We start from the raw sequence: 57,671 nt of genomic DNA, 5'->3' as shown, positions 1-57,671 counted from the left end.
ATAGTAATTGGATTTTCTTAAGGAAGGAAAATAATCCTGAATCAAAATCCTTCAAATTACTGGATGAATTAGATACTGGGGTAAATCTTTTGATAAATACTTTACAAAAGGATAAAATTTATGTAGAAAAACATACGGAGTTATTGAGCCTTGCCCTTCATTGGGAGGCTGGAGGAAAAGATTCTGCAGATTTATTAATGGGAAAAGATTTAAAAGAAGCAGAAGAATGGCTGGCAATGAATTTTGTGGGAAGTTCACCTCCCTGTATTCCCAGCGAGCTACATATTGAATTTATAAGCGAATCGAAAAAATTCTCTCAATTACTATCGTCCCATTCTACGGTTTTAGATCAATTACAGCAAAATCATTTATTAAAAATTATCATCCTGATTCTTACCGGGTTGGTAATCACTATAGCTGGTTTCTGGATTTTTCAAATAATCCAAAACTCTAATCTTGAGGGATTATTGCTAAGGGAAAAATCCAATCATCTTGCTGCCAGGTCAAAAATGTTGCAAGATATAGATCCCACACAAAGCCTTAATGAAGCCACAGCATCCTTTTTTTCGGATACATTAAATCCAAAGGCAATTTCAGCAGTAATTGAAGCCTCCTACAACACTGGTTCATTTTATGAAGTACTGTCCAGAACAGCGAATAATTTTACCACTTTAAACTTCTCTGCAAAGTATAGGGAAATTGTAACAGGAGATGAAATGGGGGTGGTCTCCATTCGGGATATGCATGGAGAAACAAAAATATCTTTTGAGGCACACCATGGAGCCATTACCGCTTCTTCGGTTTCTCCCAACGGGCAATTTGTGTTAACTTCCGGAGTGGATCAAAAAATAAGTTTATGGAAAAGAAATGGAGAATTGGTTACTGTTTTTCCAAAGGAAGAAAGTAATATAAATTTTGTGGCCTTTTCAAATAATGGCTTAAATGTGGCAGCGGTAAATGAGGAGGGAGATCTAAAAGTGTTTGACCTTGTTGGAAATTTGATTTTTAAATATCAATCAGGAAAACCTTTGAAACATGTGAATTTTTCCAAAAATGAAAAACTTATTGTAACTGGCAACCATGTGGGGGAAATATTAATCTTTTCTTCTTTGGGAAAGCCACTGGCCACCTGGAATGCTCATAAAGCAGGAGTTTCCACTGTATTCTTTAATGAAGAAAATGATCAAATTATTAGTGCAAGCTTAGACGGTACAGTTAAAATCTGGAATTTAGAGGGTAAGCTTTTGCTTAATGTCCAGGCACATCAGGCCCCTGTGAATTGCGCCAGATTTGTGCCGGGAGGACAGTATTTTATCACCGCCTCTAATGATAATTCAGCCATTATGTGGGATTACAGCGGCAGAGCTATCAACCATTATCTGGGACATAAAGATCCTGTAAAATGGTTCGATTTTACCAATTTTGGAGAAAAATTGCTTACGATAAGTGGATTGGAGAATGCAAATGACAAATCCCTGAGGATATGGGATACCGAAAAAGAAACCACAAACGAATTTGATATTAGAAATCAATCTTTTTTGGATGGGAATTTTTCACCAGATGGAAAATTGTTAGTCACTGTTTGCCTTGACAGCACCGCCAGAATATGGAACAGGGCAGGCAAAGAAGTGCTAACCTTAAAAGGCCATCAGGCAGGTCTTTCCAAGGCGGTATTTTCCTTTGATGGAAAAAATATTGCCACAGCAGACCTCAATGGCATTATAAAGATATGGGATTTAAATGGGGTTGAACTCAATAGCTTAAAAGGACATCAGGGACAAATAAATGATCTTGCCTGGGGTAAAAGTGGGCAAAAGCTAATTTCTGCCGGAAAGGATAATAATGCAATTTTATTCGATGTGTCTGGTGGCCAAATAGCAGAATTTAAGGGACATTCGGGGTCTGTAAATAGTGTGAAATTTTCTCCGGAAGAAAGAAGAATCATTACTTCAAGTAATGACGGCACTGCCATTATTTGGGATGTGGAGGGCAATCTGCTAAAAAAATTATCCGGACACAAAGGAAAAGTTTTCTCCGCCAATTTTTCAAGAAGTGGAAATTATATTATTACAGCTGGAAGCGATTTTGCTTGCATTATCTGGGATATGGAAGGTAATATTGTGAGAATATTAAAAAATAATGAAAGTAGGGAGTTCAAATCGGCAAACTTTGCTCCGGATGGTCGTCATATTTTTACTGGAGATGGGTATGGGAAAATTAATATTTGGAATGAAGAAGGAGTGGCTTATGTGGCCATTGATCCTTTAAATGAGTATCCGGCAATTCATGTTTCCTTTTCCAATAACTTTCAAAGAGTTTTTATTGGTCTAGATGGGGCTAAACCTGTTTCAGGTAAAAATTATACGGTATACCACCTTAATTCGACTAATGTATTGAGCAAGCCATCCTTTCAGAAAAATTAAAACTTTCAAAATTAAGAATGTCTGAGTATAAAAAAATCCCTCTTGATTTTAGCAAGAGGGATTTTTTTACAATTGACAAATTCTTTTTTGAAATTAGCTTCTAATTATAATGGGCACACTGGTGGATGCTGCAACAGCTTCTCTAATTTCTACGAGCGTATCATTAATAGCTTCATGTGTAATATGGGATTGGGGAATATCTTTAATCCAGGTTTTTGCTTTTTTAATATCCTTCAAAGCAGTAAAAACTTCTTCTACTAAATCTGCCGCATCAATTAGTGCAATTAACATGAGGTCCCTTAATGTATAAGAGTGATTATGTAGGATAATATTTCTTACCCTAAGTCTAACTTCATGTTCAGGCTGTCCATCATTTGATAAATATCTATTGGAAGAGAAAATACCAAAAAAACGATTTTTTACTTTGGAAAGCACCTCTTTTTCCACTAACTCCTCCAGAATTTGTAACCTTAAATCCTTTAAATTAACAGGTAAGGTATTTAGCCAGTATTTAATTGAATGTGTTTCCTTCTCATCTTTTAAAACCTTTAAAACATCATCGGAAATTTTATCATTGATACTTTCTGAAGATAGTAGTTTAAGTTCCTGATTTTTGAGAATTATTCGATTTTTGAAAGTAAGATCAAAAAGAATGGCACCTGCCAGACAGAAATCAATAGAGAAATTAGACGATGTAATTAATTTCCCCCTTTTGTCATCCAAGGCAATCAGTAAAAGTTCCTCTGCTATTGTCAATTGCATGCGATGGTTGAAATTTAAGTTGGTAAAGAATTTATGCTGTTACCGGATTATTTAATTTATTTCACCTGTATTGGTAAATCATTAACGTGGTATCTTTTGAAAATTGCTAAGCAAATCTCTGGTAAAATTTGATTATTACCCTAAAATAAGCATAAAATGAAAAGTGCCTCAATCTGACCAGATTGAGGCATGTAAGAAATTACACAATTGTTAAAAAATTAACCTTCATTAACTAAATAAATAAGGAAAGTAAATCGAATACATCTATTAGTCATTCCTTAAAACTTTGGTGGGATTTGCTGATGCTGCCTTTATAGTTTGGCTTCCTACAGCTAATAATCCGATCATAAAAACAATAATTGTTGGGATTATATAAATCAGCCAATTGATTTCTATGCGATTGGCAAATCCACTGAGCCATTCCGTTATTAAATAGTTGGATAAGGGGATTCCAATTATAGTGGCTACCAGAATAAGCCGAAAATATTCTGTTGAAAGCAACCTTAATATTTGCATGACTGATGCACCCAAAACTTTCCTTATGCCAATTTCCTTTGTTCTTTGGATGATGGTATAAGATGATAATCCTGAAAGTCCAAGGCAGGCGATAAAGATGGCTAGCCCACTAAATATTACAGAGACTTTTCCAAATCTCAATTCTGCTTTATATTGTTGCTCATAACTTTCGTCAAGGAAAAAGTAGGTAAAAGGACTTCCAGGAAATATCTCTTTCCAAGTGTGCTCAATTCTTTGTAGCGCTTCTTTTGTATTTTCGCCTGCCAATTTTACCGTAAAATATCCCGCACTGTTAGTTTTTCCAAAAATCATGGGAAGATGGGCTGATTTAGGGGAGATTTGGTGGAAGTCATCCACTACTCCAATTATAGTTGAGGCTTCCCTGCTTCCCCAGGTTCTGTAATTTAGCTTTTCACCCAGAGCCTTTTCTACACTTTCAAAACCCAGGAGTCTTGCTGCTTCTTTGTTTATTATCACTTTATCTTGATTTGACTTACCCTGATCAAAGTTTTTCCCCTGAGTAATTTTTATTTCCAGGGCGTCAAAAAAATCTTCATCTACATAATTGATATAATAATTATAAGTTCCACTGTTTTCGTCAGTTCCAAGTCTCCTAATGCCACTATTCGTGCTTAATTCATGTACACTTAAGCCAGGCAGAGTGATTGATCTGGCAACTTTTTCGATATCCGGATACTGTGTAAGGGAATTTTTAAAAACATTAATTTGAGCTACATAGGTTGAGTCCGGTAAATCGAGTTGTGGCCCCTGAATTCCCAATGTGTTATTCAAATTCATACCCAGGTCTCTTGACCTGAGAAAGTCAATCTGAAGGTAAACTGCAAGCGTGGTGGCAATCAAAATTACAGAAACAACAAATTGAAAAACTGATAAGCTTTTTCTTAAAAAATTTCCATGCCCTGAGTTTTTAAACTTTCCTTTTAATACAGTAATTGGCTGAAAACCTGATAATACAAGAGAGGGATAAAGTCCTGATAAACATGTTCCTGTAAGTAATAAGCCTATTAAAATCAAAAGTGTAAGCGGGTTGTCCAATGGAATTAGTTCAAGTGGTTGACCGGTAATTTCCTTGAATGCCGGCATGGCAAAATACATGAATACAAGCCCCAAGAAGAGGGCAATTAAATTTACGACAAAGGACTCGGTAAGAAATTGGATAACAAGCGCGTTTTTGCTGGAACCCACCACTTTTCGTATGCCTACTTCTTTGGCTCTTTCTACTGATCTTGCGGTGGATAAATTTACATAGTTTACCCAGGCAATTATAATGATTAGTATGGCGATAATGGCTAGAAAATGGACCGTATCGGCATCTCCGTTTACTTCTGGCTCGAATGTTTTATGAGAATATAAATGTATATCTTCAATAGATTCTGCAGTGAATCGCTCATCTCCAATTTTATCCTTTAGTTTGACAGCTAGATCTACAAGTTTTTGATTAAATGATTCCAGATTTGTGCCCGGCTGCATGAGTAGATAAGTATATTCATTGTTTCCGCCCCAGCTTTGGCCGGTATAGCCCCAGTTTTTGAGTGTTTCGTGGGAAATTAGAAAGTCGAATTTAAGATGGGTGTTTGGAGGTACATCTTTAATTACTCCGGTTATTTTATAAGGTTCTTTTTTAGCGCTAAATTCCGCACTTACCTCAATGGTTTTACCTACGATGTCGGTGGTTCCAAAATATTTCAGGGCTTTGGAAGCAGTAAATACGATTTGGAATTTTTCTTCTAAGGCCGTTTTAGGGTCGCCTTCAATAAATTCAAATGAAAAAATATCGAATATGGAAGGGTCTGCAAAGTATAGTTTGGGTTCCTTAAATCGCTTGTCGTCCAATCCTATTTCGGCCATTTCGTTGTGATAAACCCTTACAAAATCTTTGACCTCCGGCATTTCTGTTTTTAGAAGAGGGCCTAAAGGTCCGTAAGTTTCACAATCTGTTGCAATGAACTCTGAACCATTGTACATGTCCAATGTTATTCTGTATATATGGTTACTTTTTATATGAAATTTTTCATAACTGGTTTCAAAGCTGACATATTGAAAAATTAAAAGGAAAACGGCTATGCCCACGCTCAATCCTAGTACATTGATAAAAGAAAAGAATTTATTTTTGATCAGGCTGCGAAAGGCAGTTTTAAAAAAATTACGGAACATGTTTGTGCATTAAAATTGAAGAAAGTCAGGTAATATTCTGGTTTTCTTGTATACAGATTTGAGGCGGTTAGGTTTTGAATTTGCAGTGAAATGAAAGAATACTGCAGGGAAGCGAAAAATCTTATTAATTGTGAATTTCAATAAAAAATTAAAAAAATTAAATAACAAGGTTTATTCTCTGAAAAAAGAAAAACATATGCCCAAAGTATGATCTCAAAAGACCAAGTAAATTGAAAGTAATAATCTTTTAAAAACATGCCCTGAAATGGAATAAAAAGGGATTTGTAAGGTTTTGATGATTAAGGTATAATAATTATTATTGCCAGCACAAAGCTGGATTCTTGCCAGAATTACTGTCTTTTTCATTGGTTTTTTAAGTTAAATTAATCCCTGGAGATATTTTTCCGACTTTAAATTCTGGCGCTAATTAGGCCTCAAATAATTTATCTAAAAATTATTAACCACCACTAAAACCATAAAAAAATGCAAAGAAAGTTGAAAGATTGGCTCGTGATTATGATAGGTTCGGTCCTTTTTTTCACCTGCTCATCAAAAAATACTTCAAATCATATTAAAACTGCCGGGCTTCAGAATCTGCCAGTAGTTAAACTTATTAGTATGGATACCTTGCTAATAAAAGAATATGTTGCTGAAATAAATGCTGTGAAGCACGTAGAAATTCGGGGAAGAGTAGGTGGTTTTTTGGATAAAATTTATGTGGATGAGGGGGAAGAAGTGAGAAAGGGACAAGCATTATTCAGAATTAATAGTGAAGAATACGAAGCAGAACTGGCTAAACAAAAAGCAAACCTGGAAAGTGCTATTGCCAATGCCAAGGCTGCTGCTCTCGAAGTAGACAGGGTAAAGCTTTTGGTAGAGAAGAATGTAATTTCCAATTCGGAACTAGAGGTGGCTAAAGCCAAACATTCTGCAGCTAAAGCCAGAATTGATGAAGCCAGGTCTGCCCATTCAAATGCAGCTATCAGACTTTCATATACTTATCTTAAATCTCCTTTTGATGGTATTATTGACAGGATTCCTTTGAAACCGGGAAGTTTGATAAACTCTGGAGAATTATTGACAAAAATTTCCGACAACAGTCAGGTGTATGCTTATTTTAATGTTTCGGAAAGCGAATATTTAAATTACCAAAAAAATCTTGCATCAGGTGTGGATGGGAATAAAGTGGTAAGACTAACACTTGCTGATGGTACAGTGTATCCGTATCCTGGAAAAATTGAAACCATGGAAGGTGAAATTAATTCCAGTACCGGAACAATAGCATTTAGAGCTATCTTTCCCAATCCGGATAAAATACTTAAGCATGGTTCTACTGGTAAAATTACCCTCACCAATAATATTAATAATGCCCTTCTTTTGCCTCAAAAAGCCGCTTTTGAAATTCAGGACAGGCAATTTGTTTATGTGTTGGATGAAACAAATAAAGTGAAAATAAGGAGTTTTCAGCCGGAAACAAGGTTTTCTCACTTCTATATTGTCAGAGCCGGCTTGAAATCCGGGGACCGTATTATTTATGAAGGAATTCAAAACCTTAAAGAAGGAATGGAAATTAATCCTATTTATTACGATCTGGATAGTTTGATTAAAGCTGCTTCGGATGGGAAAGTAGTGTTCTAGTTCCTTTTCCTGTTAAATTCTATCTTTTGCTTCACTAATTAATCGGAATGGATTTTCACAAGATAGAAATTTCCTTAAACAAGATTCATAAAATAAAATCAGAATAGATATCATGTTTGATATTTTTATTAAAAGACCTATTCTTTCTTTAGTAATTTCACTTTTTATTACACTGCTTGGTCTTATCTCTCTTTTCAGTTTACCGGTAACCCAATTTCCCGATATTGTACCTCCGGCAGTTACGGTAACTACTAATTATACAGGAGCCAATGCTGAGGTTTGTGCCAAAGCTGTAGCCACTCCTCTGGAAAGGGCTATTAATGGTGTTCCGGGAATGACCTATATGACTTCTGTTTCTGGTAATGATGGAACGACCATTATTACGGTAAACTTTGAAGTGGGGACTGATCCGGATCTGGCTGCGGTGAATGTACAAAACAGGGTAACTGCTGTACTGGATGAATTGCCCGAAGAGGTAATAAAAGCCGGGGTAATCACTGAGAAAGAGGTGAATTCCATGTTGATGTATCTCAACCTTATTTCAAGTGATTCCACAGCTGATGAAAAGTTTATTTACAACTTTGCCGATATCAATGTTTTGGCAGAATTGAAGCGGATTGATGGTGTGGGGTTTTGTGAAATTTTGGGACATAGAGAGTATTCTATGAGGGTTTGGTTGAAGCCAGACCGGATGACGAATTTTAAGGTGTCTACAGAAGAAGTAATTGAATCCATCAGGAAGCACAATGTGGAGGCCGCTCCAGGAAAGACCGGAGAAAGTTCTAACCGGGCTGCCCAGATGTTACAATATGTACTTCGCTATAAAGGAAAGTTTTTTGAACCAACTCAATACGAAAATATACCCATCAAAACGAATGTGGATGGTTCAATGCTAAAGCTTAAGGATATTGCTGACGTAGAATTTGGATCAAGAGATTACAATGTGCTTTCAAAAGAAAACGGGAATCCTTCTGCTGCAATTATGATAAAGCAAAGGCCAGGTTCCAATGCCTCTGAAGTAATTGAAAATGTAAAATTGAGAATGGCGGAGTTGAAGGGAACTTCCTTTCCTCCTGGTATGGATTACACAATCAGTTATGATGTTTCAAGATTTCTGGATGCATCAATGGAAGAGGTAATCAAAACTTTGTTTGAAGCTTTTCTATTGGTTTTCTTAGTTGTTTTCCTGTTCCTGCAGGACTTTAGGTCAACCTTAATTCCGGCCTTGGCAGTACCAGTAGCCTTAATTGGTACCTTTTTCTTCATGCAGCTATTCGGGTTTTCAATTAACCTGCTTACACTTTTTGCTTTGGTATTAGCCATTGGTATTGTGGTGGATAATGCCATTGTGGTGGTGGAGGCAGTGCATGCCAAAATGGAAGAATTACATTCATCTCCCAGAATGGCTACATTTGCTGCGATGGAAGATATAAGTGGAGCCATTGTAGCTATTACCCTGGTGATGTCTGCAGTATTTATCCCGGTAAGTTTTATGCCCGGACCCGTAGGAATATTCTACAGACAATTTTCACTGACTTTAGCTATTTCCATTGTAATTTCCGGAATAAATGCCCTTACACTTACACCTGCATTGTGTGCCATTTTATTGAAACATCAGGAACCTAAAACTGGTTGGTTTTTCTCCAGATTTAATAAAGGTTATGATGCTGTAGCGGATAAGTACAAGTCCCTTATAGGTTTTATTGCGGGAAGAAGGTTAATCACAATTACTTTTACCATTATCTTTTTAGTGGCTACCTGGGGGATTATTAAAGTACTACCCACAGGATTTATCCCTACTGAGGATCAGGGTATATTTTATATTAACGTAACCACCCCTCCCGGAGCGACAGTAGAAAGGACAGAAGGGGTATTAGATCAGATTGAATATGCTACCAGAGGACTTGATATTATAGAATCCGTGAGTACCCTGGCAGGATATAGTTTGATGACTGAAGGAGAAGGAGCCTCATATGGAATGGGTATGGTGAATTTAAAACCATGGGATGAAAGGCAAGAATCTGTTCAGGATGTAATCGAAATTATTCGGGAAAGGACAAAAAATATTTCCGATGCTAAAATTGAATTCTTTCCTCCACCAACAGTTCCCGGATTTGGAAACAGTAGTGGATTTGAATTCAGATTACTGGATAAAACAGGAAATGGTGATTTGCAGAAAATTGCTATTGTAACCAGGGATCTTTTAGATGAACTAAACAGGCAACCTGAAATTGAAGCTACATTTACCAATTTCGATCCTAACTTCCCACAATATATGATCTCTATTGATCATGATATTGCAGCTCAAAAAGGAGTGAGTGCAGAGGCTGCGCTTACCAATCTTCAGGCTCTTCTTGGAAGTTATTACGCTACCAATTTTATCCGGTTTGGGCAAATGTATAAAGTAATGGTTCAGGCTTCTCCGGAGTACAGAACAAAACCAGAAGATATACTCGACCTCCATGTCAAAAGTGAATATGGAGAAATGGTACCTTACTCGGCTTTTGTGAAAATGGAAAAGGTATTTGGTCCTGAGCAGTTAACTAGATATAACATGTACACTTCAGCTATGATCAATGGAGAAGCTGCAGAAGGTTACAGTAGTGGTGATGCCATTGCCGCGATCAACAGAGTTGCGCAGTTGAAATTACCAAGGGGATTTGACTACGAATGGTCAGGGATGACTAGGGAAGAGATTGAATCTGGCGATCAGGCTATTTACATTTTCATTATTTGTTTGATTTTCGTGTATCTGCTTTTAGCTGCTCAATATGAAAGTCTACTTTTACCCTTACCAGTATTAATTTCCCTACCAGCTGGAGTATTTGGTGCCCTATTAGCCCTCAAATTATTCGGTCTTCAGAATAACATTTATGCACAGGTCTCTCTGGTGATGCTGATTGGTCTGTTGGGAAAAAATGCCATTCTGATTATAGAATATGCCGTATTGAAAAGAAGCCATGGATTATCCATTTTGAAGTCTGCAATAGATGGTGGAAAGGAAAGGTTCAGGCCAATTTTAATGACTTCTTTTGCTTTCATTGCAGGGCTTATTCCACTTTGTATGGCCTCGGGTGCTGGGGCAATGGGAAACCGTTCAATTGGTACTGCAGCAGTAGGCGGTATGCTGATAGGAACCATATTCGGGGTGGTTATTATTCCTGGCTTGTATGTGCTGTTTAATATGGGCTTGAAAAAAATATTTCCAAAAAAACCAACTATTACCATCAGTGCTGAGGAAACTCAGGAAGCATTAGGCTAAAATAATAGGACAAACTAAAGAATGAACAAAAGCATGAAGATTAAGCATAGTTTCAACCTGTTTATTTTTATTACAGCAATTTTTTTAGGTAGTTGTACCATCAAAAATGTACCAGTAGCTCAAAAAAATAGTATCCAGCTACCGAATAAATTCGAAATTGGAGGAGATTCTGTAATTATTGATTCATTGCGATATGAGCGGTTTTTTAAAGATACTGTATTAATAAATCTGATTAATGTAGCCGTTCAGAATAATTATGACCTTAAAATAGCCATGCAGAGGGTACATATTGCTGATGCGGCTATTTTGGCCAGGAGTGGCAGATTAGTTCCTGAAGTGTTTGCAGGAGCTCAGGCTGGTGCCACCAGGTTTGGTAATTATACCATTGATGGTGTGGGAAATTACGATACCAATTTTTCCGAAAATATTGATGATAATCAAAAAATTCCTTATCCTGTAACTCCTGATTTTAATTTTGGTCTATCCAGTACCTGGGAAATAGATATTTGGAATAAATTAAGGACACAAAAGAAAGGGGCTTATTTTAGTTATTTGGCCACTGACCAGGGACGAAAGCTGATCATTACCCAACTGGTATCCCGGGTTGCCAATCTTTATTTTGATTTACTTGAGCGGGATAACGAACTGAAAATTGTACAAAATAACATTGAATTACAGGAAAAGGCACTGGAATTAGTTGAGATTCAAAAACTGGCTGGCCGGGTGACTGAATTGGCAGTAAAGCAATTTAATGCACAATTGCTTAATTCAAGAAGTTTAGAATTTGCCATCCATCAGGAAATAGTGGAAATTGAAAATGCCCTGAATTTACTGCTTGGTAGAACACCCCAAAACATTGAAAGGGGAGTGGGAATTTTGGAACAGGAACTTCCGGATATAAACAAAACAGGAATCCCCAGCGATTTGCTATTGAACAGGCCGGATTTAAAGCAATTAGAATACGAACTGGAAGCTTCACAGGCCAATATTTATGCTGCTCGTGCTGCTTTTTATCCGAGTTTGAGGCTAAATGCATTTTTGGGAATGGAGGCTTTTAAACCACATTTGGTGTTTAATCCTGAATCTGTTGCTTTTAATGCCATGGCTGGAATAACTGCTCCAATATTTAATAGAAGAGGGTTAAAAGCTAACTTTAAAAGAGTTCAGGCAGAAAATTATACCTTACTTTACCAATACGAGCAGGCTACTTTGAATGCCTTTTCAGAAGTGGTTACCAGCCTTAAGGGAATTGATAATTCTACCAGACTTTACGAATTAAAAGCGTTGCAGGTAGAAGAACTTCGGAAAGCCGTTTCTACTTCCAATGATTTGTTTTTAGGTGGTTATGCCAACTACCTGGAAGTGGTAACTGCCCAGAAAAATGTTTTTGAAGCAGAATTGGAATTAATGCAATCCAGAAAAAATCAATTCAAATATTTGATTGAACTTTACCGATCACTTGGAGGAGGATGGCCAGAGTAATTTGATCTTATCGGCTTTCAACAAATTATTTAAACCATTTAATTAAATACCTTTTCTTTTTTTGAAATTGAAATAACAAAAAAATGAAATAATAAAAATTTCAGGTTTTTCAGCACCTTTTTTGACTTGTCTCGTATAAACTGACTTGTATCAAAAAAACAACTTATGAAACCTAACTTCAAAGTATTTTTTATTTTTCTATCTGTTGCATTTTTATCTTATTCCTGTGGAAATGATGATCCCGATCCTGTGGATGTAAATCAATGTACCACTCCGATTACTACTGAGGATAATGGTTTGATTTTAGTACACAGGACCACTACATCGGCCGCTCCGGCAAATGTTTCGGTTTTATTTAATGCCCATCAGCGAACGGGGAATGATACCCTTCCTGTGAAAGATCTGGTGGTTGATAATATCAGTGTGTTTGAAAATGGGCAGCCCATTTCTCCTTTCGAAAGTGAATTTGGTATTCTGCCAAAACCCAATGTTTTTGTTTCCCATACTTTGCTTGTACTCGACCTTAGTGGGAGTGTGTTACAGACTTCCTTAACGGAATTAAAAGCCGCTACAACAAGCTTCATAGAGGAAATTGTGCCGGTAGCCGAAAGTGATGAATATGGGGAATTAGAAATGCAAATTATGTGGTTTGATGGTGGTGCTAATTTAAATACCCTGGTTCCTTTTACAAAAGACCGTTCCACTCTAATTTCTGGTGTTGAAAATATTACCGAAGATCTAAGTAATGATAATTCAACCAACCTCAATGGGGCTGTAATTGAGAGTGTGGATATCATGGAAAGTATAATTGGACAATCGGGAAGTATTGTGAGAATTGGCTCCATTGCATTGTTTACTGATGGAACAGACCAGGCGGGAAGAAGGACCAAAGCTGATGCTTTAAAGGAGGTCGCTAATGCTCAAAATAAAGGAATAACCATGAATACCATAGGTTTGGGTGGTTCTATTGATGAAAGTACCTTGATGGCTTTTGGGCCTGATGGTTTCTTTTTTGCCCAAAATGTGAATGAACTTGGACCCAAATTTAAAGAAGCTGCCAGAATTATTCGGGATGAGGTAAATAGTACTTATTTGTTCCAGTATTGTTCTCCCAAAAGGGCAGGAAGCCATGAATTGAAGATTGTGGTAAATTATGCCGGAGGGAAAGAAGGCTCAATTACTTCCTGTTTTTCGGCTACTGGTTTTACTGGGGGTTGTGTAGTGGAAGAGTAGTAAAGTTTTAATATGAGAAGAAAAAGGGCGTATTTGTTATTTGACAAACACGCCCTTTTTTCAATTTAAGCATTGTGATCTCATCACTTCCAAAAATAAGTAACCCTGATATTAGCAAAATTATATAATCCAGAAACCTGATATCCCGCATTTAAATCAAATTTATTAAACCTTGCCCCAATGGCTGGGATTAAAGCATATTTTTCTAAATCTCCAAAAAAATAACCAGTTCTTGCTTCAAAATAAATTATCCTCATGGGATTAACCTTTATCCCTGCCATAAGACTGACACTATTTTTAGGATCCTCTACAATCCTTGATCCCCATGAATTCCAGCTGGCTTCTCCGGTTATGGCTAATTTTTCCGATAATTCATATTCCAGATTGGTATTGATACCGAAACCAGTTTTTTGATAAGGCTTATTACTATTTTTTGCCTTAATCAGAGTAGAAATGCCATTTCCTATTATTAATTTTTGTGCATTAAGGGAAATGCAGAACAGAGAGAATAAAATCAATATGATCGCTTTTTTCATTATTTGGAAGTTAGATTTAATTAAATGAATATATAAAGCTAATATAATGTTTTTGGAATAAAAATAAAATAAAAGTATAGTTAATTGATAAATAACTCCAAAAATATTTGGATGTATAAGGTGTTGTGGGGTTTAATAAAATGTGATCGTCTCTATTTTTCCTCTCTGGGTAAAACCGGTTGTTTATTTGTTTTAAATTCCATTTGTAAAATATGATAGTTAATAGTGGAATCTGGTTTTATTATTACCATGTTATCATTCGACTTTAGTTTTTTTATTGGCATATTATTCCCAGATAACGATTGATTTTTTGCGTTGTTTTTTTCTTCAATTTCAGTGCTTTTTAAGGATAGAATATATTCGTTATAAGATTGGGTAATGGCTTTTTCATAGTCTAAATCAAATTCAGGTTTATTTTTATTTAATTGACTAAAATCCTTTTTAGGAGTTGAATATGGAGAAGGGTTTTCCTGAGCAGATAAGGAGTTTATCAAAATGACTTGTAAGAATGAAAGAAATAATAGTTTCATGATAAAAGGAACCAAAAAAATGGAAATAAGTTTTTTACGATTATGATGTAGCTTAAGGTAATAAAGTTTTTTGAATTTTAAAAATTACCTGCTCATTTGTAAAGTATTTTCCAGAGTTTTAATATTTCCTTCCATCACTTCATAGTTTTTAGGAAATTTTTCACTTTGTAAATATTTTTTCTTTCCCTTTCTCTTTATCACAATTTGTGGCTTAACTTTTATGCCCTTGTTTTGCAGATCAAAAAATACCATTGCCTTCTCTTTGCCAAATATTCTGGTGACTTCGAAATCGGAATTGGGAAACTTCTCATCCTCATAATAAGCCTGCCCTCCAAGGTAAAATATAAGGTTTTCCTCCACCTGAAAAAAATAATCGGGACCTTCAAATCCTGAATCTTCCATTTTCAAAATCGCTTCACTATGGCACTGAATAATTTCAGCCACTTGATGTTCCAAAGCAAACTGGTGATTCTCTAGGGATCTGGTGTTATTCCGGATATTGTAATAGTTTGTCCATAAGGATGTAAACAGGTATAAGCCTAATAAAACAAAAATTCCCAGTGCGAGACCGGTTTTAAAATTATCCGAAAAAAGAAAAAAAAGAAGAATTGATAGGCAAAACAGAATTACCATGGAAACAATGGTGAACCTTTTTTGAAATTTAATCTTTTTGGTAAGTCTTAAAATTTCAGTTTCTATATAAGAAATCTCCTGAGGGTTAAGTTTTCGGGTAAATTTATTTAACATATTTGCCGGATAGGATTTTTAGTCTTATTTTCCGCAAAAGTAATCATTATCCACAAAAGAAGGAGCAGAAGCGCTTTGTGGGAATCTGCTGAATACAAAGTATAAAATTTACAATTACTCAGATTTTTTGAAGAGTAAACAGAACTGAAACCTATTACCAAAACCTAAGTTAAATGGAACAATACATTCTTGCCCTTGACCAGGGGACTACTAGCTCCCGTGCAATTTTATTCGATAAAAAAGGAGAAATAAAGGCCGTTGCCCAAAAGGAATTCGAACAAATTTTCCCAAAACCAGGCTGGGTGGAACACAATCCGAAGGAAATCTGGTCCTCTCAGGCCTCAGTAGCTGCTGAAGCTGTTACCAAGTTGGGAATTAATGGGAAGTATATTGCCGGAATTGGAATAACCAACCAGCGGGAAACTACCATAGTCTGGGATAAAACATCCGGAGAACCGGTATACAATGCCATAGTCTGGCAGGATAGACGAACTTCAGGTTTTTGTGATGAATTGAAGGAAAGGGGATTTGCAGAAAAAATTCAGGAAAAAACAGGTTTGGTGATTGATGCCTACTTCTCAGGAACAAAAATTAAGTGGATTTTGGATAACGTGGAAGGGGCAAGGGAGAAAGCTGAAGCAGGAAAACTTGCCTTTGGTACAGTAGATTCCTGGCTAGTTTGGAAACTGACCAATGGGAAAAGGCACATTACAGATGTTACAAATGCCAGCCGAACCATGATATTTAATATTCATTCACTTGACTGGGATGATGAATTGTTGGAAATCCTGGATATTCCTAAAGCAATGTTACCAGAGGTTAAATCCTGTAGTGAAGTATATGGAGAAACGGGAACCACCCTTTTTGCTTCAAAAATTCCCATTGCCGGAATTGCTGGTGATCAGCATGCGGCATTGTTTGGGCAAATGTGCACAGAACCGGGCATGGTAAAAAACACACCTATGGAACCGGTTGTTTTATAGTGGCTAATACCGGGAACAAGCCTGTTAAATCTGAAAATAATTTATTGACAACCATTGCCTGGAAAATAGGAGAAGAAACCACCTATGCCCTGGAAGGTAGTATTTTTATAGGAGGAGCTGTAGTTCAGTGGCTCAGGGATGGATTGGATTTTTTTAAACATTCTTCTGAAGTGGAAGTTTTGGCCAGATCGGTAGAAGATAACGGTGGAGTTTACCTGGTTCCTGCTTTTACAGGATTAGGGGCACCACATTGGGATCAGTATGCCAGAGGAGTAATTGTGGGGATTACCAGAGGAACCACTCGCGGACATATTGCCAGAGCTGCTTTAGAATCGATTACCTATCAAACCAGGGATGTGGTAGGTGCCATGATCGCAGATGGTGGTGGCCAGCTAAAAGAATTAAGAGTGGATGGAGGTGCTTCAGCCAATGATTTCCTCATGCAGTTCCAGGCAGATATAATGGGTATCAATGTGGTCCGACCAGGTGTTTTGGAAACAACCGCCTTAGGGGCCGCCTATCTGGCAGGACTGGCAGTTGGGTTCTGGGAAAATCTGGAGGAATTAAAAGCACAATGGCAACAGGATAAAAAATTCACCTCATCCTTGCCATCAGAAGAAATAAACCATAATTACGGGCAGTGGAAAAGGGCTGTAGACCGCGCTAAAAACTGGTTAATCGATTAAAATCTTATTGCCTTATTTCATTTGACTAAAAATCCATAAAAAAATAGTATATGCGAAGAGAAATTATGTTAAAAGCCATCAAGGATAATCCTGATAAGGTTTGGGATATGGTAGTGATTGGAGGAGGGGCCACTGGTTTGGGAACTGCTGTGGAATCTGTTACCAGAGGCTATGAAACTTTACTTTTAGAACAGGCAGATTTTTCCAAAGGTACTTCCAGCAGAAGTACCAAGCTGGTGCATGGTGGTGTTCGGTACCTGGCACAGGGCGATATTTCCCTTGTGTTGGAAGCATTGCACGAGAGAGGTTTATTAAGGCAAAACGCCCCACATCTGGTAAAAGACCTGGCCTTTGTCATTCCTATTTATGAATGGTGGGATGGCCCTTTTTATGCCGTAGGGATGAAGGTTTATGACATGATGGCTGGGAAATTAGGCCTGGGTCCTTCTGTTAGAATTTCCAAAGAAGAAACTTTAAAAGCCATTCCAAATATTAAAAAGAAAGGACTTAGAGGTGGTGTCATTTATTATGACGGACAATTTGATGATTCCCGACTAGCCATCAACCTAGCTCAAACTATCAGTAAAAATAACGGAACAATCATTAATTATATAAAAGCCACTGGCCTGACAAAAAACGAATTGGGCCTGGTGGATGGTTTGGTAGCTTACGATATTGAAAATGAAAAGGAATACAAAATAAAGGCTAAAGTAGTGATAAACGCTACAGGTGTTTTTGTGGATGATATTTTAAAAATGGATGATCCAAAAGCCAAAAAAACTACCCGGCCAAGCCAGGGAGTTCATGTGGTACTGGATAAGGAATTTTTACAAAGTAAATCCGCCATTATGATTCCCAAAACTGATGATGGCAGGGTCCTTTTTGCTGTTCCCTGGCACAATAAAGTGGTAGTGGGTACAACTGATACTTTGGTAGATGACGCCTCTCTGGAGCCCAGGGCATTGGAAAAAGAAATTGAATTTATCCTGAAAACTGCAGGAAAGTACCTTTCCAGAGCTCCCAGGCGAAAGGATGTGCTTAGTATCTTTGCCGGATTAAGACCTCTTGCAGCTGTGGAAGAAAATGACCAAAGCACCAAGGAAATTTCCCGAAATCATAAAATTTTGGTTTCCCTTTCTGGCCTGGTAACCATTACCGGTGGGAAGTGGACTACTTACCGAAAAATGGGAGAAGATGCAGTAGATAAAGCCTTGTTGGTGGCTGGACTTGAAGAAAAACCTAGTATCACTAAAAATATGCCTATTCATGGTTATGTAAAAAACTTCGATCCTGACGATCACTTACATGTTTATGGATCAGACCGGCTTGCTATTTTGCAGTTAATTGAGGAAAACCCAGATTTAGGGAATAAAATCCATGAAAACCTGGATTTTACAAAGGCTGAGGTCGTATGGGCAATAAAGGAAGAAATGGCCAGAAAAGTAGAAGATATTTTAGCCAGAAGGGTAAGGGCTTTATTTCTGGATGCCAGGGCAAGTATTGAACTCGCAGAAAAAGTAGCCATTATCATGGCAAAAGAACTGGGGAAAGATAAGGCCTGGATAAGGAATGAAGTCAAAGAGTATACTGCTTTGGCTGAAGGTTACATTCTTAAAAAACCAAAAAACTAGAAAGGACAGATTACTAATTACTAACATTCAAATTTTATGACACCATTTATTGCTGAAATTTTAGGAACATTTATTCTGGTTTTGTTGGGAGTGGGGGTAAACGCCAATATGACTTTAAAAGGTACCTACGGAAATAACGGAGGTTGGATTGTGACCAGTTTTGGATGGGGATTGAGTGTGTTTTGTGGGGTTATTGTTGCCGGCCCTTATAGTGGGGCACATTTAAATCCAGCAGTCACCATAGGGTTAGCTACCTCCGGTTTGTTTGAGTGGAAGGAGGTTTTTCCTTTTATTGTAGCGCAAATGATTGGGGCAATGTTGGGGGCTGCGTTGATGTGGTTAAATTTTAAAAATCATTTTAATGCTACTGAAGGGGATAAACTAGGTGTTTTTTCCACAGGACCTGCGATTAAAGATTTACCCATAAATTTTATTTGTGAGTTAACCGGTACTTTTGTTTTGGTTTTTGTAATCCTTTATATCACCGGACCGGAAATTTCTGCCTCAGGGTTGGAAGATGCTAAAGTTGGTCTGGGTTCACTTGGCGCCTTGCCAGTGGCCTTTTTAGTAGTAGTAATTGGGATGTCACTTGGTGGAACAACTGGTTATGCCATTAATCCGGCAAGGGATTTAGGGCCAAGAATTATGCATGCTATTCTTCCAATTGAAGGAAAGGGATCGAGCAATTGGGCCTATTCCTGGGTGCCTGTTCTCGCTCCAATTACCGGAGCGGTTGGGGCCAGTTTTTTGTATCTCTTTATTTCCTGAAATTTTTTTGGACTAATTATACAAAATCACACATTTCTAACTTTATAGTTGAGTTAAACAAACAATATCGTAAATAGAATGAAGACAATAGTGTGTTTTGGCGATTCTAATACCTGGGGATTTGATCCTGTTACGAGAGATAGATTTGCACCGAAAAAAAGATGGACAGCTGTTTTGCAAAAAGAATTAGGGAAAGATTATTTAGTAATCCCTGAGGGCCTTAATGGCAGAACTACTGTTTGGGATGATCCCATTGAAGGATGGAAAAATGGGAAAAAACAGATTATACCTGTCTTAGGTAGTCACAAACCAATAGATTTAGTTGTCATTCTTCTGGGGACAAATGATTTGAAACAACGATTTTCTCTTTCTGCGGTGGATGTGGCCAGAGGCGCAAAGGTATTAGTGGAAATTGTCCAAAAGTCTGATTTTGGTCCGGATGGAAAAGCCCCAAAAGTGTTGTTACTGGCTCCTCCGGAATTTTCTCCTTCACCCGAATTGGATTATTTGTTTGAAGGAGGACTGGAAAAATCACAAAATTTTGGAGTAGAATTTTATAAAGTAGCTGAAGAGACAGGTTGTTATTTTATGGACACTGGTAAGTTTATAGAATCAAGTGAAATTGATGGCATTCACCTGGATGAAGAAAATCATGAATTACTAGGTGAGGCGGTTTTTGGTATAATCCAGCGGGAAATTTTAAAAAGTACAGGTTCATAATTTTGATTTTAAATAAAAAATAGTCTTTTTTGAGAAATTAATGGCAGATAATCAGCCAGATTTAAAAATAGAAATGATTTCAATATTCAAAAATATCGTCATTGCAGTGGTAGCACTAGCACTTCTACTCCCAGAAGAGCCTGATCGGTATTTTTGTTAATTTAAAAATATAATTCTTAAATGAAGCCGGTCAGCAAAATGTTGACCGGCTTTTTTTTGTGCAAAAAATGATGTTAAAAAGCGAACGCTATACAAACCTGATTTTATTATCACTGCTACTTTTTGTGGCAGCAGTCCTTCTGGTGGCGATTTTTATCAAATGGCAGGGTGGCTGACAATTATTAAATCCAAATTAAAAAAGCCTTTCCTGCCAGTTCGGGAAAGGCTTTTTTGTTGGGCCTGGTTACATATTCAAATCTAATTATTCATAAATCAAAAATTAAAAATGGAAATCATTACAAAACCGGAAACAGAAACTCTTTTTTCCAATGGTATTAATCGAATCCCTGTCTCTTTTATCAGGGAAATTTTGAAAGTCACCGCAGACCCAGAAATGATTTCATTTGCGGGTGGATTACCCAACCCTGCACTTTTTCCGGTAGAAGAAATTAAAAATGCAACTATAGAAATTCTTCAAAAAGAAGGAGGAAATATTTTGCAATATGCTGAAACAGAAGGGTTTTACCCATTGCGGGAATATATTGCCAGCCGATACCAAAAGAGGTTTAATTTAGAAATAAGCCCGGAGGAAATTCTGATCACCAACGGTTCACAACAAGCACTTGACCTGATTGGTAAGGTATTTCTAAATCCTGGGGATAGGGTTTTACTGGAAAAACCCAGTTACCTTGGTGCAATTCAGTCTTTCTCATTTTATCAACCAGAGTTTTTAACCATTCCCATGGAAAACGATGGGCCTGATATGGAGAAATTGAATGAATCTTTATCGCTTAATTGTCCTAAATTTTTCTATTGTATTCCCAATTTTCAAAATCCTTCCGGTATTACTTATTCTGATTCAAAAAGAAAAAGAATTTCTGAAACTGTAATTAAAAATAATTTGCTGCTAGTAGAGGACGATCCTTATGGCGAAATTAATTTCTCCGGAGAAAATTTACCTCCTTTAAAATCCCAGGTGGGGAATAGGGGAATCTTATTGGGTACATTTTCCAAAATTGTTGCTCCTGGTTTGCGTTTGGGATGGGTTGTTGCAGAGAAATCGATTATCAGGCAATTGGTGCGTGCCAAACAAGCCTCAGACTTACATTCTAATAATTTGTCGCAAAGGGTGATTTATCAATATTTGCTTCAACATGACCTGGAGGATCACCTGAACAAACTGAGGTTTAACTATGAAGCACAATGCACCTGGATGCTTTCAGCAATTAAAAAATATTTTCCAAAACAAATTTCTTACACCGAGCCCAAAGGAGGCATGTTTATCTGGGGAAAGTTACCCAAAGGATATTCTGCCATGGACCTGGCCAATGAAACGATTAAAGAAAAAGTAGTTTTTGTACCCGGAAATACCTTTTTTGTGGATGGTGATGGGGAAAATACCTTCAGGTTAAATTTTTCGAATACTGATAAAGCCACCATTGAAAAAGGAATAAAAATAATGGGAGCAATTCTGGATAGGTTTTTAGAGGGAGACTAATCCTGTTAAATCAATTTTTTTCCGTATAGCTAGTGGGTATAAGAATTAAAATCAAAAGAGAAGGAATAGATAAAAGCTCCTTCTCTTTTGATTTGGCTATTGCCTAATTTTCTTTTTTCCCAGATAGATCAAGTGTGCCTTCAGAGTAGTTGGCTTTACCTTTGAACTCATTTCCATTGAATTCTAATTCCATACTCACATATTCATTTTCCACATTTATTCCAAAAGTTACTTTGTTGTTGTCTTTTTTTAAATCCAAAACTTCAATATTGTAATAATCCATTTTTACAGTTCCGGTAAGTTTACCATCCTTTTTTTCGAAAATCATTTTTCCTTTAGAATATTCATAAGGTGCATAAGGCGCATCAAAAGACCAGGTGCCTAAAATGTCGGTTTCTTTGTTGATTTCGGAAGTTGTAAATGCACTGGTAATTGCAAATAAAAAAAGCCCGATTAAAATTGAAGCAACATAATTTAATTTCATAAGAATATAAGTGTTTATGGTTTGAACTAACGATATCCAAATTTGGGAGAAATATGTCTTTATTCCACGGATAAATGGGTTTTTGGGATAAAAGAGGGCTATTTGGGGTGAATTGAAGAGGGATGGGGCGAAAAGTGATATGGTGGGATAATTTTTTTAGGTGATTGCCTGAATATTTTCCTGAAAATTTCGGGAAACCTGAAAAGTTTCCTCCGGTAAATGCCTGAGAATAAGCTGATATCCTTTTGCTGTTTTTTTGGTAGTCAGGATTTTTTCAACATTCACCATTGTAGATCTGTGAATTCTTAAAATACTGGTATTTGTCAATTCTTCGGATAATTTTTTTAGATTGGTTCTTACAAGTTCTTTAAAAATTTTCTCATCCTTTAAATAATGAATAGCCACATAATTATCAGCAGATTTGATGTACAACAGGTTATTGTGGTCAACTGAAAATTTTAAGGCCTGGTTTTCATCATAAAAATGGACCAGTTGGGAATTATGTACCTGTTGTGCAGAAGAATTTCTACTTTCAGCGGCTAAGGCCGACTGTTGTGATTTGATGTAAAAAAGTGTGATGAGATAGGGAATAATGATCACCAGAAAAGTGTACCTGAAGGCCAGAAAAAAATCCGTACTAAATTCTGAAAGAGTGTCTTCAATACTGCCATAAATAAGAAGCATCACCAGAGCCAAAAAGGTAATTTCCAGCAAAAACCATAGCATAAAGCCCAGGTTGGTAAAGGTTGCAATGGGGAATAGTGGCCTCAACACAAATTGGCTAAATGCCAAAAATAACATTCCTATGATTCCAAATCCTGAAAGGGTAATGAAAAGAGGAGTTGGGGAGTTTTTGTACCAGTTATGGATATCAAATGGTAAATAAATATTCATAAAAATAATTACAAATACTCCCGAGGAAATGATTAATAACCACTTTTGTGATTTAGTATTTAAAAGTTCAAAAGGCTGATGGAGCCATGTCATTAAGTTTTTAAGCATCCCTTGGTTTCAAAATTCCGGCTTAAATATATGAATTCTTAAAATGTGGGTAAAAATATAAATAGAAGGAAGTGAAAACAAAAATAGCATCGAGCCAAAACCCGATGCTATCTGGTATTTTAATCATCAAACCTGAGGCCTTATTTCAGGATTAGGCTTATAAACTATTAATTACAGTTGGCTGCTCCATAATAACCAAAAGCTTTTCCATTAATCTTGAACCTTTGGTCCCCATATTCATCTACAAATAATTGAACCGGTACAGGGGCACTTTGCCCACTTTGATTAGACAAAGTAAGGATATATTGTTCTCCTTTCTGCTCAAATTTCCAATAACCGGCACCTCCGCTATTCCCTCCTATGGCAGCCGATCCAATTCCCACTTCATCGAATGAGGACATATTATTTTCATTCATATGAAAAAAGCCATTTGCGCAGAAATTAAACACAATTTTTTCCCTCGATCCATAGCTTGAGGTGATATAAACCAGCTTGTAGCCGGCTAACATGTCTCCTTTGTTCCCAAGGTCACCAGGTTTTGGAGCATTTTGGGTATTCATGGTCGTTTTTGGGGAGGGATTTGGGGTAGGAGTGTTGCTTCCCGTATTTATGGAGAAATATAAGTTTTCAGCAAGTTGTTGGTAATGGTTATTATAGGATTGTGGTTCCACCCCAACAAAAATATTCCCGTTTCCTCCTCCGGGCTTTAAAAACATAATGCCATATCCGTTACAGGGAGTACCTTCCAGCTGTCCATTGATCCTGGCTGATAATGCCGTTTTACTTAAGGCGGTGATCATACCCTCTTTTTTGAGGAAAGTGTTTCCATAAGAAGATTCAGTTTCCAATTCTCTTTGTAGTTCTTCCAGACTATTATAATTATCACTGGAAACCAATATTAATCCTTTTTCATTATTGGAAGCCATCATGTATCCACCTTCTATTTGAAAAGCCTGCCATCCATCAGGAACATTAAAGCTAAAGCCAAGCTGGGGATCATTAATTGTCCCTGTAAGGCCATTCTGGGCATTAAGGCTAAAGCTTATACATAAAGTAGCTAAAAGGATTATTTGTTTTTTAAGAAAAGTAGTCATACAGTTTCAGTTTTTAGTTTTCTTTAATTTTTGGAAAGTTGTAGACCGGTTTAATCTATTGGAGGTTAATAATATTTAGAAAATCCGGAGAACTCCACTTGTTTTACTGCTTAAAATTACGATTTTATTTTGCTATGGTTGAAAGAGGAGAGACCTAACAGTGTTAATATAATTAAATTGGAAATTTTTATATATTCCTTTCAATTGAAGGTATCTAAAATAATTGACTGTATGGCGAGAATGATTTTATTTTAAACAACTTCTTCTTTAAAAGATGAAATTATCCCAAAAGTTCGGGGAATTATCATTTAAAAATATGGAAATATGTAAAATTGTTGTCTTCTGGATAAAATTTTTCCTGCTTATCACAACCCTGAATTATCCTACCCTCAGATCTAACTACAAAAAAAGTAAATTGAGCTACATCTGCATTTTTATTATTCCTGAACTTTGTAAAAAGTAAACTAGCTTAGAGCGTGTTTACAATTTAGGTTTTCCGAAATGTCGGACCAAAGCGAAAACGTCCAGTTTTGGGTTCTCACGAAAAAAGAAAATTTTTGAATAGCAACACTATTTGGAAATTTTATTTTGAAGTGAGGTTTCATAAATGGGCGTTTGCAGCGAAACAGTTAAAATTTAAACATGCTCTTAACTACACAGCAGATTCATAGTTTACTTGAGGAATTAAAGATAAAGTACGAAAAAAACTGTGTATGATAAGAATTGTAATTATTGGATTCAGTTTCATATTAATTAGTTGTTTTAGCAAAATGCAGCGAGAAATATCAGATCATTACAATGGTAAAAAGTTTTTCAACCCTACTTTAGAAAAACAATTTTCTCCCAGCCTTTTGGATATATATGAAATGGCAAAGGAAGGAAGGGCTAAGTGGCCTGAAAATGTCGAAAATAGAGGAGTCTCTAAACTCAATGAAAACCTGAAACCAGGTGATATTGCATTGACATTTGTAAATCATGCTTCTTTTTTGGTGCAAACACACAATTTTAATATTCTAACTGATCCAGTTTGGTCAGATAGAGTAAGTCCAATAAGTTGGTTAGGCCCAAAAAGAGTAAGGCAACCAGGTGTGGCAATAAGAGACCTTCCCAGAATCGATTTGATTTTAATCAGCCATAATCATTATGACCATCTTGATGTGGAAACCTTAAAGGTGTTGAATAAACGATTTTCCCCAAAAGTTATGGTTCCAATTGGAGATAAGGAATTGATTGAATCTATTGGAATAAAAAATGTTCAAGAAATGGATTGGTGGGATAGTGTAGAGGTTGATACAAATACCTGGATCACATTTACCCCAAGTCAGCATTCCTCTGCTCGTAGTCTATTTGATCGAGATAAAAGTCTTTGGGGAAGTTTCTTTATTCAATGTGGAAAGCGTAGTGTGTATTTTGGTGGTGATGGAGGTTACTCCACTCATTTTGCTGATATAAAAAAGCGTCTAGGTTCTCCTGAAATAGCTATACTTGGCATTGGGGCATATGCCCCTCGCTCATTCATGAAAGCCATACACATGGAACCTGCGGAGGCTGTTGTAGCCCACAAAGATTTGGGGGCTACACAAAGCATTGGTATGCATTATGGGACTTTTCAACTTGCTTCTGAAGGTTTTGAACAACCTCAAAATGATCTTAAAGCAGCTATGGAAAAGGAAGGTGTTTTAGAAGATTGCTTTATTACTCTTCCTGAAGGGCAAACTAAAATCTATCTATTTAACCAATAAATTTTATGGGATTATTCACAACAGTAGTAAAGCAGTTCCTCACTGAAAATTTAGTTGTACGAAAGACTAAAATATCGGAATCAGCATACAGCATTCTTATTAAAGGAGACCATATAAAAAATATAGAATTTATACCTGGTTACTTTTTACGATTGGTTATTGGAGCAAACAATGAAAATCTTTCAAGAAAAGACACAGTTATAAGTTATTCAGTTTGGGATATAAACCATACAATTGGAACAGTTGAATTGGTGATTGCAACTCATAGTAAGGGTGCTGGTGCTAATTGGATACAACAAATTCAACCAGGCGATAAAGTGTTTTTTCGATGGAAAAAAGGGAAGTTTTTAATCGATGAAAGTGCTGACAGTTACTTAATGATTGGCGATTTATCAGCATTATCTCATATGTATATGATCAGAAGGAATTTGCCTGAAGACAAGCAGGTACAAAGTATATTTTATTGCCAACAGCTTAATGATATGTATGTTGATATTGATGGGACAACCCCTTTTGACTTTTACGAAATGTCTCAAAATCCTATTGATGAAATTATCACCAAAATCGAAGAACTTGTACCTAAATTGAATGGCAGTAAAATGGTATACATTGCTGGAGATAGCAGAGTGTGTGTGGCCTTAAATCAATATTTTAGGAAGAAATTAAAATTTGGAACAACCCAAATTAAGATTAAACCATTTTGGAATCCTGGCAAAAAGGGACTAGAGTAAACTGTAATAGTATCGACTTATGTTAGTTTGGTAGGCTTGTTATAAATTGAAAAAAAATATTTGAATGATTCAAGCAAAAAAACAAAGTCATTAAAAAATCTGAATACATTAAAATTAGCATATTTGTTTTATGAATTCCTCAGGTCGAGTTAAATTTAAATCTATAACAGAATTTCACAGGCTTTGGGGCTTACCAAAACCCGAACATCCTTTAATAAGCGTAGTGGATTTTTCTAAAGCCCGTCCCCAAACTATTCCTGAAAGTGTTGTTTTTGGCTGCTATTTTATCTCAATTAAGAGAAATATGGAGTTTAAGATGATTTATGGTCAACAGGAATATGATTTTGATGAAGGTGTGATGTTTTTTATAGCTCCAAATCAGGTTTTGAAGATCAAAAAAGATCATGTTTTAACCGTAAAACCTTCTGGGTGGGGATTACTGGTTCATCCTGATTTTTTTTGGAATACACCTTTAGCCAAAACTATTAATCGGTATGACTATTTTCACTATGCAGCAAACGAAGCATTATTTCTTTCTGAAAAAGAAGAGATAACCATAGAGAATCTCATTCAGAATATTCAACAGGAATACCATTCTAATATTGATAAATTCACCCAGGATATCATTATTTCACAAATAGAAACATTGCTTAACTATTCAGAACGGTTTTATCAGCGTCAGTTCATGACAAGAAAAAAAGTAAATCATAGTATTCTCGATCAAATGGAAGAAATACTTTTAGAATATTTTAACAGAGATGATATTGCATTGATAGGATTACCCACTGTTCAATTTCTTGCTGAAAAATTAAATTTATCGCCCAGCTATTTGACTGGCGTGCTCAAAACCCTGACAGGTCGAAGTACCCAACAACATATCCAGGACAAGATTATCGAAAAGGCTAAAGAAAAATTATCAATCACCAGTCTTACAGTTAGTGAAATTGCATACGAACTAGGGTTTGAACATCCACAATCGTTTAATAAGTTGTTTAAAGCAAAAACCAAACAGTCACCATTGCAATTTAGACATTCCTTTAATTAGTACCTTCTCAATACCCCCAAACTGGTTTTCAGGTACAACTTAAGCCTGTTAAGATTATATAATCTTTAGAAGATGAAATTATCCTAAAAGTTCGGGAGGATTATCCTAAACATTCCTGAATAAGGATGGTTAAGACATTTAAAAATAACAAGAATTTTAAAATGGATAAACAACTTAGGAATAAAAATCGACATTATTTCATTGTAAAAACCTGTTTTTTGAGTACAAGTAAATTTTGTTTATATAAAAATGCCAATTTATTTAATTAATCCTGGGGCAGTGTTAATTTTGAACATTCAATTTATTGGAAAGCCTTGATATTTTTTTATTTAATGGTTTGGACAAAATTAAGCTAAAACAAGCATGTTTTTAATTGTTCGAAAATAGGGGAGAGTTTCCCCAAAATATTATACCGGGCATCATTTCTTCAAAACTTTATACACACTATCATTTCTTTATTTCACCAGCTTTGCCTTCCTCAAGGTTTAAGCTTTCACATTTAAACTATTAATGAATTTAATTATGAATTTTAGAATTACATGCACATTCATGTTGTATTTCATGCTTGCATGGTCTGGCGCATCAGAATTGGTCGCACAGGAGAATTTTACCATAAGCGGCTATATAAAAGATGCTGAAAATGGAGAAACGCTTATTGGAGCCACTGTCTATATTAAGGAGCTTGATAAGGGAGCTGTTTCCAATCCTTATGGCTTTTATTCGGTTAATATTCCCCAGGGAAACTATACTGTAGAGTTCAGGTACATTGGTTACCAGACCATTACCAAAAACCTGGAACTCAATCAAAATGAAAAGATAGATGTGGAACTGGCAGAAGAGGAAGAAACACTTCAGGAAGTAGTGGTTTCTGCTGAGGCTGAAGATGAAAATATCAGCAATGTAGAAATGAGTGTGAATAAACTGGAGATGAAAACCATCCAGAAAATGCCGGCCTTACTTGGGGAAGTTGATTTAATCAGAAGTATACAGCTATTGCCAGGCGTGAGCACAGTAGGAGAGGGGGCTTCCGGATTCAATGTAAGAGGGGGAGGAGTAGGCGAAAACCTGGTGCTTTTGGATGAAGCGCCAGTATATAATTCCTCTCATTTATTGGGTTTTTTCTCGGTATTTAATCCGGATGCGGTAAAGGATGTGAAATTGTACAAAGGAGGAATTCCGGCACAATTTGGAGGAAGGACAGCTTCTCTACTGGATGTGAGAATGAAGGAAGGTAATAATAAAAAGTTTGCCGCTACCGGAGGCATTGGGACTGTATTTAGTCGATTAACAATTGAAGCGCCCATCGTAAAAAACAAAGGTTCTTTCGTGCTGGCCGGAAGAAGATCCTATGCCGATATTCTGGCCAAACCATTTATCCAAAATACTTCTTTTAGTGATGCAAGTCTTTATTTTTATGATGTAACTGCGAAAGCCAATTATGCTTTTGGAGAAAAAGACCGGGTATATTTGTCCGGATATTTTGGGAGAGATGTATTCCTATTCGATAAAGAACAGGGGTTTAGTTGGGGAAATACTACAGCTACTTTAAGATGGAATCATTTGTTTAATGATCGTTTATTTTCCAATGTCACTGCTTTTTTTAGTGATTATGATTACGAGCTGGCTTTTGGGGAGGACAATGATGATTTCTTTAGATGGAACTCCAGGATTAAGAATTATTCGGTAAAACCGGAATTGTCATACTATCTCAATACCAACAATCTGATCACTTTTGGAGGGCAGGCTACGCTCTATGATTTTGAACCAGCAGAAACTACCGGAGGAAGTGATGGGGAACAGATTGGATTCAGACTGGATAATAAATATGGGCTTGAAGCCAGTGTGTATTTGGGAAATGAGCAAACCATTAATGAAAAATTAACCCTTCAATATGGAATCCGGTATTCCCTTTTTAACTACATGGGTCCTGGAACTGCCTATGAATACGAAACAGAAGAAGTTGGGAAAAGAAAAACTCCGGTTTCCTCCAGTACATACGACAGATGGGAATCCATAAAATTGTATGGAAATTTGGAACCAAGGTTTTCAGCTAAGTATGAAATAGATGAAAAAAGTTCTATGAAATTGAGTTATAACAGAATGGCTCAATATATCCATTTAATCTCCAATACCACCGCCTCAAATCCACTTGATGTCTGGACACCAAGTACAAACAATATCAAACCTCAGTTAGCGGATCAGGTGGCTTTGGGATATTTCAGAAACTTTAAAAATAATATGTATGAAGCCTCTGTGGAACTCTATTATAAAGATTTGCAAAATCAGGTGGATTATATTGATGGAGCCGATCTTTTAATTAATGAATTTCTGGAAGGGGATTTATTGGCAGGAGATGGAAGAGCCTATGGAATGGAATTGTTCCTGAAAAAGAATTCCGGTAAGTTTAATGGCTGGATAAGTTATACACTTGCCCGTAGTGAACGGCAGGTGGAAGGTATCAATAATAATGAATGGTATCCCACCAGATTTGATCAATTACATAATCTAAGCCTGGTTGGGTTTTATGAGATTAATGAAAGATGGAGTTTGTCTTCTAATTTTTATGTATCCACTGGTACACCAACCACATTTTATTCCAACAGGTTCGAATTTCAAAATTATGCAGTTCCCTATACCAGTAATAAGGGAAGAAACAATGTGAGGATTCCGACTTACCACCGGCTGGATTTTTCGGTAACGCTAAATGGTAAAAAAACAAACAAGAATGGGAAAAGGAAAAATGAAGATTTCTGGGTATTTTCTTTTTATAATGTTTATGGCAGAAGAAATCCTTTTTCTATTTATTTCCGGCAGGAAGATGGAAGAATTCCGGTGGGTGATCCAATTGTAACACAAGCCGTACGATTTTCCGTGTTTGGATCCATCATTCCTTCAGTTTCTTATAATTTTAAATTTTAGTATACTGAAAACCAGATTGTTATAAATTTAATTGTATCAACTTTAAAAAATATAAATCATGAATCGATTCTTAAAATTTATCGGTTTTCTTTTCTTAAATAGTTTGTTTTTTAGCTGTGAGGATGTAATTGACATTGATGTGGAAAGCGGGCCTCCCATTTTAGCCATTGATGCCTGGTTGACAAACCAACCCATTAATCAGACTATTAAACTGAGGTATTCCACTCCTTATTTTGATAGTTCCAAAGCTCCAGTTGGCACAGGAGCTACGGTTACAGTTTCCGATGAAAATGGAAAGGTTTACAGTTTTGTAGATCCCGACCAGGATGGAGATTATGTTTGGGAAAGTAACGGAACAGATAGCATTGGAATCCTGGATATGGAATATACCCTAAATGTGATTTTTGATGGAGAGACTTACCAGGCAAAGTCCCTGGTGAAAAGAGTTCCTCCAATAGATTCTATATTTGTGGAATTTAGGGAAGAGGATTTGGGTTTTCCTGAAGGATATTATGCTCAGGTATTTGCTAAAGACCCTGTAGGAAATGGAGATTCCTATTGGATAAGAACCTATAAAAACGGAGAATTTTTAAATAAACCAGTGGAGATTAATCTTTCTTATGATGGTGGTTTTTCTGCAGGATCAAATATTGATGGCATTACCTTTATCACCCCAATTCGGGAAGGAATAAATCCTTTTGATGAAGATGAGAATGGAGATTTTTTAGCTCCTTATGCAATAGGAGATCATATAAAAGTGGAAGTTTTATCTATTACAAACGAGGCTTTTGATTATATGAATGAAGTAAAAATTCAAATTGACAGACCAGGTGGAATCGGAGAATTATTTGCCTCACCGATTTTCAATGTAACCTCAAATATTGAAAATATTAATGGAAATAATGAAGATAAACCATTAGGATTCTTTGCTGTTTCAAATATTTCCATAGCAGAAACTACTGTGGTAGAATAATTTCCATCATTACAGATTAAAAACAAAAAAAGCATTGGAGCCAGCTCCAATGCTTTTTTTGTTTAATGATATAAAATGAAATTAATCATCACTCATGCCCATATACTGAAGTACCCAGTAGAACAGCATTGCTGCACTACTCAACGCTCCTACGAAATAGGTTAAAGCAGCCCATTTCAAGGCATCTTTCGACATACCATATTCATCGGCACTTACTACTCTGTTTCCCTCAATCCAGGCCAGAGCCCTTTTACTGGCATCAAGTTCTACCGGTAGGGTTATTACACTGAATAAAGTGATTACAGCATAACATGCTATGATGGTAAGTATCACTAAGTTTACTGGGAATATGTTAAATACAAACCCACCGAAAATACCTAAAATAAAGATTAGGTTAAGTATTTTATTACTGATACTTTGTACAGGTACCATTGCAGACCTGAACTCCAAAAAGCTGTAAGCAGTAGCGTGCTGAACGGCATGACCACATTCGTGGGCTGCAACTGCAGCTGCAGCCGCATTCCTTCCATGGTAAACCGGCTCACTTAAATTCACTGTTTTGTTTGCAGGGTTATAGTGGTCAGTCAGTTCCCCTGGTACACAGGTTACGTCCACATCATAAATTCTATTATCTCTTAGCATTTGCATAGCTACTTCGGCTCCCGACATTCCCGAAGCAATGGGAATCTGGGAATATTTCCGGAATTTGTTTTTAAGTCTGGCACTGATAATCCAGCTTAATAACATAAAACCTCCAATTATTATCCAATACATATTATTCTAAGTTTAATTGATTTTGATTTTAAAATTTCTGTTGAAATCTAATCAATTTTGCTGCAAATTCATTAAAAAATGACAAAATGTCACTGGATATTTAGAGGTTATCCTCAATGAGACAAGGCCTGGGATTTCTAAAAAAAAGTCCCATATCTTTTGGATACAGGACCGGAAGTGTTAAGGTATTGTACTTTTGCGATCATTAGCTCAATAGCACTTGTTTTAATTGGATCATCAGCATGTTAATTCGAGATTAAAACCGACAATTTCATTTTAGTTGTGCTATTTCATCAGTGAAGCGCACTTGGACTCAGTTCATTTTCGATGGCTAATGCCACATCACCCACCGATTCATACAATTGTTTGTAAGATTTTATTACCCAGTATTTTTCCTGAAATCTATCTTTAATATAGGGAGTGGTAATGATTTCTTTAATATTATAAGGTGTTCGGATCGGTTTGTTTTCCAAAGCATAAATGGATTCTCCGGGTGAGGAAAGTATACCTGCTCCGTAAATTCTGAGGCCTTCTTCTTTATTTCTGATCAATCCAAATTCTACGGTATACCAATACAATCTGGCGATCATTTCTATTGCCCATTCATTGTTGATGTGTTTTAAGGCTATTTTACTTAATCCTTTTAAGAAACCGCAAAAATTTTCATCAGTAAGTAAGGGTACATGGCCGAATACATCGTGAAACATGTCGGGTTCCTCCAGGTAATCGATTTGAGATAATTTCCTAAACCAGGTAGTGGCTGGAAACCTTTTATTTTCCAGTAATTCAAAAAATTCTTTATTGGGAATTAACCCTTTTACCACTTCGAGTTGCCATCCGGTGATACCCAGGAGCGTTTGGTTAACCTCCTCGAAGTTGGGGATTCTTTGAGGTACAAATCCAATTTTTTTGATGCCTTCAAGAAATGCAGTGGAGGCTCTTCCAGGCAAAATTTCCATTTGTCTGTTATAAAGCAGCTCCCACACCTGCTTATCTTCGGCAGTATAAGCGCTATAATTCTGTAACATGTGGTTAGTATTTTATGTGTTTATTGGTACGATAAATATAAGGATTAGTTAGTAGAACAACAATTGTTTTACATTTATTTAGTATAATAACAAAACCTGTCCTTTAATAATTCTATTCCTTATATATGATTAATGCAGGATTTTATAAATAAGTTCTTTAAGAATTTGAGATTCTGAGGAAAGACTGTCTACACCCTTTGATTGTAAGTCGGCTTGATGGATATAATGAATAATATTGGTTGTTTTTCCCAAAGAATGATTTTTAGCAGCATGCAAATACTCTTGGATGAAGTAAGGATGAACTTTTAGCATCCTTGCCAATTGATCTTTAGGTTCATTTCTGTTTTGATGAACAATAAGGACTTTGGAAAAGTAATTGAATAACAGGCTGATGGTGGGAATTAAAGGATTGTCCTTAGGGTTTGCGGCAAAATAATTAATGATCTGGTTGGCTTTGAGTACATCTTTATAAGCCAAGGCTGTTTGCAATTCAAAAGCATTAAACTCCTTACTGACCCCAATATGTTTGAGCACCAAATCTTCATTAATTTCTATTTTCTCTTCATAATTCAGCAGGAGTTTATCTATTTCATTGGAAATTCTGGTAATGTCATTTCCTATAAACTCTGCCATCATTAAGGCCGCTCTTTCCGTGATTTTATGTCCCTTTTCCTTACAATGACTTTTTATCCAGACCGGAATTTTATCATCATACATTTTCTTGCTTTCTACAAAAACTGCATGCTTTTGTAGGGTTTTGGCAAGTTCGGATCTGCCATCCAGCTTTTTGTGTTTATAATTAAAAACCAAAACAGTGGAAGGCATGGGGTTTTTACAATAATTACTTAGCATTTCCTGGCCCTCTTTCCGACCAATGTCCTGAATATCCTGAGCCTCTTTTACAATTATGACCTGTCTTTTTGATCCCATGGGAAAACTTTTCGCCTTTTCCACCACTGCTCTTATGGGTACATCTTTTCCGTAAGCTATAGTTTGATTAAAGCCTTTTTCTGCTGGAGTAAGTGCATTATTTTCTATATAATCAGAAATCTGGTCAATAAAATAATTTTCATCACCGGTCAGGAAATAAATTGGAGAATATTGATTGTTTTTCAGATCCTTCAGTACGTCCTCTGCTTTTACTGCCATTTTACTTTAATTATTTACTTGCCTCTTTTTCCGTTTAGCTATTTAGCCCCTAAATTAATTATAAGAAGCGAATAAAAAGCAGCAGCAGGTATTTTTGTGAAAATGGATTTTCTACTCCCGAAATACTGCTATCATAAAAGGGATAAGGTTTATTTGAATATTGAAAAAAATGAATCCGAAAGTAGAATATTATTGGAAAGGCAAATTTTTCCAATCAGACCCTTCATCCAATATTTTTGTTATACTTTTGCGAAAAATTTTGCTAATTGACCTGATTTTGAAAGAGGAAATTTCAAGAGAAATAAGGCGAAATGACCTGTTTTAAGCCAATTGGATTTTTAGATTGGTATTAGGTAAAATAGAAGTTGATGCAAATTTGTAAAACCATACCTGCACTCAGACAATTATTGGATGGGTATAGAAAAGAAGGAAAATCCATTGGGTTAGTGCCCACCATGGGTGCACTTCATTCCGGACATATTTCGCTGATTGAAAAGGCTAATAGTGCCAATGACCTAACCGTCTGCAGCATTTATGTAAACCCTACCCAGTTCAACAATCAGGATGATTTTGAGATGTATCCCCAAACCCTGGAGAAAGATTGTGAAATGTTGAAGCCTGCAGGATGTGATGTGGTTTTTGCTCCTTCCCATAATGAAATGTATCCTGATGGATTTCATGAAAACCTGATCCAGCTTAATTTTGGAGGGATTGCAGAAGAATTAGAGGGCAAATTCCGGCCAGGGCATTTCAATGGTGTGGGAATAGTAGTTACCAAATTGTTTAATATTGTAAACCCGGACAAAGCCTATTTCGGGCAAAAGGATTTACAGCAATTTTTAATTATTTCTAAACTGGTGAAGGATTTTTCTTTTGGGATTGACCTGGTGTGTTGTGCTATTGTCAGAGAGGAGGATGGGCTGGCAATGTCCTCGAGAAACAGCCGTTTATCTCAGGAAGAAAGAAATGAAGCTTCTTTACTTTTTAAAGTGCTTTCAGAAGCCAAGGAGAAACTTATTTTTGGAGAAGATGTTAGTGTAGTTGGAAATGAAGCGAGACAACAAATTGCATCTAATCAATTTTTTAAACTGGAATATTTCGAAATTGTGGATATAAAGTCCTTAAAACCAATTCATAAAATCAATAATCTGGAAGATATTGCCCTATGTGTTTCGGCTCATTTGGGAAAAGCCAGGCTAATTGACAACATGTTGGTTAAAACTTCAAAAGTTGGTGTTAATTGAATTTTTTTAATGGGCTAAAATGGAAATCACCTTGAATTGGTTTAAACTTTTTATTTGAAGCCAATGGAAATAAGTTTGAATCACTTCATATTAAAATACTTGTGTTTAAAGGGGAGGAATCATGTATATTGAAATTTTAAAATCTAAAATACACAGAGCCAAAGTAACTCAGGCTGAACTAAATTATGTAGGTAGCATTACCGTAGATGAAGATCTGATGGATGCTGCTGATATTGTGGCAGGGGAAAAGGTTCAGATAGTGAATAATAATAATGGAGAACGGTTTGAAACTTATGTGATTACCGGAGAAAGAGGGAGCGGAACAATATGTTTAAATGGAGCTGCTGCACGCAGAGTGCAGGTTGGAGATATAATAATTATTATTTCCTATTGCAGTGTGAAAAAGAAAAAAGCAAAATCCATAAAGCCAATTCTGGTTTTCCCGGACGAAAATAATAAATTATAAAATTTGCCTGATAAATAATTCAGTCAGCAGATAGTGAGGACTTTGATTTTCTAAATTGTTGTCGCTATCTATGATAAAAAGACATAAAATAAGGAATGAAATTTAACCTAAAAGCAATCCTCCAATATGCTATTTCAATAGTCATTGGGGGATTATTGTTTTGGTGGCAATATCAGCATAAAAATGCCAGTGAACTTTTTAGCCAGTTTTCCCAGGCCAACTATTACTGGATTGGTTTATCAGTTTTAGGAGCGATGATAAGCCACTATAGCAGAGCACTGAGATGGACTATTGCTTTAAGGCCATTAGGTTATAAGGCCAATACTAATCGGGCTTATCTGGCCGTAATGGTGGGTTATTTTGCCAACCTATTCGTTCCGAGAGCTGGTGAGTTTGTGAGAAGCGGATTGTTCAGGAAAACTGATAAAGTGCCTGTCAATGTTTCATTTGGGGCAATAATCGCGGAGAGAACCCTGGATTTATGCATGTTAGTACTGGTGGTGATGAGTGCCTTTATTATTGAATTCGACAAAATTGGAGAATTTGTAATTGACAAAATCCTATCGAATTCCGGTGGATTAGCCAAAAAAATCACGCTTTTAGCGGTGGTGGCTATTGCCGGATTTTTCTTCCTCTTTGGCTTATATAAATACAGAAACAGGTTCAAACAAAATTTCCTTTACAATAAGGTTAAAGATTTTTTAATTGGTTTAAGAGCTGGGTTAATCAGCATTATGAAGCTGGATAAAGCTGGAAGAATTAAGTATTTATTGTTGACAATCAATATATGGGTCATGTATTTTTTTATGACCTATTTTTTCTTTTTCGCGATTCCTGAAACTGCTCACCTGGGATTCAGATGTGGACTTACGGTGCTGGCAATGGCCAGCATTGGGATGGCTATTCCATCTCCAGGAGGGGTTGGATCTTACCATGTTTTTGTGGCTTTTAGTCTGGGGGTTTACGGGCTGGATAAAGACCTCAGCCAGTCATTTTCATTTTTCATGCATAGCACACAGTGGATGGCTACCATTTTAATTGGAGCCATATGTTTTGCGATCGCCCTTTCCATTATTAAAATTAACAAGAAAGGGGATAAGGAATTAAGTTTTGTGCCTGAAGAAAATACGGATAAAACGACTGTAAGCTAATGCAGGAGATTTATCTTCTGGAATATTCTACAAAGTCATAGGCATATTTGTTTTTTTCATCTGGCTGATAGGAAAAACAATCCGTTTCTATCCATTTGGATTTGTCTATCTCCGGGAAATACGTATCACCCTCAAATACAGCCTTTACTTCGGTGATATATAGTTTATGCGCGACATCAAGCCCTAATTTATAAATTTCACTTCCTCCGGTAATGAAGGCTTGTGTTTCTCCATTCTTTTTGGCGATTTTAAGGGCTTCATCCAGTGAATTACAAACCAGACAACCTTCCGGAGCATGGTAGTCTTTATTTCTGGTGATAATCACCGTAGTTCTGTTCGGCAAGGCTTTTCCAATGGATTCGAAGGTTTTTCTTCCCATGATAATGTGATGCCCGGAAGTTTTTCCTTTAAAAAACTTTAAATCAGCAGGGAGGTGCCAGATAAGCTGATTGTCTTTTCCGATAACATTATTTTCTGCCTTTGCCGCAATGATTGAAATTTCCATAATTATTTTTAATTAGTGATTCCCATAAAAAAAAACGCCAAGCCAGATCAATTAACCAGGTCTGGTTGCTAGTCAACGGATAAGGGAAACTAATGATAAGGTTAATATCGGTGCAAGATTGATTATTTTTCTGGAAATAAGTTATTGAAACTTATAACCTCTTAGAAAATCTTCAATATACATTCTTTTTTTACCAGCTAATTGCAGAGTTTTTACTGAAATAAAGCCGTCATCTGTTTTAAAATACAAGTAGTTTTTCCGATCAGAAATATATGGATTATTTTGTGTTGTTTCTGGAGGGTTCTCCACTTTTTCTACCTCATAAATTTTACAGCTTTTCCCATTTAAAGTGGTCCAGGCTGTAGGGTAGGGGGAAAGTCCTCTTATGAAATTATACACTTCTTCAGTGGATTTGGAAAAGTCTATTTCACAGGTTTCTTTAAATATTTTCGGGGCTTTTTTTATTTCTACCGATTCATCCTGAGGGGAAAGCGTGTAATTATTGGCCTCTATACTTTTTACAGTTTTAAGTACCAAATCGGCTCCAAGGTACATCAATCGCTCATAAACACTACCGGCAGTGTCATTCTCATGGATTGGTACCTTAGCCTGATCAATTAAATCTCCGGTATCGATCTGATGCTTGAGGAAAAATGTGGTCACACCCGTTTCCTTTTCTCCATTTATTACAGCCCAGTTGATGGGAGCAGCCCCTCTGTATTGGGGTAAAAGCGAACCGTGTAAATTAAAAGTTCCGTAAGCAGGCATAGCCCAGACTACTTCTGGAAGCATTCTAAAGGCTACTACTACTTGTAAATTGGCATTATAGCTTTTTAATTCTTCTATAAACTCAGGAGATTTTAAATTGGTAGGCTGCAGCAAAGGAATATTGTGGGCCATAGCACATTTTTTTACCGGTGATTCATGCAATTTTAAGCCTCTTCCAGCGGGTTTATCCGGTGCAGTAATCACCCCTACAATATTGAATCCGTGCTTAACCAATATTTCCAGACTTGGAACTGCAAAATCAGGAGTTCCCATAAATATGATTCTCAAATCCCTTTTCATATCACAATTTCCTTAGTTTACAATTTTCTTCAATACCATTTCTTTAGGAACATCTTTTACTATTCCATCATCACAAAATAAAACCCTTGCCGGAAATTTTTTCAAAAAATTATGCTGGTGGGTACCCATCAAAACAGCGGTACCTTCTTTATTGATTTCGATAAAAAGATCAAGGATATCGTTGGCGACTGAGGGGTCTAGATTTCCCGTAGGTTCATCAGCAAGAATAACAAGTGGATTGTTAACCAAGGCTCTGGCAATTACCACCCGCTGTTGTTCTCCTCCGGAAAGTTGATGTGGCATTTTTTTCTCAATTCCCTGCAGCCCAACTTTATCAAGCACCTCTACCACTCTGTTTGAAATCTTTTGAGGGTCGATCCAGCCGGTTGCCTTCATTACAAATTTCAGGTTCTCTTCTACACTTCTGTCCGTAAATAATTCAAAATCCTGAAAGATGATGCCCAGTTTTCTTCTTAAAAAAGGGACCTCATTCCTGTGAATAGATTCTACCTGGTAGCCAGCCACACTTATTTGCCCCTCCAATAGTTCTAAGTCCGCATACAAACTTCTCAGAATGGAAGATTTACCACTGCCTGTTTTTCCTATTAAATACACAAATTCCCCTTCACGGATATTAAAGTGGAGATCAGAAACCACAGAAACACCATCTTGCTGAATTTGCGCTTCATTTACGCTTATGATTATTTCCTTTGTTTCAGACATAACTATGGGTTAATCTTTTGGTATTAAACAGAAATTAGGCTGAATTTTAATAGTTTGTAGGACATCTGAAATTTACATGCTTACAATAGTTTTAATTCTAAACCCAATAATGAAATCATAAGGACCTAACGTACTAAGTTTTGGCAATCCTTTTGGTTTTATCTCAAAATTCTAACTTTTTTAATTTTCCAAAAGGAATTTCATCAATTATTTTTCTTAATTCTTCCTCTTTTCCTTCCAGACCATATTTTTCTAATTTACTTAATGGCCTATCCGCTCTAAAATAGGCAATCAATACAAAATCGTCATCTCTTAATTGAATATATTCTGGGATTTTAGCTTTGCCTTTTACTTTAATTATATACATACCAGTTGAAGTATTGGTGAAATTGATTTTACTTAAAAAAAGGTCTTTTAATTTTGGTTAGTAGCGGAATTTAAATAAAATATTATAATGCTGAAATATTACATTAAAAAATTATTTGTTTTCTGTGAAAAAATATGTTTTATTCTGAATTGATTAGAAGGCTAAGGTAGTAATGTTAAAAATAAAAACCCCACTTTTGGAGTGAGGTTTTATATATTAATAGTTTTAAAAAAAGCTTATTGCATTTTTTTAGCGTCTTCTAAGAATTTAGCTAATCCACTATCAGTTAATGGATGTTTTAACAAGCCGGTGATAGCGCTTAATGGACAAGTTGCCACATCAGCTCCAGCCTCAGCACATTTAATAATATGCATCGTATTTCTGATTGAAGCAGCTAAAACCTCAGTTTCAAATCCGAAGGTAGCATAAATGTCTACAATTTGAGCAATCAGATCAACTCCATCAAAGCTGATATCGTCTAATCTTCCAATAAAAGGCGAAACATAAGTAGCTCCGGCTTTTGCGGCTAAAATCGCCTGACCAGCAGAGAATACTAAAGTACAATTGGTAGATATACCCTGATCTGAAAGGTATCTGATCGCTTTCACACCTTCTTTTATCATAGGTACTTTTACTACAATTTTCTCATCAATTGTCACTAAATCATCAGCTTCTCTTAAGATGCCATCATAATCAGTAGAGATTACTTCTGCACTTACATCTCCTTCTACAATATCGCAAATAGCTTTATAATGATTTCTGATGTTTTCTTTTCCACTTACCCCAACTTTTGCCATCAATGATGGGTTAGTTGTCACGCCATCAAGCACCCCAAGGTCCTGAGCTTCCTGAATATCTTTTAAATCTGCGGTGTCAATAAAGAATTTCATTTTTTCCTGTTTTTGATTTGTCTTATATAAATAAATTACACGTTCCGTATTTGAATAAGCTTAATTGTTTAATAGAGTTGGAATTTATGCCTGGGCTTAAAAAATAATTCATGGATTAATTCCTTTACTCAAAAGTAGATTTTTTTTCGAAGAGAAGAGAAAAATTAACCATACTTTAATGAATTAATAATGATTTGCTTATTGGATTTGCGTGTCATTCAGATGGTTTGCCAAGAAACTAAAAATGGCAAGCCAATATCGCACCGCTACAACCACTTACCCTTGCTTCTTTCCAGACCTGGGGGATTCGCAGGAGCTGGTCGTACTGACTTGCCGGTGCAAAGTTAACAGAATACTTTTCTTACTTCCAAACTTTTACTCAGGGTTTTTTGATTTTAAATGCTGATAAGCCGATAAACTTAAAAAGGTAAAACATAACTGTTTGATAAATAGAGGTTAATGGTATATTAACTGAAATTAAAATTTTACGGGCCAATCTTGCTGCTATTTTAATATGATTAATTTTATATCTAAAAAATGTTTAAAAAAATACCAATTGCTAATAGTTAGTACATAGCTTACGGTGTGCTACTTTAAGTTTGAAACATCTTTCAACTTAAACCCCGATTCTATATGAATGTACAAATTTTGCAATTGGATGATGTTTCAAAAGGGACTTTTTTCTATTTACCAGATCACCTGCAAGAACAAATTTCAGAGGAAGAAGTCCTTCAAATTTTAGAATACAGAAATCAATTTTTTGAAAAAACTAATTTTACCGGTTACGATGATTCTGATTTAAAAAAGACCATCGCTTTTATTAAAGCAACAGCTGCTTTTGAAGGATATATTATTAAAAGAGCTAAAATTTTGGCCGTGTTACAAGCGGAAGACGAATACCTGGCAGATTTTGGGTTTGGGGAATTTTAATTAATTATTCTGCTGTTAAGAAAAATTTAAAAAGGGCAAAGTCCTTCAAACGACCTTTGCCCTGATTTCCTAGACTAAGAGCATGATTAAATTTTGTTTTTTGAAGGGATAAATGTCAGTTTGGGGTTTTCGGGATGCTAGAAAATTTTTGTATAGCAGCGCTATTGGGAAATTTTATAGTGAACTGAAGTTCCCTAAGTGCCATTTTACAGCCAAAAGGATAAATTTATACTTGCTCTAAAACTTAGGATTACCTGATCCTTAATTCCAAACAATAAAAAATGTTAAATCAGTGTACCTTTTTTCATTTTCCGAATTAAGAAGGTAAAGAACACCCGGAATCCTTTCAGCCAGAATGCATTTTTAACTACCCAGAGAAAAATTAATCATTAAAAAATATCACCATGAATACTACCTTAAGAATAAAGTATCCGATTTTATTTTGGGGAGCTTCTCTCATTTGCATATTACTTTCTATCCAAAAACTCGAAAAACAATTTTCATTTCAGGAATTTGAACCAGAATTTCAGCAAGCCACTATTTGGGGCATTGACGATCCAGTACCGCCTCAAAAAACGATTAGTTTGAGTGGAGCCTTAAATAATCCATATTTTCTTCAGCCAAATGGTTCAAAAAATGTTTATTTATACATTGATTTGGAAGCGATAAAGGATCAATCCGATAAAGAAAAATCACCGCTTAATATTTCCCTTGTAATGGATAGAAGTGGCTCCATGCAGGGAGAGGGAAAATTGGAATATGCCAAGGAAGCGGCAAAATTTGTGGCACAAAACCTTAGCCGACAAGATAATTTTTCATTTGTAATTTATGATGATCAGGTGGAGGTGATCAGTCCATCTGCAAGAGTGACCCAAAAAGAAAGCCTGATGAGGAAGATTGAGGAAATTCAGTCTGGTGGTTCTACTAATCTTAGCGGAGGAATGTTAGAAGGTTATGCACAGGTGAAAAATACTTTTGAAAGAAATTATGTAAATCGGGTTTTATTGCTTTCTGATGGATTGGCCAACCAGGGAATAACAGATATGGCGGAACTCCAAAAAATTGTGAGTTTAAAAAACAGTGAGGAAGGAATTAGTATTTCCTCTTTTGGTGTAGGGGCTGATTTCAATGAAGATCTGATGACCAATCTGTCTGAATATGGAACTGGCAATTACTATTTCATCGATAATGCTGATAAAATTCCTGAAATATTTGCCAAAGAATTAAAAGGATTATTATCGGTAGTCGCTCAAAATGCCAGTTTTTCCCTTAATTACCCTCAAGAATATTTTACACTGAAAAATGTTTACGGATATCCTTATAATGAAAGGGAAGAGGGCAAAGTGGTCATTGATTTTAAAGATGTGTTTTCAGAGGAAAAAAAATCAGTTTTATTCAAGTTTGAGCTTAAATCTTCTATTCCTGATCAAGTGCATTTCATGGGAGAATTGGTTTATGATGATGTATATAATCATTATTCAAGAACAAAGGAAAGCATTGACCTGGAATTACAACCTACAGTGGATAAGCTAATTTATGAATCTTCCATAAACAAGCTTGTAGAACAGAATATAATATTATTTGAGTCGAATGCGATTATGCAGGAGGCTATTATTAAGGTGGATAAACATGATTATGAAAAGGCAAAGGAAGTACTTGATTTTAATATAAAAGACATGGAAGAAAGGTTTAACAATATAGAACCAGATAGTATATTGTTGGAGCAATATAATGACGCTGTTAAGTATAGAAAGAAGATTGAGGAGATTGAAAAGATGGATCAGCAAGAAATAAAAATGATGCAAAAGTCGAGTAAGAATATGAATTATCTAAGAAAAAGGAAAAAGCAATAGCTTTTGTCTATATGCTGTAGAAAAATTGAAGAGAAAGGCTATCCCCGGGATAGCCTTTTATATTTTAAATCAGGCAGTTAATAACCACATAATACAGTTTATCATATTTTCCATTTTTCAGATTTTTTTAATTTGCTAAATTGTGCAGTAATTCGCTGTAATTTTGAAGTATTTTTAAAATATTTTCATGACATTGAAAAAATATCAACAAAATCGATCTTTTTTTTAGAAATATAATTTTTATCTATATTTAAAAAAAGTCCGCTTTTAAATTGAAAATTAATGTTATGATTGTGTGTTATTTCAAGAAAGAAAACAATACCTGGTCAGTGACTGGCTTTTTATTTAATCTTTGAAATTACAGTCAATATAGCTACAACATCAAATAGGTTTTGGGTATTTTTTTAAGGTGGCAGTCATTCAAAACCTATCTTTTTTAATACTCATTTTAGATTTACTACTAGTCGAACTATAATACATCACCGCAATTATTGAAAACTTCTTTTTTACCAACTAAGTGTCAAATTAAAACCTATTACAATGATTAACTATTCAAAAAATGCGGATGTGAACCAATACCTCAATTCTTTATCAACCGAATATAGAAATCCCGTGTTAAAAATCAGGAAAATGATTTATAACCTCGATCCTGAAATTTCCGAGAGGCTGGAACGGAATAAGCTGATTTTTAATAATGGGAGTGAAGTGTGTTGTTTTAAAATTATCAAAAATTCTGTTAGACTTATTTTCCTGAAAGGGTCAGAACTTTCGGATGCCAATCATCTATTGCGGGAATTTGGGCAGAAGTCCAGAAGTCTTGAGCTGTTGGAGGCCGATCAAAAGATCTTTGATGCGGTGAAAAAAATGTTAGGAGAGGCCTTGGGTTTAACTTTAAAAAAAGCTGCATATAGTGGTTAAACCTTTGATGAATTGAATGATTTATGGTAAAAACTATACCTCATTTTCATTTTTGTTTAATTTTCAATTATCCTCATTTTATGAACTGGTGTGGGTTTTTGGGGAGGATTAAACGGGAATTTACATTCTGATAAAAACAAAATATAAATAAGCTACGAAGAAGATCAGGAAAATAAAGCCTTCCCATCTTTGTAGCTTTTTTGTTTTCCCAGTAAACATAGACAGGAAAAGCAGAATTACACCAAAAAGAAAAAAGTTAAGATCGAAATTTAATCCTTTTGTGTAGGGTAAATCATTGAAAATACTACTCAGACCCAAAACCAATAGGAAATTGAACATGCTTGAGCCAATAATATTACCAACGGCCAGGTCACTGTTTCTCCTAAGAATAGCAATAACGGAAGTAGTGAGTTCAGGTAGTGAGGTAAAAGTGGCCAATACTGTAAGAGAAATAAGTCTTTGGGAAATAGAAAAGTATTCTGTGATCCAAATGGCTTTTTCCACAACCAACTGTCCTCCAAATGAAGTGGCAATCGATCCTCCCACAATGAATAACCAGATTTTTTTTACAGAAAAGGATTTGACTTCAAATTTTACCAGTCTTTTTTTTCCAGATGTTCGGAAATTGGTAAAAACATACCACATAAAAAGAAGGTATGCCAAGATTAGAAATAAAGCATCAAGCTTATCTAATCCATTGGTATCCCGCTCCAGAATTAGGATATCATTTGTGAGAATGAAAACCAGTAGCGTGGTAACAATTAGGATGGGGATTTCCTTCCAAACGGTCTGACTTCTGAGGGTGACTGGGTAAATTAACCCGACTATTCCAAGGATCACAAAAAGGTTGAAAATATTGGCTCCAATCACATTGGCAAAAACCATGGTAGAATGACCCTGGGAAGAAGCCAGAATATTTACTACAATTTCTGGCATGGAAGTGCCCAGGGAAACGATTGTAAGCCCTATGGTAATTTCTGAAATATGAGCGCCTTTTGCCAGGGCCGAGGCCCCTTTTATGAGAAAATCGGCACCTTTTATCAGGAGAAAAAAACCAAAAAATAAAAGTCCTAATTGCCAGGCAATAATCATATTTGAAGGTACTTAAAAAAGCACCTGTTTAAATCCCTAATCCCATTCGAAATTGAAAATAATTATATAGTTTTCAAGAGGAATATTAAAAGGAACACAGGTGCTTTTTTCCGGTTAGGTGATAGAATTGGGTAAATTTATGAAAAAATTAATCCCATAATTTAGCCGGATAAGTTTTATCCTCTACCAAAGCAGCTATTTTTTCCACTGCCACTTCTTTATCTTCCTTGTAAGTTACCCCAAACCATTTTTCCGGAGTATCCAGCACCTTCATCCTGGCTTGTCCCGAGGAAATTAAAGAGTTTACGATAAATGGAAGAAAAAATTCCGCCTTTAAATTCTGATTATTGGCCTTGATAAAATCTTTGAAATAATTTTCGCAGTGGTCAAAGAAAGAAGGGGGAAAGCCCATTAAATTCATGGAAGCCGTTTCATTTCCTGTCAATGCAACGGGTTCTTTACCTTCCTCCTTATAGGCAATGGCATTATTGGCATCTTTGGTTATATGAGTTCTTTCTACAATAGTTTCTAAAAATCCCTCCTTATTTGAAGAACAAATTCCCCTTGAAACAAAGCCATGATCTGATAGAGTATTGAGCAGTTTGTAACCAACCATACAATAGTCTGTGCTATCCAGGCTTAGTTTAGAAAGGTAATCAGAAATAGAAACAAAGGATTTAGAACCATAAAAATCATCGGCATTGATTACGGCAAATGGTTCATTAATTTTTGGTTTGGCCACCATTACGGCATGACCCGTTCCCCATGGTTTTACTCTGTCTGCCGGTACCTCAATTCCTTCAGGTACATTGGAAATTTCCTGAAGTACATAGTCGGTAGCTATTTTACCATCCAGTTTTTTTATGAAAAATTCCTTGAATTCACTTTCAATTTTTGGGCTGATTACAAATACAACCTTTCCGAATCCTGCCCTGATGGCATCGTAGATGGAATAATCGATGATAGATTCCCCAGAAGGACCAAATTTATCCATTTGTTTTATTCCTCCATATCTGCTTCCAATTCCTGCAGCTAAAACTAATAGTGTTGGTTTCATTTAAAATTTAAAATTTAAAAAAATTATCAATATGTGATATTCAAAAAATATTTCGCAAAGCAGGCAAGTAATGTTCTTTACCTTTCGAAATGAAATGCCTTGCAAATTAATAAAACATTAGAGAAACGGCCTTAAAAATTGATTGTTGTTCATTTTAATGATAAAACGAATCAATTACTTAGAAGGCAAATGTTACAGAGACACTCCGAAAAAAGCATGCTAATTTTAATTTCACCTTTATATTGAAAATCAATTCAGAATTTTTCGGGAATAGATTATTTTGGATGAATTTCAATAAAAAGTCAAATTCTGAGGCAATACCACCTCTTTAATTCCTTTTAAATACTAGTGGGACTGAAACCTCATATCAGGGTATGCAAATCGTATTTAATTTGCTCATTTCCACATAATTAAAATAAAAAAGAGTTTATTGGGTAAAACACCAGTGATATTTTTTTGAAACTAAATCTGTTTTCCACGAATAGATTTAAATCATTTTTTTAAAATTTTAATGCAATTAACCTAATATAAATTAAAGCCAGAATCTAAATTATCAAACCGAAAATTTTTAAGTAATTCAATTGATAAAAGGGTGCTGGCACAATCCAGAAATTTTATGAAAAGGTCCATCTTATTTTTACTTCTCTTTATTTCGTTTACTTTTTCCTATGGACAAAATTCCCCGGAGGAAGAGGCATTGGAAAATATTAAAGTGGGCAATACGCTAAGGGAGGCTCAACAATTTGCTAAGGCAGAAGAATTTTTAGAGGCTGGTTTAAAGGAGGTGAAAGGCAAAAATAAATATTGGGAGGCTTCTGCCTATGAAAACCTGGGATTGCTTTACAGAGACCAGGGACTAAGTGATTTAGCCATTAAAAACTTAAGAAAGGCGCTTGAAATTTATATTTCACTGAAAAGTAAAGCGAGTATAAAAGGAGTAAGGACTTTATTGGAGGGAGTTGAGGAAAAAGAAACCCTTTATGCAGGTATTGAAATTGGGGCAAAAGGGGTGAAGCTCAGTGTGATTGGTATTTATTTAAGTATTGAGGGGTATTATAAGTTCAATATTAAGCATGATGATTCGAAAAACCCTAGTATTGTATCCATGACGGAAAAGTCAATTGATGATGCCGTTGAGGCTGTAAATGGGTTTGTGAAGGATATAAATGAAAAATATAAAATTCCTGAAGAAAGAATTTTTATCGTGGGGAGTAGTGGTGTGAAGATGGCTGCAGAGGAAAAATCTAAAATGAATTTATTGCAGGAAAAATTTTCCAAAAATATAAAAGGCTACAGTAAGGAAATTAAATTTATTACTGCAGAGGAAGAAGCTTATTTTGTGATAATAGGTTCCACATTACCCAAATACCGGGCTATTTCCAGTACACTTGATATTGGTAGTGGCAATACTAAAGGAGGTTACCTTATGGGGGAAAAACTGGAAAAAATTGAGCCTATTTCATTCCCTTTTGGCACAGAAACTTTTGCTGAATTTATTAAAGATAAAAAGTTTGAAAAGGAACTGGGTTACGATTCCCTGGCAAATTTGCTGGATAAGGAGGTTATCCGAAAGGAAATAAAGACACAAATAGAAAAGAAGGGGGGCTTGAGGACTAGGAAAATTGTCCATCTAATAGGTGGAGTAGTCTGGGCGATGGCAGCTTATATTTATCCTGAAAGTGCGGATGATATGTTTGTGGAAGTATCTCCGCAAGACATTGCCAAATTTAGAAAAGAAATTATGAGCAAATACGAAATTGTAACCGTGCCTAATCTCTCTTATATCACAAATCCTGAACTTAAAGCAAAAGCGGAATCGGATATTAAAAAGGCTACAAAAAGTTTTACCCGGGAAGAATTAATTGCAGGAAGTATCATTCTGGACGATTTAGTGAGGGAATTGAACAAAACTACTTCTAAAAAGTTTTACTTTGCCAGGCAGGGATATATCGGCTGGATTACCGGTCTTATATTAGGTTCTGTTTCAAAGGAATATGAGGGTTTGGAGGATTAGTCCGGTTGGCCATCCTTTGGAAGGTAAATAAAATATGGTGGAAATTTGGTTCGGTAATAAATATTGTATTTATTTCGCTTGAATTCCTCCCTAAATTGTATAATGAAAGTAAAATTCTTGTTTTTAACTAAAATAATTGTTTTGAGCCGGGGTTTATCAAATAAGATTTAGGAATCAGTGAGCACTGAAGGATAATTTACAGCAGTTGAAGAATAAAATTGATAGCATTTAACCTGTTTTTCTTCAACTTTTTAAATAATATTTGAATTTTTAATCAGGTACTGGAATATCTTTGCATAAAATCATTAATCAAGAAATATGGCGATAGATTTAGTAATGTTGGTAGATGATAATGATACTGACAATTTTATCAATAATCGAATAATTGAGCTGACAAGTTTCGCAATTAGGATTGAAATAAAAAACTCGGGAAAAAGCGCCTTGGAATATTTAGAGAACGCCAAAGATGATCCTGAAAACCTTCCGGATTTAATATTCCTGGATATAAATATGCCTATAGTAGATGGGTTTGTGTTTTTGTATGAATTCGAAAAGTTTCCTGACAGCATCAAGAAAAAATGTAAAATTGCCATTTTGTCCAGTTCTGATAATAAGCGTGATATTGATAAGATCGTGGATAATGATTATGTGATAAAATTTATCACGAAACCGCTTACAGAGGAAGCCTTGGCGGAAGCAAAGAAATTATTGACCTGAAAAATCTGATCATAAAAAATTAAATGAAAGGGAGTGTGAGATAGCACTCCTTTTTTTGTTTTTGGAAGTGAAAATTATTACAGGAATTTAAATCTGCTTTCTTAAAACTGGAAGAATCTTGGAAATGTCCAACAAATTTTTGCTATATTGGTATATATTAATCCATTTTATGGTAATATTGCAAATAATGATGTAAGGTGACTGACGTTGTATACATATGATAATTATTTCCGGGAGCGTGGGCTAAAGGATAAAAATAATTATTTTTGTACAACTGATGGAAAATCCATGTTTTGGAAATTCAATTGCTTTCATCAATTTTTTTAAACTGAGATACTACTGTTCAAAATAAATCAAGGGCTATTGTGCTAATTAAATTGGGCGTTTTCATATCCCAATAATTTCAATCTAAAGCACTTCTGCTTATTTCTTAAAACTAACATTTTAATGGATGCTTTCCCGGCATGGCTGGCATAAAACCATGAAAGTTAAACTGCTTTTTATATGGTCAGGTGTCAGTGAGGCTGTTTTTTATTGGCATCCGGTTATTAAATCAGATACCTAATTAAATCAACTATGTTAAAGGAATTTTATAGATTGATCAGTACGCTTTTCCTTGTTACCTTCATTCTTACTGGAGCCAGTGCTCAAAATTTTTCTACTGCATCATTTAATGAAATTAAAGCACTTGCCAATAGTGGTAATGTGAAGGCTATTTACCAATTAGGTAAGATCTACGAGGAAGGAATAATAGTGAAAGGCAATGTCAAGAAAGCTTTCAAATATTATGGTGAAGCAGCAAAGCATGATTACGATTCAGCCTTGTTTGCCATTGGAAGATTCTATGAGCTTGGCTTGGGTACTTCTCAAAATTACAAAATGGCTGTGAATTATTATCAGGGTGCAGCCGCCAAGAAACATGCTGAAGCGAATTTTAAGCTTGGGCAGATTTATGAAACTGGAAATGGAGGAGTTCAGAAGGATATCAAACAATCGGTGAATTATTACCTGAAAGCTTTGGAACTCAACTACGCACCAGCTCAGGAAAAACTTGAAAAACTTCCTGTTGATGAAAATGCCAATAAGTCAACACTTGGCTATACCATTTATAAAGCAGGAAAGAAAGATCCGGAATATCAGTATAAACTGGGGAAGTTATACGAAACAGGCCAGGGTGTGGAAAAGAATGAGGCACTTGCTTTTAGAAATTATTTTGAAGCGGCCAATGCGGGAAATGGAAAAGCTCAATATGAATTGGGAAAAATTTACAAAGTAGGAAATAAAACCAAAGATCTTGATGTACCAAGAAATATTCGTTTAGCTGTCCTGAATTTTGTGAAGGCGGCTAATAATGGTGTTCCTGAAGCAAAAAAGGAGCTTGATAATGTAAAAGTTGAGTTGTATCTGGATCAAAATAACCCGGATTATCTGGTTTATAAAGCCAATAAAAACGGGGGTGGAAATACGGATAAAAAATTTGAATTGTATAAAAAATACTTCTACGGAGTAGGCGTGCCCAAAGATCAGGAAAAGGGATTGGAATATTGCCAGATGGCCGCTTTGGAAGGCAATGAGCAGGCCATGCTCACCTTGGCGAATATGTATCAGAAGGGAATTTATGTAAAGCCAAGTTTGGAAAACGCCTTTCAGTGGTATAGAGAGGCTGCATTTCTGAAGAACGATACAGCTATTTTTGCTTTGGCTTCCATGTATGAAGAAGGTTTGGGTACTAAAGTTAATTCCGAAAAGGCTGTAAGGTGGTATTTGAGAGCAGCCGCTTCTGAAAATGGGGAATTGGCAGTTCGGGCCATGTACAAGCTGGGCAGGTATGAAATTTTGAAATATATAGATCCAAATGACCTGGACTACATAAGCTATATTGCCCAGAAAGGGGATACTAATGCTCAGATGAGAATTGCTTCCTATTATTTCAGCAAAAATGATAATAAAGCCGTTTACTGGTACACGAAAGCAGCCGAAGCCGGGGTAATAGAAGCGATGAATAAATTAGGGGATATCTATCTTGAGGGGAAATGCAATGTGATTAATGATAACCGACAAGCCATGCAATGGTATTATAAAGCAGCTTCCCAAAATGATATCCATGCCATGAAACAACTGGCTTATATGTTTTCCCAGAACCTGATTCCAGAAGAAAGAAATAGCTATGAGTTGGGAACACAATTGGCACAAAAATACCTTGAGGTGACTAAAAGTAATCCCGGGTCAAGAGATTTAATCATTTATAAAGTTATTGGAGATTTATCACTCGCCAATGGAGAATTTAAAAATGCGATTCCATATTACACCACCTTTATAAAAGGGTATGATCCTCAAATGAATAAACCACTTGAGGTGATTAAGGCGGTAAACTCAAGGGGAATTGCCTATTATAACCTCAAGGATTACAATAGTGCTTCCACCGATTTGGGGATTTGTTTATTGGTCCTGGAGGAATATAAAGATCATCCCGATGTGAAACCTCAATATGCACAGAGCAGAGGCTTGTTTTACTATCAGGAAGGGCGAATCACATTTGATATGGGAAATATATTAAAGGCCTGTAATTCCTTTCAAATGGCGAAAAACTTTGGTGTGGAAACTGAGCCGAAATATCAACAGGCATGCCTAAACAGGTGATTTTTAACTTTTTTTAAATTCAAAAATTCATTTATTAGGCTTACATTTGATGAGGCATTGTACCTGTCAGGACTTTTTTCACTTAAGTGGATATTAATATACTAAAAAGCAGCGGTTTTAACTTTATGAAAAAATTAAGCATTTAAACACTGCTGGAACCGTCTGGTAAATTTGCCAGACGGTTTTATTTTTTGATCTTTGTAGGTATAATGCGCTGAAGGGAATGATTATAATTATAGAACATTTTTTTAGTGCTGTTTACCTGTAATTGGGTAGATAAAGAATTTTAATTTTAAAAAAAATAGTATACTGGGGTAAAATGGATATTGCTGAAATTCAATCAATAAAGCAAAGGTTTGGGATTATTGGAAATTCCCCAAAATTGAACAGGGCTATTGAGGTGGCGTCTATGGTGGCCAATAAAGATACTAGTGTTTTAATAACCGGTGAAAGTGGGAGTGGCAAGGAATCGTTTTCCAAAATTATTCATCAGCTGAGTCACCGGAAGCATGGGGAGTTTATAGCCATCAACTGTGGGGCAATTCCGGAAGGAACCATTAACTCTGAACTTTTTGGACATGAAAAAGGAGCATTTACAGGGGCTTCCGATTCCAGAAAAGGCTATTTTGAAGTAACAGATAAGGGAACTATTTTTCTGGATGAAGTGGCAGAGATGCCTTTGGAAACCCAGGCAAGGCTGCTCAGGGTGCTGGAAAATGGGGAGTTTATCCGGGTAGGGTCCAATAAGGTAAGAAAAACAGATGTTAGGGTAGTAGCCGCTACCAATGTAGATCTTCAGGAAAGGGTACAAAATGGGAAATTTCGTGAAGATTTGTATTACAGATTTGCTGTCCCTATTGAGGTACCGCCCCTTAGGGAACGTGGAGCAGATGTGGAATTACTTTTTAGAAAGTTTGCTTCAGATTTTGCTGATGCCAATCGAACGAAACCCATTATTCTGGATGATGAGGCTAAAGCGATGTTACTTAATTTCAGGTTTCCGGGAAACATCAGGCAGCTCAAAAATATAGTAGATCAGATTTCTGTTTTGGAAACTAACCGGTTTATTACAGCTGAAACTCTTTCAGGCTATTTGCCTCATGATCAGGTAAGCAGGTTGCCCGTATTGTTGAATTCCAAAGGAAATAATGGTGGTGGAGGTGCTGACAATTTCTCCGAAAGGGAAATTTTATACAAAGTGCTTTTCGATATGAAAAAAGATATGGCTGATTTGAAAAAATTGGTGTTATCTATGTTGCAGGACGATACTACCAATAAAGAAGTTTATCAGGAGCATTCCCATTTATTCAATGATCTGGGGGAACATACATTTCCAAAGCCGAGTCCAAGTTCTTCTCTATTGTTGGAATCTCATAAATCAACAGAGCAACCAACCGAGAAAACCTTTAAACTGGACGAAAGTATTGAGGATATCACCCACAAAATGGAGGATGAGTCCTTATCTCTCGAAAAGAAGGAAGAGGAATTAATCCGGAAGGCACTAATTAAGAATAATAATAAAAGGAAATACGCAGCAAAAGATTTGGGAATTTCAGAGCGGACTTTGTACAGAAAAATTAAACAATATGGCATTGATGAATAATAGATTTCTTCGATTTTCCAGCCTCTTTTTAATTATGTTGGTAGCTGGGATATTAAATTATGGCTGCCGACAGGCTCCAAAGGTTACTTTTTCTGGTGCTATACCTCCAGAGGGCGCGGAAACTTTTTCTGTTGAAAATTTTTTTAATGATGCCAACGATGGCCCGGCCAACCTTGAAATTCGATTTTCAGAGGCTTTAAGAGAATATTTTCAAAGGAATACTCCTTTAACTCCTGTTACTTTTAATGGGGATATTCAGCTTTCCGGTAGTATTTCCAGGTATGAACTCAGGCCCGTGTCTGCCGGAGCTGGAGAAACGCAGGGTGCTCAATTACAACGACTTACCATTGGGGTGAAATACGATTATATTGTACTGACTGAGGAGGACAAAAACCTTGAAAATGCCACGGCTTCTCAGTTTCAGGATTTTCCTGCCGACCAAAACCTATCGGATGTAGAAGATGGTTTGATTGAAGAGATTTTTGAGCAGATTATTTTTGATATTTATAACCGTACCCTGGCCGATTGGTAATTTGGGTTTGACAATTTTATCCAGTCAGGTACCTTTGTAAAACGTCTTTTATTTTTGGCGTAAACAGAATTTTCGACCCAAATTAATGTCAGGCTTATTCATTGAATATTCTTATTTTTGCAAATTTGAATGTTTGGGAAATAAACCTTAAAAATGCTATTAATCAGTGAGTTATTTGATTAAAAGTATTATCTTTAACTATCAATAAAAAATTAAAATCTTAAAATAGGTAAAAAGTGAACCCGGCTAAGTTAAAGGAATTAGTGATTTCGCCTGAAAATGTAGAAGAAAAAGATTTTCCTGAATTATTGGCACTTCTTTCGAAATATCCATATTTCCAGGCAGCAAGTATTCTTGCAGCCAAAGCAAAAAATTCTTCAGAATTTATCAAGTCTGCTGCTGTGAGAACTGCCAACAGGGGTGTTTTGAGGCAAATTATTAGTGGAGAATTTGATCAGGATGTAAGCCTGCATAATATAGATGAACTTGATATTCACTCAGGTATAAATGCTTTCGAAAAGCTGGCCAATGAAGAAACAACCAGTCAGGAAGAGTTAGAGTCGACTTTTTCTGATGAAATAATTCCTGATCAGCCTGCAATTGAGAATGAGGAAAATGAAACAATTGAAGAACCCGAAGAAGATGAAAGCTCAGAAATAACTTTAAAGGAGGAGCTTTCAGCTCCTGAAGAAGAGGCTGAGGCTTTATATATTGGCGAAACCGAAAAGAATATATTAGATAGTGGGTTGGATGAGGTAATTGAGGAGAATACTGAGGAAGAAATAGCGAAAGAAAGTGACAATAAGAATCCTATACTGAAGCAGGAGGAAGAGGAAATAGAGAAAGCAGAATCAGGTGAGGATTTTTTACCCGATTTTAAAGAAGCCAGTTTTGATTCAGAGGAGGAATTATCTTCTATGTCATTTGAGGCACCAGATTATCAATTTGACCTGGATTCAGAAACTTCAACCACTTCACTGGAGGAGGAAGATATTTTAGAAAACGTAGAACAACTTTCGGAAAAAGAGACCGAAAGTGATGAGGATGAAAACCATTTTAATCCTGACATAGATCTTCCAATTGAAGAGGAAAATATAATTAATACTTCAAAGGAGGAACTGGAAGAATCTATTAAAGATGCGGATGAATCAGACGCGGATCTGAATGAAAGCTTTGTAGTTAAGGATATCATAAACGAACCTGATATTGATGCCGAAGTTAAGGATTTAATTGAGGATGATTCTTTCAGGAATGATCTTATGGATAGCCTGAATGATTTGCAAAATACCCGAAAGGCTTTAGCAGAAGAAGAGAAAGAGCAAATGCTTAACAAGTCAGTTTCGAATGAAGAAGGAGCTGAAGACCAAGAAACAGATCCTGTTCCTGAAAATAAAGAAACTGAAAACTCTTCCATAAATGATGAGGTATTTGAATCGGAATACCAGGAGATTTTCAAAAGCATTCCATCTGAGGAGGCGGATGAAAATATGGAGGAGAAAGCCCCTGAAACCGGAACACTAAAATCCGAAAATTTAACTGGTGAGGATGTGGAATCAGAAGAAGAAAATGATACTTTTGCAGACGCTGATTTATTCGATTTGAATTATTTGTTGGGTGATGATGAAAACCAGTCAGGGAAAGAAAAAAAAAAAATGAGGATAGAAACAACTGAACGACAAAAGGAAATTATTGACAAATTTATAGAAGAAGTCCCTCAAATATCAATTCAAGGAGGGGATGAAAGAACTCAATCTGAATTTGCAAAGGAATTATACAATAAAAGTGTATCAGAAGATTTGAGTATAATGACAGAGCGAATGGCCATTTTATTTTCCCAACAAGGAAAAAATGGTAAAGCGATAGAGATTTACGAACAACTTATATTGAAATATCCCGAGAAAAAGACTTACTTTGCAACATTAATTGAAAATCTTAGAAACGAGCAATAGAAAGAAATGACAACTTTTATAATTATTTTAATATTATTTGTAGCAATACTTTTGGTTTTATTGGTACTTGCACAAGATTCTAAAGGATCTGGATTAACCGGAAATATTGGATCGGCCAGTCAGATTATGGGTACTAGAAGAACTATGGACTGGATTGAAAAAGCAACCTGGACATTGGTTTCTTTATTCTTTGTGTTGTGTCTTGGAGTTGCAGCTACAATTGATAAAGGTCAGTCTCCCGAAGGATTTACTTCCCCAAATATTGAGAAGGCAAAGGAAGAGGCTTCTCCAATCATGCAACAAGATGTTGAAGTTCCTGAAGAAGGTGAAGACGAAATTAATACTGATGAATTATTAGCTCCTGAAGAGGAAACTCCTGCGGCATCAGATGACCAGTAATTATTTAAATAAAATTTAAAAAAATCCACTTGTTATTTTTAGCAAGTGGATTTTTTTTTGATCTTGTATGAAAAATAAATTTTCAATATGGATAATTCCGGATTAATTAAAATAAAAGAAAGACTTCAAAAAACCATTTCCGCTCTTGAGGACCAGACCAGAGCTTTAAGGGAAGATTTAATTCAGGTAAATCAACTGATAGAAGGTGAAGAAAAGGATTTGAGCAGGGCAGGAGAGGAGCTGAAGAAACAGCTGGTAGAAACCAAAATAAAAATTGATGAGAATAAGGAAAAGTTAGAAAGCCTTTCGGAAGAGGATTTAAATTCTACAGAGATTGAATTTATATCTGATTTAGAAAAGGAAACTATTGCCATGCTTCATCGGATGCAGGATAAAGTAAATTCTAATGAAGTTTTGGCTGAATTGTATAAAGAGGTTCAGGAAAATAAGAAGACTTCCACATCTTCTGCAGGACAACCGGAGAAAGAATCAGAATTGTCCCCTGAAGAAGAATTGAAAAAATTGAGAGATGAAAAGGAGCTGGAGGAAAAAGTAGAAGAATTCAGGAAAACAGACGCACTGAATGAGTTGAAAAATAAACTGAAGCAAAATAAAAAAGACCAGTGAAAACTCAGTCATGGTCGGAAGAAATTCCGACCATTTTTAATTTTAAAGATTCGTTCCGGGTTACCTCCAGCTAGATAAATCATAATGGCAATAGCAAGTTCTCTTATTTCGGTTTTAAACCTTCTTTTAGCAGTTTTATAACCAATATTATTAGCTTTTTTATAAATAAGCAGGAGCATGGCAACTATTAGGGTCATATAAATGATGACTTCAATACCATTTTTATTGAGTGATAC

The 57,671-nt window shown here is 35.9% G+C and carries 46 protein-coding genes and 2 pseudogenes (1 of these 48 running past the window's edge); 29 read left to right on the top strand and 19 right to left on the bottom strand.

Features of this window, described 5'->3' with window-relative positions; all coding sequences use genetic code 11:
* On the top strand, positions 1 to 2,423 hold the 3' portion of the coding sequence (locus A3EM_RS0137835; RefSeq protein WP_020533443.1) for an eIF2A-related protein. The gene continues 346 nt to the left of window position 1, outside the view; 2,423 of the gene's 2,769 nt are visible here — the last part of the coding sequence; its start codon lies beyond the left edge, outside the window; it ends in the stop codon at positions 2,421 to 2,423.
* Positions 2,424 to 2,516: 93 nt separating this feature from the next.
* On the opposite strand, the gene A3EM_RS0137830 is transcribed toward A3EM_RS0137835, so the two are convergent.
* Together A3EM_RS0137830 and A3EM_RS0137825 are read right to left on the bottom strand one after the other, a co-directional pair.
* On the bottom strand, positions 2,517 to 3,185 hold the full coding sequence (locus A3EM_RS0137830) for a GOLPH3/VPS74 family protein (RefSeq protein WP_020533442.1): 669 nt from the start codon (positions 3,183 to 3,185) through the stop codon (positions 2,517 to 2,519).
* A gap of 267 nt (positions 3,186 to 3,452) precedes the next feature.
* Complete coding sequence (locus A3EM_RS0137825; protein ID WP_020533441.1) at positions 3,453 to 5,876, bottom strand: ABC transporter permease; 2,424 nt, start codon at positions 5,874 to 5,876, stop codon at positions 3,453 to 3,455.
* Between the two features lie 483 nt (positions 5,877 to 6,359).
* Between A3EM_RS0137825 and A3EM_RS0137815 the strand changes: the two genes are divergently transcribed.
* From A3EM_RS0137815 to A3EM_RS0137800, 4 genes are all read left to right on the top strand, one after another.
* Entirely contained in the window at positions 6,360 to 7,514 is a 1,155-nt protein-coding gene (locus A3EM_RS0137815) for an efflux RND transporter periplasmic adaptor subunit (RefSeq protein WP_020533439.1), read from the top strand.
* Positions 7,515 to 7,626: 112 nt separating this feature from the next.
* Positions 7,627 to 10,776, top strand: a complete 3,150-nt coding sequence (locus A3EM_RS0137810) for an efflux RND transporter permease subunit (protein WP_020533438.1) — start codon at positions 7,627 to 7,629, stop codon at positions 10,774 to 10,776.
* A gap of 33 nt (positions 10,777 to 10,809) precedes the next feature.
* Positions 10,810 to 12,258, top strand: a complete 1,449-nt coding sequence (locus A3EM_RS0137805; protein ID WP_157638286.1) for a TolC family protein — start codon at positions 10,810 to 10,812, stop codon at positions 12,256 to 12,258.
* A 165-nt stretch (positions 12,259 to 12,423) separates the two neighbouring features.
* Positions 12,424 to 13,491 (top strand): vWA domain-containing protein, encoded by a 1,068-nt coding sequence (locus tag A3EM_RS0137800; RefSeq protein ID WP_020533436.1) that lies wholly within the window; start codon positions 12,424 to 12,426, stop codon positions 13,489 to 13,491.
* A gap of 83 nt (positions 13,492 to 13,574) precedes the next feature.
* Here A3EM_RS0137800 and A3EM_RS0137795 read toward each other — a convergent pair whose 3' ends face one another.
* The 3 genes from A3EM_RS0137795 to A3EM_RS0137785 all read right to left on the bottom strand — a co-directional run bounded on the left by A3EM_RS0137795 (position 13,575) and on the right by A3EM_RS0137785 (position 15,304).
* A complete protein-coding gene (locus A3EM_RS0137795; protein ID WP_020533435.1) occupies positions 13,575 to 14,027 on the bottom strand; it encodes a hypothetical protein in 453 nt (150 codons plus the stop codon).
* Positions 14,028 to 14,179: 152 nt separating this feature from the next.
* On the bottom strand, positions 14,180 to 14,557 hold the full coding sequence (locus A3EM_RS0137790; RefSeq protein ID WP_020533434.1) for a hypothetical protein: 378 nt from the start codon (positions 14,555 to 14,557) through the stop codon (positions 14,180 to 14,182).
* Positions 14,558 to 14,641: 84 nt separating this feature from the next.
* Positions 14,642 to 15,304: a hypothetical protein gene (locus A3EM_RS0137785; protein WP_020533433.1), complete on the bottom strand. Its 663-nt coding sequence runs from the start codon at positions 15,302 to 15,304 to the stop codon at positions 14,642 to 14,644.
* Between the two features lie 173 nt (positions 15,305 to 15,477).
* Here A3EM_RS0137785 and glpK point away from each other — a divergent pair.
* The 5 genes and pseudogenes from glpK to A3EM_RS0137750 all read left to right on the top strand — a co-directional run bounded on the left by glpK (position 15,478) and on the right by A3EM_RS0137750 (position 21,749).
* Positions 15,478 to 16,973, top strand: a pseudogene (glpK, locus tag A3EM_RS48555) (glycerol kinase GlpK).
* Positions 16,974 to 17,023: 50 nt separating this feature from the next.
* Positions 17,024 to 18,604, top strand: coding sequence for a glycerol-3-phosphate dehydrogenase/oxidase (locus A3EM_RS0137775; protein WP_020533431.1), 1,581 nt, complete (start codon positions 17,024 to 17,026; stop codon positions 18,602 to 18,604).
* A 36-nt stretch (positions 18,605 to 18,640) separates the two neighbouring features.
* Positions 18,641 to 19,372: an MIP/aquaporin family protein gene (locus A3EM_RS0137770; protein ID WP_020533430.1), complete on the top strand. Its 732-nt coding sequence runs from the start codon at positions 18,641 to 18,643 to the stop codon at positions 19,370 to 19,372.
* A gap of 78 nt (positions 19,373 to 19,450) precedes the next feature.
* The gene (locus A3EM_RS0137765) at positions 19,451 to 20,092 is read left to right on the top strand and encodes an SGNH/GDSL hydrolase family protein (RefSeq protein WP_020533429.1); all 642 of its coding nucleotides are present in this window, start codon (positions 19,451 to 19,453) and stop codon (positions 20,090 to 20,092) included.
* A 445-nt stretch (positions 20,093 to 20,537) separates the two neighbouring features.
* Positions 20,538 to 21,749: an aminotransferase-like domain-containing protein gene (locus A3EM_RS0137750; RefSeq protein ID WP_020533426.1), complete on the top strand. Its 1,212-nt coding sequence runs from the start codon at positions 20,538 to 20,540 to the stop codon at positions 21,747 to 21,749.
* Between the two features lie 103 nt (positions 21,750 to 21,852).
* Here the strand turns inward: A3EM_RS0137750 and A3EM_RS0137745 are convergent, their stop codons facing one another.
* The 3 genes from A3EM_RS0137745 to A3EM_RS0137735 form a co-directional block, all read right to left on the bottom strand.
* Positions 21,853 to 22,233, bottom strand: coding sequence for a hypothetical protein (locus tag A3EM_RS0137745; RefSeq protein ID WP_020533425.1), 381 nt, complete (start codon positions 22,231 to 22,233; stop codon positions 21,853 to 21,855).
* Positions 22,234 to 22,389: 156 nt separating this feature from the next.
* A complete protein-coding gene (locus A3EM_RS0137740; protein ID WP_083925378.1) occupies positions 22,390 to 23,235 on the bottom strand; it encodes a LytTR family DNA-binding domain-containing protein in 846 nt (281 codons plus the stop codon).
* 167 nt (positions 23,236 to 23,402) lie between these two features.
* Positions 23,403 to 24,329, bottom strand: coding sequence for a hypothetical protein (locus tag A3EM_RS0137735; protein WP_020533423.1), 927 nt, complete (start codon positions 24,327 to 24,329; stop codon positions 23,403 to 23,405).
* A gap of 770 nt (positions 24,330 to 25,099) precedes the next feature.
* Between A3EM_RS0137735 and A3EM_RS0137725 the strand changes: the two genes are divergently transcribed.
* The 5 genes from A3EM_RS0137725 to A3EM_RS0137705 all read left to right on the top strand — a co-directional run bounded on the left by A3EM_RS0137725 (position 25,100) and on the right by A3EM_RS0137705 (position 31,739).
* The gene (locus tag A3EM_RS0137725; protein ID WP_020533421.1) at positions 25,100 to 26,071 is read left to right on the top strand and encodes an MBL fold metallo-hydrolase; all 972 of its coding nucleotides are present in this window, start codon (positions 25,100 to 25,102) and stop codon (positions 26,069 to 26,071) included.
* A gap of 5 nt (positions 26,072 to 26,076) precedes the next feature.
* Positions 26,077 to 26,802, top strand: a complete 726-nt coding sequence (locus A3EM_RS0137720) for a siderophore-interacting protein (RefSeq protein WP_020533420.1) — start codon at positions 26,077 to 26,079, stop codon at positions 26,800 to 26,802.
* A 130-nt stretch (positions 26,803 to 26,932) separates the two neighbouring features.
* Positions 26,933 to 27,847, top strand: coding sequence for a helix-turn-helix domain-containing protein (locus tag A3EM_RS0137715; RefSeq protein ID WP_020533419.1), 915 nt, complete (start codon positions 26,933 to 26,935; stop codon positions 27,845 to 27,847).
* A gap of 522 nt (positions 27,848 to 28,369) precedes the next feature.
* The gene (locus tag A3EM_RS0137710) at positions 28,370 to 30,766 is read left to right on the top strand and encodes a TonB-dependent receptor (RefSeq protein ID WP_245576600.1); all 2,397 of its coding nucleotides are present in this window, start codon (positions 28,370 to 28,372) and stop codon (positions 30,764 to 30,766) included.
* Between the two features lie 58 nt (positions 30,767 to 30,824).
* Positions 30,825 to 31,739 (top strand): DUF4249 domain-containing protein, encoded by a 915-nt coding sequence (locus A3EM_RS0137705; RefSeq protein ID WP_020533417.1) that lies wholly within the window; start codon positions 30,825 to 30,827, stop codon positions 31,737 to 31,739.
* A gap of 81 nt (positions 31,740 to 31,820) precedes the next feature.
* Here A3EM_RS0137705 and A3EM_RS0137700 read toward each other — a convergent pair whose 3' ends face one another.
* The 3 genes from A3EM_RS0137700 to holA all read right to left on the bottom strand — a co-directional run bounded on the left by A3EM_RS0137700 (position 31,821) and on the right by holA (position 34,690).
* Positions 31,821 to 32,513, bottom strand: coding sequence for a zinc metallopeptidase (locus A3EM_RS0137700; RefSeq protein ID WP_020533416.1), 693 nt, complete (start codon positions 32,511 to 32,513; stop codon positions 31,821 to 31,823).
* Positions 32,514 to 32,806: 293 nt separating this feature from the next.
* Positions 32,807 to 33,541 carry a phenylalanine 4-monooxygenase gene (locus tag A3EM_RS0137695; RefSeq protein ID WP_020533415.1) on the bottom strand — a complete coding sequence of 245 codons (735 nt, stop codon included), beginning with the start codon at positions 33,539 to 33,541 and terminating at the stop codon, positions 32,807 to 32,809.
* Positions 33,542 to 33,670: 129 nt separating this feature from the next.
* Entirely contained in the window at positions 33,671 to 34,690 is a 1,020-nt protein-coding gene (holA, locus tag A3EM_RS0137690) for a DNA polymerase III subunit delta (RefSeq protein WP_020533414.1), read from the bottom strand.
* A gap of 368 nt (positions 34,691 to 35,058) precedes the next feature.
* Between holA and panC the strand changes: the two genes are divergently transcribed.
* The 3 genes from panC (at position 35,059) to A3EM_RS0137670 (ending at position 37,551) form a co-directional block, all read left to right on the top strand.
* A complete protein-coding gene (gene panC, locus A3EM_RS0137680; RefSeq protein WP_020533412.1) occupies positions 35,059 to 35,934 on the top strand; it encodes a pantoate--beta-alanine ligase in 876 nt (291 codons plus the stop codon).
* A 121-nt stretch (positions 35,935 to 36,055) separates the two neighbouring features.
* Positions 36,056 to 36,400 (top strand): aspartate 1-decarboxylase, encoded by a 345-nt coding sequence (panD, locus tag A3EM_RS0137675; protein WP_020533411.1) that lies wholly within the window; start codon positions 36,056 to 36,058, stop codon positions 36,398 to 36,400.
* A gap of 95 nt (positions 36,401 to 36,495) precedes the next feature.
* Positions 36,496 to 37,551, top strand: coding sequence for a lysylphosphatidylglycerol synthase transmembrane domain-containing protein (locus A3EM_RS0137670; protein ID WP_020533410.1), 1,056 nt, complete (start codon positions 36,496 to 36,498; stop codon positions 37,549 to 37,551).
* A gap of 10 nt (positions 37,552 to 37,561) precedes the next feature.
* Here the strand turns inward: A3EM_RS0137670 and A3EM_RS0137665 are convergent, their stop codons facing one another.
* From A3EM_RS0137665 to fsa, 5 genes are all read right to left on the bottom strand, one after another.
* Entirely contained in the window at positions 37,562 to 38,056 is a 495-nt protein-coding gene (locus A3EM_RS0137665) for a dihydrofolate reductase (RefSeq protein ID WP_020533409.1), read from the bottom strand.
* A gap of 141 nt (positions 38,057 to 38,197) precedes the next feature.
* A complete protein-coding gene (gene fmt, locus A3EM_RS0137660; RefSeq protein ID WP_020533408.1) occupies positions 38,198 to 39,124 on the bottom strand; it encodes a methionyl-tRNA formyltransferase in 927 nt (308 codons plus the stop codon).
* A gap of 12 nt (positions 39,125 to 39,136) precedes the next feature.
* Entirely contained in the window at positions 39,137 to 39,847 is a 711-nt protein-coding gene (locus A3EM_RS44990) for a cell division ATP-binding protein FtsE (RefSeq protein WP_020533407.1), read from the bottom strand.
* A gap of 163 nt (positions 39,848 to 40,010) precedes the next feature.
* Positions 40,011 to 40,214, bottom strand: coding sequence for a hypothetical protein (locus tag A3EM_RS0137650; RefSeq protein ID WP_020533406.1), 204 nt, complete (start codon positions 40,212 to 40,214; stop codon positions 40,011 to 40,013).
* Positions 40,215 to 40,450: 236 nt separating this feature from the next.
* On the bottom strand, positions 40,451 to 41,104 hold the full coding sequence (fsa, locus tag A3EM_RS0137645; protein WP_020533405.1) for a fructose-6-phosphate aldolase: 654 nt from the start codon (positions 41,102 to 41,104) through the stop codon (positions 40,451 to 40,453).
* Between the two features lie 633 nt (positions 41,105 to 41,737).
* Between fsa and A3EM_RS0137640 the strand changes: the two genes are divergently transcribed.
* The 3 genes from A3EM_RS0137640 (at position 41,738) to A3EM_RS0137630 (ending at position 44,805) form a co-directional block, all read left to right on the top strand.
* On the top strand, positions 41,738 to 42,034 hold the full coding sequence (locus tag A3EM_RS0137640; protein ID WP_020533404.1) for a hypothetical protein: 297 nt from the start codon (positions 41,738 to 41,740) through the stop codon (positions 42,032 to 42,034).
* Between the two features lie 404 nt (positions 42,035 to 42,438).
* Positions 42,439 to 43,887 (top strand): vWA domain-containing protein, encoded by a 1,449-nt coding sequence (locus A3EM_RS0137635; RefSeq protein ID WP_020533403.1) that lies wholly within the window; start codon positions 42,439 to 42,441, stop codon positions 43,885 to 43,887.
* Positions 43,888 to 44,427: 540 nt separating this feature from the next.
* Positions 44,428 to 44,805 (top strand): DUF1801 domain-containing protein, encoded by a 378-nt coding sequence (locus tag A3EM_RS0137630; protein WP_020533402.1) that lies wholly within the window; start codon positions 44,428 to 44,430, stop codon positions 44,803 to 44,805.
* Between the two features lie 120 nt (positions 44,806 to 44,925).
* Here A3EM_RS0137630 and A3EM_RS0137620 read toward each other — a convergent pair whose 3' ends face one another.
* The gene (locus A3EM_RS0137620) at positions 44,926 to 45,897 is read right to left on the bottom strand and encodes a calcium/sodium antiporter (protein WP_020533400.1); all 972 of its coding nucleotides are present in this window, start codon (positions 45,895 to 45,897) and stop codon (positions 44,926 to 44,928) included.
* A gap of 148 nt (positions 45,898 to 46,045) precedes the next feature.
* Positions 46,046 to 46,954 carry a nucleotidyltransferase family protein gene (locus tag A3EM_RS0137615; protein WP_020533399.1) on the bottom strand — a complete coding sequence of 303 codons (909 nt, stop codon included), beginning with the start codon at positions 46,952 to 46,954 and terminating at the stop codon, positions 46,046 to 46,048.
* A gap of 616 nt (positions 46,955 to 47,570) precedes the next feature.
* Between A3EM_RS0137615 and A3EM_RS0137610 the strand changes: the two genes are divergently transcribed.
* The 8 genes from A3EM_RS0137610 to A3EM_RS0137570 all read left to right on the top strand — a co-directional run bounded on the left by A3EM_RS0137610 (position 47,571) and on the right by A3EM_RS0137570 (position 57,435).
* Positions 47,571 to 48,968 carry a tetratricopeptide repeat protein gene (locus A3EM_RS0137610; protein ID WP_157638283.1) on the top strand — a complete coding sequence of 466 codons (1,398 nt, stop codon included), beginning with the start codon at positions 47,571 to 47,573 and terminating at the stop codon, positions 48,966 to 48,968.
* Positions 48,969 to 49,286: 318 nt separating this feature from the next.
* On the top strand, positions 49,287 to 49,685 hold the full coding sequence (locus A3EM_RS0137605) for a response regulator (RefSeq protein ID WP_044241045.1): 399 nt from the start codon (positions 49,287 to 49,289) through the stop codon (positions 49,683 to 49,685).
* Between the two features lie 576 nt (positions 49,686 to 50,261).
* Positions 50,262 to 52,325: an SEL1-like repeat protein gene (locus tag A3EM_RS0137595; protein WP_020533395.1), complete on the top strand. Its 2,064-nt coding sequence runs from the start codon at positions 50,262 to 50,264 to the stop codon at positions 52,323 to 52,325.
* Between the two features lie 319 nt (positions 52,326 to 52,644).
* Positions 52,645 to 53,928 (top strand): sigma 54-interacting transcriptional regulator, encoded by a 1,284-nt coding sequence (locus A3EM_RS0137590; protein WP_020533394.1) that lies wholly within the window; start codon positions 52,645 to 52,647, stop codon positions 53,926 to 53,928.
* Complete coding sequence (lptE, locus tag A3EM_RS0137585) at positions 53,921 to 54,460, top strand: LPS assembly lipoprotein LptE (RefSeq protein WP_052323411.1); 540 nt, start codon at positions 53,921 to 53,923, stop codon at positions 54,458 to 54,460. Before A3EM_RS0137590 ends, lptE begins: the two co-directional genes overlap by 8 nt.
* Before the next feature lie 236 nt (positions 54,461 to 54,696).
* Positions 54,697 to 56,409, top strand: a complete 1,713-nt coding sequence (locus tag A3EM_RS0137580) for a hypothetical protein (protein WP_020533392.1) — start codon at positions 54,697 to 54,699, stop codon at positions 56,407 to 56,409.
* Positions 56,410 to 56,415: 6 nt separating this feature from the next.
* Positions 56,416 to 56,808: a preprotein translocase subunit SecG gene (gene secG, locus A3EM_RS0137575; RefSeq protein WP_020533391.1), complete on the top strand. Its 393-nt coding sequence runs from the start codon at positions 56,416 to 56,418 to the stop codon at positions 56,806 to 56,808.
* A gap of 87 nt (positions 56,809 to 56,895) precedes the next feature.
* Positions 56,896 to 57,435, top strand: coding sequence for a hypothetical protein (locus A3EM_RS0137570; protein ID WP_020533390.1), 540 nt, complete (start codon positions 56,896 to 56,898; stop codon positions 57,433 to 57,435).
* Positions 57,436 to 57,443: 8 nt separating this feature from the next.
* Here the strand turns inward: A3EM_RS0137570 and A3EM_RS44985 are convergent.
* Positions 57,444 to 57,671: pseudogene (locus tag A3EM_RS44985) on the bottom strand (hypothetical protein); the annotation flags it as partial.

Origin of the sequence: Flexithrix dorotheae DSM 6795, from assembly GCF_000379765.1 — a bacterium.
Taxonomy (GTDB): Bacteria; Bacteroidota; Bacteroidia; order Cytophagales; family Flammeovirgaceae; genus Flexithrix; species Flexithrix dorotheae.
This window is presented reverse-complemented; position numbering and strand designations above follow the sequence as displayed.

Excerpts from the sequence above, each read along its gene's own strand:
- A3EM_RS0137750 (WP_020533426.1), top strand. The coding sequence starts at position 20,538 with ATGGAAATCATTACAAAACCGGAAACAGAAACTCTTTTTTCCAATGGT.
- A3EM_RS0137705 (WP_020533417.1), top strand. The coding sequence starts at position 30,825 with ATGAATCGATTCTTAAAATTTATCGGTTTTCTTTTCTTAAATAGTTTG.
- A3EM_RS0137665 (WP_020533409.1), bottom strand. The coding sequence starts at position 38,056 with ATGGAAATTTCAATCATTGCGGCAAAGGCAGAAAATAATGTTATCGGA.
- A3EM_RS0137785 (WP_020533433.1), bottom strand. The coding sequence starts at position 15,304 with ATGTTAAATAAATTTACCCGAAAACTTAACCCTCAGGAGATTTCTTAT.
- A3EM_RS0137775 (WP_020533431.1), top strand. The coding sequence starts at position 17,024 with ATGCGAAGAGAAATTATGTTAAAAGCCATCAAGGATAATCCTGATAAG.
- holA (WP_020533414.1), bottom strand. The coding sequence starts at position 34,690 with ATGGCAGTAAAAGCAGAGGACGTACTGAAGGATCTGAAAAACAATCAA.
- fmt (WP_020533408.1), bottom strand. The coding sequence starts at position 39,124 with ATGAAAAGGGATTTGAGAATCATATTTATGGGAACTCCTGATTTTGCA.
- A3EM_RS0137640 (WP_020533404.1), top strand. The coding sequence starts at position 41,738 with ATGAATGTACAAATTTTGCAATTGGATGATGTTTCAAAAGGGACTTTT.
- A3EM_RS0137795 (WP_020533435.1), bottom strand. The coding sequence starts at position 14,027 with ATGAAAAAAGCGATCATATTGATTTTATTCTCTCTGTTCTGCATTTCC.
- A3EM_RS0137740 (WP_083925378.1), bottom strand. The coding sequence starts at position 23,235 with ATGCTTAAAAACTTAATGACATGGCTCCATCAGCCTTTTGAACTTTTA.
- A3EM_RS0137670 (WP_020533410.1), top strand. The coding sequence starts at position 36,496 with ATGAAATTTAACCTAAAAGCAATCCTCCAATATGCTATTTCAATAGTC.
- A3EM_RS0137605 (WP_044241045.1), top strand. The coding sequence starts at position 49,287 with ATGGCGATAGATTTAGTAATGTTGGTAGATGATAATGATACTGACAAT.
- A3EM_RS44990 (WP_020533407.1), bottom strand. The coding sequence starts at position 39,847 with ATGTCTGAAACAAAGGAAATAATCATAAGCGTAAATGAAGCGCAAATT.
- A3EM_RS0137810 (WP_020533438.1), top strand. The coding sequence starts at position 7,627 with ATGTTTGATATTTTTATTAAAAGACCTATTCTTTCTTTAGTAATTTCA.
- A3EM_RS0137805 (WP_157638286.1), top strand. The coding sequence starts at position 10,810 with ATGAAGATTAAGCATAGTTTCAACCTGTTTATTTTTATTACAGCAATT.
- fsa (WP_020533405.1), bottom strand. The coding sequence starts at position 41,104 with ATGAAATTCTTTATTGACACCGCAGATTTAAAAGATATTCAGGAAGCT.
- A3EM_RS0137765 (WP_020533429.1), top strand. The coding sequence starts at position 19,451 with ATGAAGACAATAGTGTGTTTTGGCGATTCTAATACCTGGGGATTTGAT.
- A3EM_RS0137620 (WP_020533400.1), bottom strand. The coding sequence starts at position 45,897 with ATGATTATTGCCTGGCAATTAGGACTTTTATTTTTTGGTTTTTTTCTC.
- A3EM_RS0137725 (WP_020533421.1), top strand. The coding sequence starts at position 25,100 with ATGCAGCGAGAAATATCAGATCATTACAATGGTAAAAAGTTTTTCAAC.
- A3EM_RS0137635 (WP_020533403.1), top strand. The coding sequence starts at position 42,439 with ATGAATACTACCTTAAGAATAAAGTATCCGATTTTATTTTGGGGAGCT.
- A3EM_RS0137630 (WP_020533402.1), top strand. The coding sequence starts at position 44,428 with ATGATTAACTATTCAAAAAATGCGGATGTGAACCAATACCTCAATTCT.
- A3EM_RS0137745 (WP_020533425.1), bottom strand. The coding sequence starts at position 22,233 with ATGAAATTAAATTATGTTGCTTCAATTTTAATCGGGCTTTTTTTATTT.
- A3EM_RS0137710 (WP_245576600.1), top strand. The coding sequence starts at position 28,370 with ATGAATTTTAGAATTACATGCACATTCATGTTGTATTTCATGCTTGCA.
- A3EM_RS0137715 (WP_020533419.1), top strand. The coding sequence starts at position 26,933 with ATGAATTCCTCAGGTCGAGTTAAATTTAAATCTATAACAGAATTTCAC.
- lptE (WP_052323411.1), top strand. The coding sequence starts at position 53,921 with ATGAATAATAGATTTCTTCGATTTTCCAGCCTCTTTTTAATTATGTTG.
- A3EM_RS0137815 (WP_020533439.1), top strand. The coding sequence starts at position 6,360 with ATGCAAAGAAAGTTGAAAGATTGGCTCGTGATTATGATAGGTTCGGTC.
- A3EM_RS0137720 (WP_020533420.1), top strand. The coding sequence starts at position 26,077 with ATGGGATTATTCACAACAGTAGTAAAGCAGTTCCTCACTGAAAATTTA.
- panD (WP_020533411.1), top strand. The coding sequence starts at position 36,056 with ATGTATATTGAAATTTTAAAATCTAAAATACACAGAGCCAAAGTAACT.
- A3EM_RS0137790 (WP_020533434.1), bottom strand. The coding sequence starts at position 14,557 with ATGAAACTATTATTTCTTTCATTCTTACAAGTCATTTTGATAAACTCC.
- A3EM_RS0137615 (WP_020533399.1), bottom strand. The coding sequence starts at position 46,954 with ATGAAACCAACACTATTAGTTTTAGCTGCAGGAATTGGAAGCAGATAT.
- A3EM_RS0137800 (WP_020533436.1), top strand. The coding sequence starts at position 12,424 with ATGAAACCTAACTTCAAAGTATTTTTTATTTTTCTATCTGTTGCATTT.
- secG (WP_020533391.1), top strand. The coding sequence starts at position 56,416 with ATGACAACTTTTATAATTATTTTAATATTATTTGTAGCAATACTTTTG.
- A3EM_RS0137830 (WP_020533442.1), bottom strand. The coding sequence starts at position 3,185 with ATGCAATTGACAATAGCAGAGGAACTTTTACTGATTGCCTTGGATGAC.
- A3EM_RS0137650 (WP_020533406.1), bottom strand. The coding sequence starts at position 40,214 with ATGTATATAATTAAAGTAAAAGGCAAAGCTAAAATCCCAGAATATATT.
- panC (WP_020533412.1), top strand. The coding sequence starts at position 35,059 with ATGCAAATTTGTAAAACCATACCTGCACTCAGACAATTATTGGATGGG.
- A3EM_RS0137735 (WP_020533423.1), bottom strand. The coding sequence starts at position 24,329 with ATGACTACTTTTCTTAAAAAACAAATAATCCTTTTAGCTACTTTATGT.
- A3EM_RS0137770 (WP_020533430.1), top strand. The coding sequence starts at position 18,641 with ATGACACCATTTATTGCTGAAATTTTAGGAACATTTATTCTGGTTTTG.
- A3EM_RS0137695 (WP_020533415.1), bottom strand. The coding sequence starts at position 33,541 with ATGTTACAGAATTATAGCGCTTATACTGCCGAAGATAAGCAGGTGTGG.
- A3EM_RS0137610 (WP_157638283.1), top strand. The coding sequence starts at position 47,571 with ATGAAAAGGTCCATCTTATTTTTACTTCTCTTTATTTCGTTTACTTTT.
- A3EM_RS0137595 (WP_020533395.1), top strand. The coding sequence starts at position 50,262 with ATGTTAAAGGAATTTTATAGATTGATCAGTACGCTTTTCCTTGTTACC.
- A3EM_RS0137570 (WP_020533390.1), top strand. The coding sequence starts at position 56,896 with ATGGATAATTCCGGATTAATTAAAATAAAAGAAAGACTTCAAAAAACC.
- A3EM_RS0137590 (WP_020533394.1), top strand. The coding sequence starts at position 52,645 with ATGGATATTGCTGAAATTCAATCAATAAAGCAAAGGTTTGGGATTATT.
- A3EM_RS0137825 (WP_020533441.1), bottom strand. The coding sequence starts at position 5,876 with ATGTTCCGTAATTTTTTTAAAACTGCCTTTCGCAGCCTGATCAAAAAT.
- A3EM_RS0137700 (WP_020533416.1), bottom strand. The coding sequence starts at position 32,513 with ATGTATTGGATAATAATTGGAGGTTTTATGTTATTAAGCTGGATTATC.